Origin of the sequence: Saccharopolyspora sp. NPDC049426 (genome assembly GCF_040676935.1) — a bacterium.
GTDB lineage: Bacteria > Actinomycetota > Actinomycetes > Mycobacteriales > Pseudonocardiaceae > Saccharopolyspora.
The window spans coordinates 345,173-402,843 of sequence record NZ_JBFAPZ010000005.1; the positions used below are offsets into that span (position 1 = coordinate 345,173).

The 57,671-nt window shown below is 70.7% G+C and carries 52 protein-coding genes (2 of these 52 running past the window's edge); 36 read left to right on the forward strand and 16 right to left on the reverse strand.

Annotation, left to right across the window (positions count from 1 at the left end; genetic code table 11):
* Positions 1-70: the beginning of a carbon-nitrogen hydrolase family protein gene (locus AB0J78_RS13370; RefSeq protein WP_363789326.1), read on the reverse strand. The gene continues 722 nt to the left of window position 1, outside the view; the window shows 70 of its 792 coding nt (coding positions 1-70); the start codon lies at positions 68-70; its stop codon lies beyond the left edge, outside the window.
* Positions 71-323: 253 nt separating this feature from the next.
* Between AB0J78_RS13370 and AB0J78_RS13375 the strand changes: the two genes are divergently transcribed.
* The gene (locus tag AB0J78_RS13375) at positions 324-947 is read left to right on the forward strand and encodes a GntR family transcriptional regulator (protein ID WP_363789187.1); all 624 of its coding nucleotides are present in this window, start codon (positions 324-326) and stop codon (positions 945-947) included.
* On the opposite strand, the gene AB0J78_RS13380 is transcribed toward AB0J78_RS13375, so the two are convergent.
* A complete protein-coding gene (locus AB0J78_RS13380) occupies positions 913-2,214 on the reverse strand; it encodes an MFS transporter (RefSeq protein WP_363789188.1) in 1,302 nt (433 codons plus the stop codon). The two genes, AB0J78_RS13375 and AB0J78_RS13380, sit on opposite strands and share 35 nt — an antisense overlap.
* Before the next feature lie 79 nt (positions 2,215-2,293).
* Here AB0J78_RS13380 and AB0J78_RS13385 point away from each other — a divergent pair, with 79 nt between their 5' ends.
* The 7 genes from AB0J78_RS13385 (at position 2,294) to AB0J78_RS13415 (ending at position 8,401) form a co-directional block, all read left to right on the forward strand.
* A complete protein-coding gene (locus AB0J78_RS13385; protein ID WP_363789189.1) occupies positions 2,294-2,962 on the forward strand; it encodes a DUF2848 domain-containing protein in 669 nt (222 codons plus the stop codon).
* A gap of 253 nt (positions 2,963-3,215) precedes the next feature.
* Entirely contained in the window at positions 3,216-4,748 is a 1,533-nt protein-coding gene (locus AB0J78_RS13390; RefSeq protein WP_363789190.1) for an ABC transporter substrate-binding protein, read from the forward strand.
* A complete protein-coding gene (locus AB0J78_RS13395; protein WP_363789191.1) occupies positions 4,712-5,719 on the forward strand; it encodes an ABC transporter permease in 1,008 nt (335 codons plus the stop codon). The genes AB0J78_RS13390 and AB0J78_RS13395 overlap by 37 nt, the downstream gene beginning before the upstream one ends.
* Positions 5,712-6,578, forward strand: a complete 867-nt coding sequence (locus AB0J78_RS13400) for an ABC transporter permease (RefSeq protein ID WP_363789192.1) — start codon at positions 5,712-5,714, stop codon at positions 6,576-6,578. The genes AB0J78_RS13395 and AB0J78_RS13400 overlap by 8 nt, the downstream gene beginning before the upstream one ends.
* The gene (locus AB0J78_RS13405; RefSeq protein WP_363789193.1) at positions 6,575-7,540 is read left to right on the forward strand and encodes an ABC transporter ATP-binding protein; all 966 of its coding nucleotides are present in this window, start codon (positions 6,575-6,577) and stop codon (positions 7,538-7,540) included. The genes AB0J78_RS13400 and AB0J78_RS13405 overlap by 4 nt, the downstream gene beginning before the upstream one ends.
* A complete protein-coding gene (locus AB0J78_RS13410; protein ID WP_363789194.1) occupies positions 7,513-8,175 on the forward strand; it encodes an ATP-binding cassette domain-containing protein in 663 nt (220 codons plus the stop codon). The genes AB0J78_RS13405 and AB0J78_RS13410 overlap by 28 nt, the downstream gene beginning before the upstream one ends.
* Positions 8,176-8,242: 67 nt before the next feature.
* A complete protein-coding gene (locus tag AB0J78_RS13415; protein WP_165944629.1) occupies positions 8,243-8,401 on the forward strand; it encodes a hypothetical protein in 159 nt (52 codons plus the stop codon).
* A 255-nt stretch (positions 8,402-8,656) separates the two neighbouring features.
* Here the strand turns inward: AB0J78_RS13415 and AB0J78_RS13420 are convergent, their stop codons facing one another.
* Positions 8,657-9,331 carry a hypothetical protein gene (locus AB0J78_RS13420; RefSeq protein ID WP_363789195.1) on the reverse strand — a complete coding sequence of 225 codons (675 nt, stop codon included), beginning with the start codon at positions 9,329-9,331 and terminating at the stop codon, positions 8,657-8,659.
* 73 nt (positions 9,332-9,404) lie between these two features.
* Positions 9,405-10,670, reverse strand: coding sequence for a M14 family metallopeptidase (locus AB0J78_RS13425; protein WP_363789196.1), 1,266 nt, complete (start codon positions 10,668-10,670; stop codon positions 9,405-9,407).
* Between the two features lie 419 nt (positions 10,671-11,089).
* Between AB0J78_RS13425 and hisD the strand changes: the two genes are divergently transcribed.
* The 4 genes from hisD to AB0J78_RS13445 all read left to right on the forward strand — a co-directional run bounded on the left by hisD (position 11,090) and on the right by AB0J78_RS13445 (position 15,023).
* A complete protein-coding gene (gene hisD / locus AB0J78_RS13430) occupies positions 11,090-12,400 on the forward strand; it encodes a histidinol dehydrogenase (protein WP_363789197.1) in 1,311 nt (436 codons plus the stop codon).
* 93 nt (positions 12,401-12,493) lie between these two features.
* The gene (locus AB0J78_RS13435) at positions 12,494-13,612 is read left to right on the forward strand and encodes a histidinol-phosphate transaminase (protein ID WP_363789198.1); all 1,119 of its coding nucleotides are present in this window, start codon (positions 12,494-12,496) and stop codon (positions 13,610-13,612) included.
* Complete coding sequence (gene hisB / locus AB0J78_RS13440; protein ID WP_132686197.1) at positions 13,609-14,226, forward strand: imidazoleglycerol-phosphate dehydratase HisB; 618 nt, start codon at positions 13,609-13,611, stop codon at positions 14,224-14,226. Before AB0J78_RS13435 ends, hisB begins: the two co-directional genes overlap by 4 nt.
* 230 nt (positions 14,227-14,456) lie before the next feature.
* Entirely contained in the window at positions 14,457-15,023 is a 567-nt protein-coding gene (locus AB0J78_RS13445; protein ID WP_363789199.1) for a phospholipase domain-containing protein, read from the forward strand.
* Between the two features lie 59 nt (positions 15,024-15,082).
* On the opposite strand, the gene AB0J78_RS13450 is transcribed toward AB0J78_RS13445, so the two are convergent.
* Positions 15,083-16,432, reverse strand: coding sequence for a cation:dicarboxylase symporter family transporter (locus tag AB0J78_RS13450; protein ID WP_363789200.1), 1,350 nt, complete (start codon positions 16,430-16,432; stop codon positions 15,083-15,085).
* Positions 16,433-16,588: 156 nt separating this feature from the next.
* Here AB0J78_RS13450 and AB0J78_RS13455 point away from each other — a divergent pair, with 156 nt between their 5' ends.
* Together AB0J78_RS13455 and AB0J78_RS13460 are read left to right on the forward strand one after the other, a co-directional pair.
* Positions 16,589-18,166: a sensor histidine kinase gene (locus AB0J78_RS13455; RefSeq protein WP_363789201.1), complete on the forward strand. Its 1,578-nt coding sequence runs from the start codon at positions 16,589-16,591 to the stop codon at positions 18,164-18,166.
* Complete coding sequence (locus tag AB0J78_RS13460; RefSeq protein ID WP_363789202.1) at positions 18,163-18,843, forward strand: response regulator; 681 nt, start codon at positions 18,163-18,165, stop codon at positions 18,841-18,843. Before AB0J78_RS13455 ends, AB0J78_RS13460 begins: the two co-directional genes overlap by 4 nt.
* Positions 18,844-19,044: 201 nt before the next feature.
* On the opposite strand, the gene soxR is transcribed toward AB0J78_RS13460, so the two are convergent.
* Complete coding sequence (gene soxR, locus AB0J78_RS13465) at positions 19,045-19,506, reverse strand: redox-sensitive transcriptional activator SoxR (protein ID WP_363789203.1); 462 nt, start codon at positions 19,504-19,506, stop codon at positions 19,045-19,047.
* 87 nt (positions 19,507-19,593) lie between these two features.
* On the opposite strand from soxR, the gene AB0J78_RS13470 reads away from it, so the two are divergent.
* The 8 genes from AB0J78_RS13470 to hisI all read left to right on the forward strand — a co-directional run bounded on the left by AB0J78_RS13470 (position 19,594) and on the right by hisI (position 25,657).
* Positions 19,594-20,295 (forward strand): thiamine pyrophosphate-dependent enzyme, encoded by a 702-nt coding sequence (locus AB0J78_RS13470; RefSeq protein ID WP_363789204.1) that lies wholly within the window; start codon positions 19,594-19,596, stop codon positions 20,293-20,295.
* A complete protein-coding gene (locus AB0J78_RS13475) occupies positions 20,292-21,203 on the forward strand; it encodes a transketolase C-terminal domain-containing protein (protein ID WP_363789205.1) in 912 nt (303 codons plus the stop codon). The genes AB0J78_RS13470 and AB0J78_RS13475 overlap by 4 nt, the downstream gene beginning before the upstream one ends.
* 18 nt (positions 21,204-21,221) lie before the next feature.
* Positions 21,222-21,851: an imidazole glycerol phosphate synthase subunit HisH gene (gene hisH / locus AB0J78_RS13480; RefSeq protein ID WP_363789206.1), complete on the forward strand. Its 630-nt coding sequence runs from the start codon at positions 21,222-21,224 to the stop codon at positions 21,849-21,851.
* On the forward strand, positions 21,848-22,048 hold the full coding sequence (locus AB0J78_RS13485; RefSeq protein WP_207918954.1) for a hypothetical protein: 201 nt from the start codon (positions 21,848-21,850) through the stop codon (positions 22,046-22,048). The genes hisH and AB0J78_RS13485 overlap by 4 nt, the downstream gene beginning before the upstream one ends.
* A 159-nt stretch (positions 22,049-22,207) precedes the next feature.
* Positions 22,208-22,939 carry a bifunctional 1-(5-phosphoribosyl)-5-((5-phosphoribosylamino)methylideneamino)imidazole-4-carboxamide isomerase/phosphoribosylanthranilate isomerase PriA gene (priA, locus tag AB0J78_RS13490; RefSeq protein ID WP_363789207.1) on the forward strand — a complete coding sequence of 244 codons (732 nt, stop codon included), beginning with the start codon at positions 22,208-22,210 and terminating at the stop codon, positions 22,937-22,939.
* Between the two features lie 107 nt (positions 22,940-23,046).
* The gene (locus tag AB0J78_RS13495) at positions 23,047-24,492 is read left to right on the forward strand and encodes an alpha/beta fold hydrolase (protein ID WP_363789208.1); all 1,446 of its coding nucleotides are present in this window, start codon (positions 23,047-23,049) and stop codon (positions 24,490-24,492) included.
* 53 nt (positions 24,493-24,545) lie between these two features.
* Entirely contained in the window at positions 24,546-25,319 is a 774-nt protein-coding gene (gene hisF, locus AB0J78_RS13500) for an imidazole glycerol phosphate synthase subunit HisF (RefSeq protein ID WP_363789209.1), read from the forward strand.
* Positions 25,316-25,657: a phosphoribosyl-AMP cyclohydrolase gene (hisI, locus tag AB0J78_RS13505; protein ID WP_363789210.1), complete on the forward strand. Its 342-nt coding sequence runs from the start codon at positions 25,316-25,318 to the stop codon at positions 25,655-25,657. Before hisF ends, hisI begins: the two co-directional genes overlap by 4 nt.
* 22 nt (positions 25,658-25,679) lie before the next feature.
* Here the strand turns inward: hisI and AB0J78_RS13510 are convergent, their stop codons facing one another.
* On the reverse strand, positions 25,680-26,696 hold the full coding sequence (locus AB0J78_RS13510) for an Lrp/AsnC ligand binding domain-containing protein (RefSeq protein WP_363789211.1): 1,017 nt from the start codon (positions 26,694-26,696) through the stop codon (positions 25,680-25,682).
* A gap of 100 nt (positions 26,697-26,796) precedes the next feature.
* Between AB0J78_RS13510 and AB0J78_RS13515 the strand changes: the two genes are divergently transcribed.
* From AB0J78_RS13515 to AB0J78_RS13525, 3 genes are read left to right on the forward strand one after another with little or no spacing between them, the layout of a single operon-like run.
* On the forward strand, positions 26,797-28,005 hold the full coding sequence (locus tag AB0J78_RS13515) for an amidohydrolase (protein WP_363789212.1): 1,209 nt from the start codon (positions 26,797-26,799) through the stop codon (positions 28,003-28,005).
* The gene (locus tag AB0J78_RS13520; RefSeq protein ID WP_363789213.1) at positions 28,002-29,357 is read left to right on the forward strand and encodes an L-serine ammonia-lyase; all 1,356 of its coding nucleotides are present in this window, start codon (positions 28,002-28,004) and stop codon (positions 29,355-29,357) included. The genes AB0J78_RS13515 and AB0J78_RS13520 overlap by 4 nt, the downstream gene beginning before the upstream one ends.
* Before the next feature lie 37 nt (positions 29,358-29,394).
* Positions 29,395-30,705, forward strand: coding sequence for a DUF3100 domain-containing protein (locus AB0J78_RS13525; protein WP_363789214.1), 1,311 nt, complete (start codon positions 29,395-29,397; stop codon positions 30,703-30,705).
* Between the two features lie 195 nt (positions 30,706-30,900).
* Here AB0J78_RS13525 and AB0J78_RS13530 read toward each other — a convergent pair whose 3' ends face one another.
* Positions 30,901-31,512, reverse strand: a complete 612-nt coding sequence (locus AB0J78_RS13530) for a TetR family transcriptional regulator (protein ID WP_363789215.1) — start codon at positions 31,510-31,512, stop codon at positions 30,901-30,903.
* 86 nt (positions 31,513-31,598) lie between these two features.
* On the opposite strand from AB0J78_RS13530, the gene AB0J78_RS13535 reads away from it, so the two are divergent.
* The 6 genes from AB0J78_RS13535 to lgt all read left to right on the forward strand — a co-directional run bounded on the left by AB0J78_RS13535 (position 31,599) and on the right by lgt (position 38,283).
* The gene (locus AB0J78_RS13535) at positions 31,599-33,161 is read left to right on the forward strand and encodes an anthranilate synthase component I (protein WP_363789216.1); all 1,563 of its coding nucleotides are present in this window, start codon (positions 31,599-31,601) and stop codon (positions 33,159-33,161) included.
* The gene (locus AB0J78_RS13540) at positions 33,145-33,750 is read left to right on the forward strand and encodes a Trp biosynthesis-associated membrane protein (protein WP_363789217.1); all 606 of its coding nucleotides are present in this window, start codon (positions 33,145-33,147) and stop codon (positions 33,748-33,750) included. Before AB0J78_RS13535 ends, AB0J78_RS13540 begins: the two co-directional genes overlap by 17 nt.
* Positions 33,751-34,016: 266 nt before the next feature.
* Complete coding sequence (gene trpC / locus AB0J78_RS13545) at positions 34,017-34,829, forward strand: indole-3-glycerol phosphate synthase TrpC (RefSeq protein ID WP_132675042.1); 813 nt, start codon at positions 34,017-34,019, stop codon at positions 34,827-34,829.
* Between the two features lie 40 nt (positions 34,830-34,869).
* Complete coding sequence (trpB, locus tag AB0J78_RS13550) at positions 34,870-36,126, forward strand: tryptophan synthase subunit beta (RefSeq protein ID WP_363789218.1); 1,257 nt, start codon at positions 34,870-34,872, stop codon at positions 36,124-36,126.
* Positions 36,126-36,914, forward strand: a complete 789-nt coding sequence (trpA, locus tag AB0J78_RS13555) for a tryptophan synthase subunit alpha (protein WP_363789219.1) — start codon at positions 36,126-36,128, stop codon at positions 36,912-36,914. The genes trpB and trpA overlap by 1 nt, the downstream gene beginning before the upstream one ends.
* Positions 36,915-37,095: 181 nt before the next feature.
* Positions 37,096-38,283 (forward strand): prolipoprotein diacylglyceryl transferase, encoded by a 1,188-nt coding sequence (gene lgt / locus AB0J78_RS13560; RefSeq protein WP_363789220.1) that lies wholly within the window; start codon positions 37,096-37,098, stop codon positions 38,281-38,283.
* 136 nt (positions 38,284-38,419) lie between these two features.
* Here the strand turns inward: lgt and AB0J78_RS13565 are convergent, their stop codons facing one another.
* From AB0J78_RS13565 to AB0J78_RS13575, 3 genes are read right to left on the reverse strand one after another with little or no spacing between them, the layout of a single operon-like run.
* Positions 38,420-39,196 (reverse strand): ABC transporter ATP-binding protein, encoded by a 777-nt coding sequence (locus tag AB0J78_RS13565; RefSeq protein WP_363789221.1) that lies wholly within the window; start codon positions 39,194-39,196, stop codon positions 38,420-38,422.
* The gene (locus AB0J78_RS13570; RefSeq protein ID WP_363789222.1) at positions 39,193-40,161 is read right to left on the reverse strand and encodes an iron ABC transporter permease; all 969 of its coding nucleotides are present in this window, start codon (positions 40,159-40,161) and stop codon (positions 39,193-39,195) included. The genes AB0J78_RS13565 and AB0J78_RS13570 overlap by 4 nt, the downstream gene beginning before the upstream one ends.
* Positions 40,162-40,202: 41 nt before the next feature.
* A complete protein-coding gene (locus tag AB0J78_RS13575; RefSeq protein WP_363789223.1) occupies positions 40,203-41,144 on the reverse strand; it encodes an ABC transporter substrate-binding protein in 942 nt (313 codons plus the stop codon).
* A gap of 534 nt (positions 41,145-41,678) precedes the next feature.
* On the opposite strand from AB0J78_RS13575, the gene gltB reads away from it, so the two are divergent.
* Both gltB and AB0J78_RS13585 read left to right on the forward strand, forming a co-directional pair.
* Positions 41,679-46,229 carry a glutamate synthase large subunit gene (gene gltB, locus AB0J78_RS13580; protein WP_363789224.1) on the forward strand — a complete coding sequence of 1,517 codons (4,551 nt, stop codon included), beginning with the start codon at positions 41,679-41,681 and terminating at the stop codon, positions 46,227-46,229.
* On the forward strand, positions 46,222-47,724 hold the full coding sequence (locus AB0J78_RS13585; protein WP_363789225.1) for a glutamate synthase subunit beta: 1,503 nt from the start codon (positions 46,222-46,224) through the stop codon (positions 47,722-47,724). The genes gltB and AB0J78_RS13585 overlap by 8 nt, the downstream gene beginning before the upstream one ends.
* Before the next feature lie 203 nt (positions 47,725-47,927).
* Here AB0J78_RS13585 and AB0J78_RS13590 read toward each other — a convergent pair whose 3' ends face one another.
* Both AB0J78_RS13590 and AB0J78_RS13595 read right to left on the reverse strand, forming a co-directional pair.
* Positions 47,928-50,222, reverse strand: coding sequence for an ATP-binding domain-containing protein (locus AB0J78_RS13590; RefSeq protein ID WP_363789226.1), 2,295 nt, complete (start codon positions 50,220-50,222; stop codon positions 47,928-47,930).
* 303 nt (positions 50,223-50,525) lie between these two features.
* Positions 50,526-51,914, reverse strand: coding sequence for a gluconate:H+ symporter (locus AB0J78_RS13595; protein WP_363789227.1), 1,389 nt, complete (start codon positions 51,912-51,914; stop codon positions 50,526-50,528).
* Positions 51,915-52,083: 169 nt separating this feature from the next.
* Here AB0J78_RS13595 and AB0J78_RS13600 point away from each other — a divergent pair, with 169 nt between their 5' ends.
* Positions 52,084-52,776 (forward strand): FCD domain-containing protein, encoded by a 693-nt coding sequence (locus AB0J78_RS13600; RefSeq protein WP_363789228.1) that lies wholly within the window; start codon positions 52,084-52,086, stop codon positions 52,774-52,776.
* A gap of 94 nt (positions 52,777-52,870) precedes the next feature.
* Here AB0J78_RS13600 and AB0J78_RS13605 read toward each other — a convergent pair whose 3' ends face one another.
* Complete coding sequence (locus AB0J78_RS13605) at positions 52,871-53,707, reverse strand: transglycosylase SLT domain-containing protein (RefSeq protein WP_363789229.1); 837 nt, start codon at positions 53,705-53,707, stop codon at positions 52,871-52,873.
* A gap of 129 nt (positions 53,708-53,836) precedes the next feature.
* Positions 53,837-56,203, reverse strand: coding sequence for a LuxR C-terminal-related transcriptional regulator (locus tag AB0J78_RS13610; protein ID WP_363789230.1), 2,367 nt, complete (start codon positions 56,201-56,203; stop codon positions 53,837-53,839).
* Between the two features lie 212 nt (positions 56,204-56,415).
* Here AB0J78_RS13610 and AB0J78_RS13615 point away from each other — a divergent pair, with 212 nt between their 5' ends.
* Positions 56,416-57,081 (forward strand): DUF2461 domain-containing protein, encoded by a 666-nt coding sequence (locus AB0J78_RS13615; RefSeq protein ID WP_363789231.1) that lies wholly within the window; start codon positions 56,416-56,418, stop codon positions 57,079-57,081.
* A gap of 23 nt (positions 57,082-57,104) precedes the next feature.
* Here the strand turns inward: AB0J78_RS13615 and AB0J78_RS13620 are convergent, their stop codons facing one another.
* Positions 57,105-57,410: a VanZ family protein gene (locus AB0J78_RS13620; RefSeq protein WP_363789232.1), complete on the reverse strand. Its 306-nt coding sequence runs from the start codon at positions 57,408-57,410 to the stop codon at positions 57,105-57,107.
* 116 nt (positions 57,411-57,526) lie between these two features.
* On the opposite strand from AB0J78_RS13620, the gene pyk reads away from it, so the two are divergent.
* Positions 57,527-57,671, forward strand: partial view of a pyruvate kinase gene (pyk, locus tag AB0J78_RS13625; protein WP_363789233.1) — the 5' portion only. 1,277 nt of this gene lie beyond the right edge of the window; 145 of the gene's 1,422 nt are visible here — the first part of the coding sequence; it begins with the start codon at positions 57,527-57,529; its stop codon lies off the right edge, out of view.

Genomic DNA, 57,671 nt, shown 5'->3' on the forward strand with positions numbered 1-57,671 from the left:
CGTCGGCGACCAGTTCCAGGTTGGCCTTCGGGTCGGGACCCGACACGATCTGGCACAACGCGATTCGCATAGCCACAACCATCCTTCGACGAGTCTGCTTCGAAGTGGCGGAGCCACTTCCTCCTTCGGTGAGCGCTCTCGCGGCCGGTACTGCCGGGGTTCTGCGCGGCTTCGTGGCGAGTGCGCCGTGACGCCGCGTTCTCACGTGCTCGAGGTGCGGCGCACGCTCAGGTTCCCGGCCCGCACCGCGTTGCACAACGAGTGGTGCGGGCGTGAACCGATACGATGCTTGTATACCGATGATATGCAAGCAAGGGGTCAAAGTGCCGTCCGGACGTGAACTCGCTTACGCCCACCTCAAGGACACCGTCCTGAGCGACCCCAGCATGCAGGGGCAGTTCGTCAACGAACAGGCCCTGGCCGACGAGATCGGCGTGTCGCGCACGCCCATCCGCGAGGCCCTGCTGCTGCTCGCCGCCGAGGAACTGGTCCAGCTGGTGCCCAAGCGCGGCGCCTACATCGCCCCGATCGGCGGCCGGGAGATCGGGGAGCTGTTCGAGATCCGCACGATGATCGAGTGCTACGCCGCCCGCCGCGCCGTCGAGCTCGGCGCGGTGCCGCTGGACGAGATGCGCGAGCAGCTCGACCAGCAGCGCGAGCTCGGCGAGGACCAGGCCCGCGAGTTCATCGACCACGACCACCGGTTCCACTCCGCGCTGGTGGCCGCCGTCGGCAACGAGATGCTGTCCAAGACCTACGACGGTCTGCGCGCCCGGCAGATCCGCGCCGGTGTCGAGGCGCTGTTCCGGTCCGACGGGCGGCGCAAGTCCGTGCTGGCCGAGCACGAGGCGATCTGCTCGGCGCTCGCCGCGGGCGACCCGGAGGCCGCGACCGCGGCGATCACCGAACACCTCAGCGCGACCCGGCGGGTGTTGCAGTCCGGCTGAGCCACAGGCCGATCAGCGTCACCACGCAGGTCACCGCCAGGTAGCAGGCGGGGGCGACCCAGGTGTCGAAGTAGGCGTACAGCGAGGTGAACAGCAGCGGGGCCAGAGCTCCGCCGATGATCCCGGCGAGCGTGTAGGCCAGCGAGGCGCCGGTGGCGCGCAGCGCCGGGCTGAACTGCTCGGCGATGAACGCGGCCTGCGGCCCGTACATCAGGGCGTGCCAGATCAGCCCGACGATCACGCCGAAGATCAGCAGCCCCGCTGATCCGCCCCCGACCAGCGGGAAGAACACGAACGGCCACACCAGACCGCCGACGGCACCGACCGCGTAGACGCGGCGGCGGCCGAAGCGGTCGGACAGCGCCCCGGCCAGCGGCATCAGGAACAGCTGCAGCGAGGAGCCGAGCATGACGCCGGTGACCGCCCAGCTCTTGGGCATGTCCAGCTGCTGGGTGGCGTAGGTGAGCACGAAGACGGTGAACAGCGCGTAGAGCACGTCCGGGCCGACGCGGGAGAGGATTCCGGCGATCAGCGCGCGCGGTTCCCGGGTGAGGACCTCGCGCACCGGGGCGCCTGCCTGCTCGCCCTTCTGCTGGATCTCCTGGAAGACCGGGGTCTCCTCCAGCTTCACGCGGATCCACAGCCCGAAGATCACCAGCACGGCCGACAGCAGGAACGCGACCCGCCAGCCCCAGGACATGAACTGCTCGGAGGTCAGTCCGGCGGCCAGTCCCGCGAGGACGCCGTTGGCCAGCAGGTTTCCGGCCGGCGGTCCGATCTGGGCGGCGGAGGCCCAGAACCCGCGGTGCTTCTCGCTGCCGTACTCGCTGGACAGCAGGACCGCGCCGCCCCACTCGCCGCCGATGCCCACGCCCTGGGCGAATCGCAGCACCACCAGCAGCACCGCACCGAGCGCGCCGACCTGGTCGTGGGTGGGCAGCAGTCCGATGAAGACGGTGGAGATGCCGGTGATCAGCAGCGTGATCACCAGGACCTGCTTGCGGCCGAGCACGTCGCCGAGGCGGCCGAAGACGAATCCGCCCAGCGGGCGCGAGACGTAGCCGACGGCGTAGGTGGAGAACGCCAGCAGCGTTCCCGACAGCGGGTCGTGGCTGGGGAAGAACAGCTGGCCGAACACCAGCGCCGAGGCGACCGAGTAGGCGGCGAAGTCGTACCACTCCAGTGAGGTGCCGCTCAGGCTCGCCACGAATGCCTTGATCAGGTCCTTGCGCGCCGGTCTTGTGGCGGTCGCGGACGCGTTCGTCATGGGCTCCCTCGATTTCCAGGTGGGCCGGCAAAGTGTGATACGAACTGTATACAAGAAGTATGCCAAGCGGGAGGGTGTTGTGTTTCCACTTCATTTCGATGTCGGTGGCCGGACGGTCGAGGTCTCGGTGACCACGCTGCTCAACGCCGGATACGCCGGTCGCAGCCAAGAGGACGTCGCCGCCCACGTGGCGGAACTGGCCGAGCTCGGCGTCCCCGCTCCGACCCGCACGCCCTGCCTCTACCCCGTCGCGCCCTACCTGGCGATGCAGACCGACGTGGTCCCGGTGCAGCACGGCCGGACGTCCGGTGAGGCCGAGTGGGCGCTGGTGATCACCGAGGACGACGTGCTGCTCACCGCGGCCTGCGACCACACCGACCGCGAGCTGGAGGTCCACGGCGTGGCCTGGAGCAAGCAGGCCGGGCCCGACGTCCTCGGCCGCAAGGCGTGGCGGCTGGCCGAGGTCGAGGACCACCTCGACGAGATCACGCTCACGGCCTGGGCAGGCGGCGAGAAGATCCAGGACGGCACCCTCGCCGACCTGCTCACCCCGCACTACTGGCTCGAAGAGCTCCGCACCCGAGGTCTGGCCCGACCCGGCACGATCCTGATCTCGGGCACCATCCCCATGACCCCCGAGGTCGACCAGTTCGCCACCACCTGGCGCGTCGACCTCACCGATCCCCGCACCAACGACACGATCACCTGCACCTACGCGGTCGACGTCATGCCGGAACCCGTCGCCTGACGATCACCGGAACCGGTCACCTCCGTCGCCGGCTTCGGGGGACGGATTACTCCGGTATTCCGTCCCCCGATTACGGCAGTTTTCCGGGTTCCGAATACCGCCGTGTTCCGGGACCCCACCTGCGGTCGGGCGTGCAGGTGGAGGTGGCGAGGAAGATCTCAGGTTATTGAGAAGAAGTTGCAATAGCCCTTATGGTGCGTGAGTGCTGAAACGTCGGAGTGTGGTCGTTGGGTTATCGGTCGTGGTGGGGGTCGTGGCTGCCGGGTGCGCGGCGCCTTCGCAGCCCGGGGATTCCGGCGCGATGTTGCTCGCCGACGGGTACGAGCCGGAGAGCTTGAACCCGCTGCTCGGGTACGGAGCCGAGGGGGCGGCGAAGTTCTACGACGGGCTGCTGGCCTTCGACGGGCGCGAGCAGCTGCGGCCCGCGCTGGCGGTGGAGCAGCCGCAGGCCAACGCCGACGCCACCAGCTGGACCGTGAAGCTCCGCGACGGCGTGAAGTTCCACGACGGAACGCCGTTCGACGCCGAGGACGTCGCCGCCACCTACCGCGCGGCCATCGACCCCGCCTACGCCTCCACGGTCTCCTCCGACTACGACATGCTCGCCGGCGTCCAGGCCGTCGACCCGCACACGGTGCGCTTCGACCTGAAATTCCCCTACTCCGCCTGGCCTTCCAAGATGGTCCTCGGAATCGTCCCGAACGAGGCGCTGAAAACCCCCGCCTCGCAGGAGAACTCGCCGCTCAACACCCGGCCCGTCGGCACCGGCCCGTACCGGCTCGTCGAATGGCGCCAGGGCGACCAGATGACCTGGTCCGCCAACCCCGACTACTGGGGCGGCGCACCGGCCGTGCACGACATCACCGTCGTGTTCGCCAAGGACGACAACACCCGCGCGCAGCGGTTAGCCGCTGGCGAGTTCGACGGCACCGTGCTGCCCCCGGTGCTCGCCGAAGGAGCCGCGCACGACGGGTTCCGCGTCGTGCACCACGAGACCGCCGACTACCGCAGCATCGCGCTGCCCAACACCCACCCCGTCGCCGGTGATCGCGCCGTGCGCACCGCGCTGAACCTCGCCGTGGACCGCGAAGGCATGATCAAGGCGCTGCTCGGCGGGCGCGGAAAACCCGCCTACGCCCCGATCCCGCCGTCGATGGGCGCCCACCACGAGCCCGCGGCGACCTTCGCCCACGACCCGCGGCAGGCGGGTCGGATCCTCGACGACGCGGGCTGGCGCGTCGGTGCCGACGGCATCCGCGAGCGCAACGGGACCCGCGCCGAGTTCACCGTGATGTACTTCGCCGACGACAGCCTCCGCCGGGACCTGGCAACGGGTTTCGCCTCCGACGCGCGCAAGGTCGGCATCGAGGTCGAGCTCGCCGGGGTGGACCGCTCCGCGGTCGCCGGGAGGTTGGCCACCGACGGCATCGTGCTCGGCGGCGGCAACCCGATGGACCCCGACCCGCAGGTCTACTCCAGCCTGAGCTCCTCGGCGATCGGCACCGGCACCTACAACAACCCGGGCCAGTACCGCAACGCCGAGGTCGACGCCGCCCTCGACGCGGCGCGCCGCGAACTGGACCCGGTCAAGCGCGCCGAGCTCTACCGGCAGGCCCAGCGCGCCTACGTCGCCGACCCCGGCCTGGTCTACCTGGCGTTCATCGACCACAGCTACGTGCTGCGCGACGGCGGTTTCAGCGGCTACCAGCCGCCCGTCGAACCGCACACCCACGGCATCACCTGGGGCCCGTGGTGGAACGTCGAGACCTGGAAGCCCAGCGCGTGACGCGAGCGATCTCGCGCCTGGTGCTGCGGCGGCTGGCGTTCGCCGTCCCGGTGCTGGTGATCGTCGCGCTCGGCGTGTTCCTGCTGGCCTCGGCCTCGCCGTTCGACCCGATCGACCAGTACTTCGGGGTGCGGCTGTTCACCGCCTCGGCCGCCGACGTGGCCCGGGTGCGCGCCGAGCTCGGCCTCGACCGGCCCGTGCTGGAGCAGTTCTGGCAGTGGTTCAGCGGTGTGCTCACCGGTGACCTCGGGATCTCCCGATCGCTGCGCCAGCCCGTCGCGCAGGTCGTCGCCGAACGGCTGCCCTGGACCGCGCTGCTCGCGGCCACCGGACTCGCCCTGGCGGTGCTGTTCGCGCTGATCGGCGGAACGGTCGCCGCGTGGCGGCAGGGCGGCGCCGTGGACCGGCTGATCACAGCGGCCGGGCACGCGCTGGAGGGCGTCCCGCCGTTCGTGCTGGCGCTGCTGTCGATCGCGGTGTTCTCCCTCGGCCTGGGCTGGCTGCCCGTGGCGGGACTGACCGACGCCGGGCAGGACGTCTCCTTCGGGCAGGTCGCCGAACACCTCGCGCTGCCCGCGCTCGTGCTCGGCGTGTCCCAGACCCCGTGGCTGGTGCTGCACGTCCGGCAATCGATGCTGGGCTCGCTGGCCGAGGACCACGTCACCGGCGCCCGCGCGCGCGGCCTGGCCGAGCGGGTCGTGGTGCTGCGCCACGCCCTGCCCACCGCGCTGCTGCCGTTCGTGACGCTCATCGGTGCCCGCATCCCGGAGCTGGTCACCGGAACGGTGCTGGTCGAGGAGGTCTTCTCCTGGCCTGGGCTGGCGGGTGCGGTGGTCACGGCCGCGTCCGCAGTGGACTACCCGCTGCTGGCGATGGTGACCCTCGTGGCCACGGCGGCGGTGCTGCTGGGCTCGCTGCTGGCCGACGTCGCCGCGATCCTGCTCGACCCGAGGGTGGCCGCGGATGGCTGAGCTGACCTGGAAACCGGCCGGCCGCGCGGGGATTTCCCGCGCGCGCCCGCACACCCGCCTGCGCGCGTCCCTGGCGGTCCTGGTGCTGCTGGTCCTCGGCGCGGTGTTCGTGCCGGTGCTGCTGGGCGGTCAGGCCGTGAGCTACGACGAGATCCGCCTCGCACCCGGCCTCGCGCACCCCTTCGGCACCGACTCCAACGGCCGCGACCTGTTCGTGCAGTCGATGGCAGGACTGCGGGTGTCGTTGCTGGTCGCCGCGTTCAGCGCGCTGGTGTCCACAGTGCTCGGTTCGCTGGTGGGGGTGGTGGCCGGAGGGCTCGGCGGCTGGGCCGATCGGTTGCTGATGCGGCTGGTCGACACCGTCAACTCGGTGCCGCACCTGCTGCTCGGCGTGGTCATCGTCGCGCTGTACAGGGGAAGCCTCGTCGCGGTGATCTGCTCGATCGCGCTGACGCACTGGACGACGGTTGCGCGCGTCGTGCGCTCCGAGGTCCTGTCGCTGCGGCAGCGCCCCCACGTCGAGGCCGCCATCGCCGGTGGTTCGTCGCGGACGCGCGTGCTGCGCAGGCACCTGCTGCCGGCGATCGTGCCGCAGGCCGCGCTGTCGGCGGTGCTGCTGGTGCCGCACGCCGTGTGGCACGAGACCGCGCTGAGCTTCCTCGGGCTGGGGCTGCCGCCGCACCTGGCCAGCATCGGCAACATCCTCGGCGACGGCCGCGACGCCGTGCTGCTCGGCGCCTGGTGGATCGTGCTGTTCCCGTCGTGCCTGCTGGTGGCCACCACGCTGGCGGTGTCCGGGCTGGCCGCGACCTGGCGGGACCGGATCGTGCCTCGACGACGATCGGAGCTGTCGCTGTGACCGACATCAAGGCGCGAGAGGAGACCGATCTGCTGACGCTGCAACGCCTTTCGGTCCGCTTCCGGCTGCCGCGCGGAGTGCTGGTGCGCGCCGTCAGCGACGCCGCGCTGCGGCTGCGCCCCGGACGCCTGCTGGCGCTGGTCGGCGAATCCGGTTGCGGCAAGTCCGTTCTGGCCTCCGCGCTGCTGGGTCTGCTGCCCGGCAACGCCGAAACCCGCGGCCACGCGCTGCTCGACGACGGGACCGACCTGCTCTCGGCTCCGGAACCGGTGCTGGCAGGGCGGATTCGCGGCCGTCGCATCGGCCTCGTCCCGCAGTCGGCGAGCACCCACCTGACCCCGGTGCGCAGGGCCCGCGCGCAGCTCGTCGAGACCATCGACGCCCTGCGCGGCCCCAGCGGTGCCGACGAACTCGCTCGCCGCGTCGGGCTCGACCCGGCCGATCTCGACCGCTACCCGCACGAGCTGTCCGGTGGCATGGCGCAACGCGTCGCGCTCGCGCTGGCGCTGGCGGGGGACCCGCGGATCATCCTCGCCGACGAACCGACCACCGGCCTGGACCGGCCGCTGGTGCACCGCACCGTCGACCTGCTCGCCGAGGCCGCCACCGACGGTCGCGCGGTCCTGCTGATCACCCACGACCTCGCCGCCGCCCGCCGGGTGGCCACCGACGTGGCCGTGATGTACGCCAGCCGCATCGTCGAAGCCGGGCCCGCCGACGAGGTGCTCAACGATCCCTGGCACCCCTACACCGCCGGTTTGCTGGCCGCCCTGCCCGAGGGCGGGTTCGAACCGATCCCCGGCCACCCGCCGTCGCTGACCGAACTCGACCGCATCGAAGGGGAGTGGGGTTGCGCGTACTGCCAACGCCGTCCGGAACAGCCCGGTTTCGCGCCCTGCACGGGAGATCCGGAACTCCTCACCCGGGGCGAGCGGTGGATCGCCGCTCACGCGCCGTGCTGAGCGCCACCGACGTCGTCGTCGGCTACCGGCGCGGCGAACCGGTCCTCGACGGCGCGAGCATCGACGTCGCCGCAGGTGAAGTGCTCGGTCTCGCCGGTCCCAGCGGTTCGGGCAAGTCGACGCTGGGACGCGTTCTGGCGCTGCTGCACCGGCCTTGGTCCGGACGGGTGTCCCTCGATGGCGGCGACATCACCGGTTTTCGGCACCGCACACCCCCGGAAACGCGAAAGGCGATCGGAATCGTCTTCCAGCACCCGCGACCCGCCGTCGACCCGCGCTTCACGCTCCGCGACATCATCGCCGAACCCCTGCTCGCCCGCGGCGAAGCGGGCGACATCAGCGAACTGGCCGACGAAGTCGGGCTCACCGCCGAACTGCTCACCCGCCGGCCGCACGAGGTCAGCGACGGCCAGCTGCAACGCGCCTGCCTGGCACGCGCGCTCGCCCCGCAGCCCTGCTACCTGGTGTGCGACGAGATGACGGCCATGCTCGACGCCTCCACCACCGCCGCGCTCGTGCGCGTCGTCGACCGGCGAACCCGGGAGAACGACACCGGAGTCCTGGCCATCAGCCACGACGAGGCGCTGCTGGCCCGATGGGCGCACCGTGTGGTTCACGTATCCGAGTTGATATGACATTGTGGCGCAATGCGGTGCTCGGGGAGCCGCTTCGAAGACGTACGAACGACTCTCAGGAGCTGAAGTGAGCGAGCAAGAAGGCACCACGTTCGTCCAGTGGCGAGAGCGCGCGCAGAGCGAGGTCGCCGACGACCGCCCCCAGATGCGCATGCTGATGATCGTCGCAGCGGCCGTAGTCGTCGCGGGCATCGTCATCGGCTCGATCGTGCTGATGCTCTCCTGATCGATCGACATTTCAGCGATCTGCGTAGCGGTGCGGGTAGCGGAACCTGAGCGGCTCTCTGGCTCCGGGATCCGCGACTGATGTATGGCCAATACACGGCGCTGCGGCTGTCCTCACCAGAGAGCCGCTCAGAACCCGCGGCGGTGCCGGTTGATCGGGTGGGGTAGTGAGAAAGCACCTTCGGTGCTTGCCTGACGTCTGAGCGCGACCTTGCCTGACGTCTCCGCGTGTCCTGCCTGACGGTTGGCTGACTTCTCAGTCCACGCGGCGCCAGTACTGCTTGCGGTGGCCGTCTCTGAGGACGATTCCTCGTTGTGCCAGTTGGGTTCGCAGGAGCGCGGCCTCCTTGTGGTCGCGCCTGCGCAACGCTCGGTCGCGCTCGGTCATCAGCGCGTTGACCCGCAGCGAGAGCTCGCCGGTGTCCTCGGTCCAGAGAACGTACCGGCCCGCGTAGGGATCGGAATCGCGCCAGGCGTAGCCGTGCTCGCGGAACGCGTCGCGCAGCGCCAAGCGGTCCAGCCCCGACTTGCGGCGGGCCAGCTCGGCGCCGGTGGCGTCCAGCAGCACCAGGTGCCCGCGCTCGGTGAACACCGCGTCCACCTCGTCACCGGCGATCTCGTGCGCGTTGCGGCCGGTTGCCAGCACCACCTGCTCAGGCCCGACCGTCACCGTCAGCCGCTCCTGCGCGAACAACCCCGCGAACCCCAGGCCGATGATCAGGCCCAGCGCGATCGCCACCAGCATCCCCCACGGATCCGCCCCGGACGCGGCCAGCTCGAACACGCCCTGGAACGGGGCCCACTGCAGGCCCGCCACCCACGCGGCGACGATCCGCAGCAGGAACCCCGCCACCGCACCGAGCAGCGGGCAGTAGATCCACGAACCCCGGCGCACCAGCGCGGGCGGATGAATCGTCGTCGCGGTGCTCATGGCCTCATTATCGCGAGAGGAAGGGCCCGGGGTGCGCACACCCCGGGCCCTTCCGATCCCCCTCCTGGACTGGTCAGGCACCCGCCTCGCGCAGCAGGATGTCCACCGCCGCGTCGTTGCGGGCCGTCTCCCGCTCGATCACGTCGCCCGGCGGGTAGAAGCCGTCGAGACCACCGCTGCTCGACGGGTACATCTCGAAGGTGAACGCCAGGATCTTGTGCTGGCCCCACATCCAGTCGAGGCTGTCGCCGTCGGTGACGTACAGGTCGCTGGACTGCTGCGGCGTGTAGCCGTTGGTCTGCGCCATCTCGGTGCCGACCTTCGCGAACCGGTCGTGCTCCTGCTGGGTCATGCCCTCGGTCACGTCGTCCGGGGTATGACCGAACGGCCACAGGACCAGCTCGGAATAGGTGTGGAAGTCCACCGCCGCCTTGATCTGCTGGGTGCCGCCCACCACGCGCGAGTCGATGAAGTCGCGCATCGCCGCCGCCTCCGGCGAGGACCACGCGGCGGTGCCCCGATAGGTCTCGTCGGCCGGGTCATCGCTGGAACCACCGCAGCAGCCCCACTTGTGGCCCCAGTTGCGGTTGGTGTCGGTGCCCTGGTCCTGGCGGTTCTTGCGCCAGCCCTGGTACTCGCCCGACTCCACGTCGAAGGACGAACCGTCCGGGTTGACCGACGGGATGATCCAGATCTCGCGGTTGTCGACCGAGTCCTTCACGGCCGGGTCCGCGTAGTTGTCGGTGAACCGCTGGGCGACGTGCAGGCACATCTCCGTGGTCAGGTGCTCACGGGCGTGCTGGTTGCAGTCGAACAGGACCTCCGGCTCGTCCTCGTCGGTCGCCACGTTGTCGCTGACCTTGAGCACGGGGATGTCGCGGCCCTCGAACGACTTGCCCGCGCTGACCTTCGCCGCGATGTCCGGGTGGTCGGCGACGGTCTTGTCGAGCTCGGCGACCATCTCGTCGTAGTTGTGGTACGCCTCGTCGCCGGGCGGGAAGTCGCCCGGAGCCTTCGGCTGCGCGCCGTTGCGGCGCTGCAGCGCGTCGGCGGTCTTCGTCTGCTCGGTGAGCTGGAAGCCGCGAGCGCGCAGCTGCTCGGCCTCCGCTGGCGTCGCCTCCACGCTGGCGACCCGGTCCTTGGTGACGCCGAGGACCTCCGCGCCGCTGCGGTTGATCTCCGTGCGGGATGCGCTGTCGGTGTTGGGGACCGTGTAGATCGCACTGCCCTGCGCGGACGCACCGGTCGGTTCTGCGGCCAGGCCCGCCTGAACCGGTGCCAGCAGGACCAGACCGGCGGCCGCGGCCACCAGTGCTGCCTTGCGCCGTGAACTGAACATCGGATCTCCGATCGATCACTGGAGGTGACTTTCGAAGAGTCCAAGAGGTGTCTGATGTTGGCAACTCTCTGGCGAACTATGGCCGCGGTTGAACGTTTTCCCGTTTTGCTTCAAATGCTCAGTGGTCTTTTTGCTCGGCGGTGCGGGTCGCGGAACCTGAGCGGCTCTCTGGCTCCGGGATCCGAGACTGATGTATGCCAATACACGGCGCTTCGGCTGTCCTCCCCAGAGAGCCGCTCAGAACCCGCGGCGGTGCCAGTTGATCAGGTGGGGTAGTGAGAAAGCACCTTCGGTGCTTGCCTGACGTGCCTCGCCTGGTCTTGGTCGTTGTTCTGTGACCCTGGGCTGGGTTCTCGGACGGGTGGGGTGGGCTGCGATTACCCTGGTGGGTGTAGCCCCGAGGTGTTGGAAGGATGCTCATGCTCACCCGTACCGACCTGCGCGGTCGTGTTCCGTCCACCGCTACGCTGCGCGCCACGCTGCCGCGCGCCGAGATGGACGTCGAGCACGTGCTGCATCGGGTCCGTCCGGTGATCGAGGACATCCGCGACCGCGGTGTCGACGCCGTGCTCGACTACACCGACAAGTTCGACGGAGTTCGCCCTGAACGGGTGAGGGTGCCCGCCGCGGAGCTCAGCCGCGCGCTCGACGAGCTCGACCCGGCCGTGCGCTCCGCGCTGGAGGAGTCCATCGCCCGAGCTCGCCGCGTCCACGCCGACCAGCAGCGCACCGACAGCACCACCCAGGTCGTGCCCGGCGGAACCGTCACCGAGCGCTGGGTGCCGGTCGAGCGCGTCGGCCTCTACGCGCCGGGCGGTCTCGCCGTCTACCCGTCGAGCGTGGTCATGAACGTCGTCCCGGCCCAGACCGCCGGTGTCGAATCGCTGGTGGTGTGCAGCCCGCCGCAGGCCGAGTTCGGTGGCCTGCCGCACCCGACGATCCTGGCCGCCGCGCAGTTGCTGGGCGTCGAGGAGGTGTGGGCGGTCGGCGGTGCGCAGGCCGTCGCGCTGCTGGCCTACGGCGGTCGCGACACCGACGACGGCGAGCTGCTGCCCGCCGACATGGTCACCGGCCCCGGCAACGTCTACGTCACCGCCGCCAAGCGCCACCTACGCAGCCTCATCGGCATCGACTCGGAGGCCGGGCCGACCGAGATCGCGGTGCTGGCCGACGGCACCGCCGACGCGGTCCACGTCGCCGCCGACCTGATCAGCCAGGCCGAGCACGACACGCTGGCCGCCAGCGTGCTGGTCACGACCTCGCCCGAGCTGGCCGACGCCGTCGACGCGGAGTTGGAGCGCCAGGTCGGCCGGACCAAGCACGTCGAGCGCATCCGCACGGCCCTGACCGGGCAGCAGTCCGGCTGCATCCTGGTCTCGGACATCGACGACGGCGTGCGGGTGGTCAACGCCTACGCCGCCGAGCACCTGGAGATCCAGACCGCCGACGCCGACGCGGTCGCCGCGCGGGTGCGCAACGCGGGTGCGATCTTCGTCGGCCCGTACGCGCCGGTCTCGCTCGGCGACTACTGCGCCGGTTCGAACCACGTGCTGCCCACCGGTGGCTGCGCCCGGCACTCCTCGGGCCTGAGCGTGCAGAGCTTCCTGCGCGGCATCCACGTCATCTCCTACAGCGAGCAGGCGCTCCGCGACGTCGCGGACCAGGTAGTCGCCCTCGCCGACGCCGAGGACCTGCCCGCCCACGGCCAAGCCGTGACCGCCCGCTTCTAGAGACGATGCAGACCTCGGCCGCCGCGACGACGCAGGTAGGAACCTCCGGCCGTGCCGGTCGCCGAGGTGGCGACAAGACGATGAAGGACACCCATGAGTGACGTGCTCGGCGCCGACACGACGCTGGCCGACCTGCCGCTGCGGGACGACCTGCGCGGCCGCAGCCCCTACGGGGCGCCGCAGCTGGACGTCTCGGTCCGGCTGAACACCAACGAGAACCCCTACCCGCCGCCGCCGGAACTGGTCGCCGACGTGACCGCAGCGGTCCAGGAAGCGGCGGCTGACCTGCACCGGTACCCGGACCGCGACGCCAGGGAGCTGCGCGGCGACCTCGCCGCCTACCTGACCACCGCGACCGGTGTCGGGCTCGTGACGGACAACGTGTGGGCCGCCAACGGCTCGAACGAGGTCCTCCAGCAGATCCTGCAGGCGTTCGGCGGCCCCGGACGCAGCGCGCTGGGCTTCGAGCCCTCGTACTCGATGCACCCGATCCTGTCCGCCGGCACCCGCACCGACTGGCTGCCCGCGCCGCGTCGCCCGGACTTCAGCCTCGACGGTGCCGAAGCGGCCCGCCTGGTCGCCGAGAAGCAGCCCGACGTGGTGTTCGTGACCAGCCCGAACAACCCCACCGGCGCGTCCATCTCGCCGGACGACCTGCTGGCCGTCCTCGACGCCGCGCCCGGCGTGGTCGTGGTCGACGAGGCCTACGCCGAGTTCTCCGCGCAGCCCAGCGCGGTCGAGCTGATCGAGCGCTACCCGGCGAAGGTCATCGTCAGCCGCACCATGAGCAAGGCCTTCGCCTTCGCGGGCGGGCGGCTGGGCTACCTGGCAGCGGCCCCCGCGATGATCGAGGCATTGCTGCTGGTCAGGCTGCCGTACCACCTCTCGGCGGTCACCCAGGCCGCCGCTCGCGCGGCGCTGCGGCACGCCGACGCCACGCTGGGGTCGGTGCGCGCGCTGATCGACGAGCGCGAGCGGGTCGTGGCCGCGCTGCGCGAGCTCGGGTTCACCCCGGCGCCCAGCGACGCCAACTTCGTGCTGTTCGGGCGCTTCACCGACGCGCACCGCGCGTGGGAGCGCTACCTGGACTCCGACGTGCTGATCCGCGACGTCGGCATCCCCGGCCACCTGCGGGTCACCATCGGCACGCCCGCCGAGAACGACGCGTTCCTGGCGGCGAGCAAGGCAGTCATTGAGGAGATCGAACGGTGAGTTTTCAGCCAGGCACGCGGGTCGGTCGCGTCGAGCGCACCACCAAGGAGTCGTCGGTGCTGGTCGAGCTCGACCTCGACGGCACCGGGCAGGTCGACATCGACACCACGGTCCCGTTCTACGACCACATGCTCACCGCGCTGGGCACGCACGCGGCCTTCGACCTGAAGGTCAAGTCCACCGGCGACATCCACATCGACGCCCACCACACCGTCGAGGACACCGCGATCGTGCTCGGCCAGGCGCTGCGCCAGGCGCTGGGCGACAAGAAGGGCATCCGCCGCTTCGGCGACGCGTGGATCCCGATGGACGAGACCCTCGCGCACGCCGCCGTGGACGTCTCGGGCCGCTCCTACTGCGTGATGACCGGGGAGCCGGAGGAGTACAACTCCTTCACCATCGGCGGGAACTACCCGTTCGTGCTCAACCGGCACGTGTTCGAGTCGCTGGCCTTCCACTCGCAGATCAACCTGCACACCCGGGTGATCCACGGTCGCGACCCGCACCACATCGCCGAGGCCGAGTACAAGGCCATCGCCCGAGCCCTGCGCGCGGCCGTGGAACCCGATCCCCGCTTCGCCGGAGTGGTCCCCTCCACCAAGGGCGCCCTGTAACGACCACCCAGCACGAGCGTCACCCGGGCGGGGCTCTCTTCCAATTTCGCGCGAAATTCGAGTCGGAACTTCGGGCTTCGAATTTCGCGCGAAATTGGAATCCCCCAGGGCAACACCGCAGGTAGTCGGGTTACGGCGGAGGGTCATGTCGCTTCGCGGCGAGGTCTTGTTCACCTCGTGGACATCGGGAGTCCGCCTTCCGGTGCCTTGACGGGGTGACGATCGGGCGTGTGCGCGCTTCCTCCCGTTCCGAAACCCCGGTGACGGAGCGGCTCGGCGTGGCCGCGACGTCCCAGCCTCAGGTCGGCGGAGTCGTGGACGGGGAAGCCGTCTCGCTGCGCTTGGGCTACGTCGGCCCAGACTTCGCGCGCTTCGCGATCCGCAACCGCCACGGCGAGCCGGTCGAGCCGAGCCACGTGGACGTCCTCGGCGAGAAGTTCGTGGCCGTTCCGGTCACCGCGCACTACCAGTTCACGATCGAAGGCCCCGGTGACATCCGGATGGAGCTCAGCGGCTCGCTGCGCGGCCACGCCGCCGCGGTCGACGTCCAGGCCCGCCACACCGAGCGCGGCCTCACGCTCGAACTCCGCAACAACGGCCCGCACGAGGTCGTGCTCGACCTGCGCGCCCTCGCCCACGCCGAGCACGAGAAGCGCATCCGGGTCGCGGCGGGCGGAGCCGTGCCGCTCATCTGGCCCGCCCCGCACGGCCACTACGGCCTGGAGGTCACCGCTGCCGAGGACGAGACCTTCCACCGCAGGATCGTCGGCGAAGCCGAGCCGCGCGTCGCCGAGTAGTCCTCGGGAAACGCGAAACCGCCCCTCGCGCAAGGCGAAGGGCGGTTTCGCGTCGAGGATCAGACCTTCTCGGGGGTCTGGGTCTTCTCCTCGGTGACACCTCCGTCGTCGACGAAGGTCTGCTCGTTGAACGGCGAGCTGCCGGTGAAGACCTGCTGCATCTGGGTCCGGTCGAGCTCCTTGGTCCACGATCCGATGAGGACGGTGGCCACTGCGTTGCCCGCGAAGTTGGTCAGCGCGCGGGCCTCCGACATGAACCGGTCGATGCCCACGATCAGGCCGACGCCGTCGAGCAGCTCCGGGCGGTGCGACTGCAGACCGCCGGCCAGGGTGGCCAGGCCGGCGCCGCTGACGCCCGCCGCGCCCTTCGACGCGACCATCATGAACAGCAGCAGGCCGACCTGCTCGCCGATCGACAGCGGGTCGCCCAGGGCGCTCGCGATGAACAGCGACGACATCGTCAGGTAGATCATCGTGCCGTCGAGGTTGAACGAGTAGCCGGTGGGAACGGTGATGCCCACGACCGGCTTGCTCACGCCCAGGTGCTCCATCTTCGCGATCAGCCGCGGCAGCGCCGCCTCCGACGAGGACGTCGACAGGATCAGCAGGAACTCGCGGCCCAGGTAGCGCAGCAGCGAGAAGATGTTCACCCGCGCGAACAGCCACAGCACCGCGCCCAGCACGACGAAGATGAACACCGCGCAGGTCGTGTAGAAGCCGAGCATGATCACCGCGAGGCCCTTGAGGGCGTCCACGCCGGTGGCGCCGACCACGGCCGCGATCGCGCCGAACGCGCCGATCGGGGCGACCCACATGACCATCGCCAGGATCTTGAACACCAGGCGCTGGACGTGCTCGATGCCGCGCAGGATGGGCTGGCCCTTCTCGCCCATGCCCTGCAGCGCGAAACCGGCGAGCAGCGCCACCAGGAGCGTCTGCAGCACTTCGCCCTCGGTCAACGCCGAGATCAGCGTCGTCGGGATGATCCCGATCAGGAATTCGGTGGTGCTCTGCGCTTCTTCACCGGCCTGCTCGGCGCCCGAGCCGCGCAGCTCCTCGGTGATCTGCAATCCCTCGCCGGGGTGCAGCACGTTGCCGACCATCAGTCCGATGACCAGCGCGACCACCGACATGATCATGAAGTAGCCGAGCGCCAGACCGCCGACTCGGCCCACCTTGGCGGCCTTGCGGACGCTGCCGACGCCGAGCACGATCGTGCAGAAGATGATGGGCGAGATCATCATCTTGATCAGGTTCACGAAGCCGGTGCCCAGCGGTTTGAGCGCCTTGCCGACGTCGGGGGCCACGAATCCGACGGCGATGCCCGCCACCACGGCGACGATCACCGCGATGTAGAGGTAATGCGTTCTGTCCCGACGTTTCGTCGGCGCAGCATCATTGCTAGCCACAGTTGAGCTCCTTGCGGGGCCGGTTTCTCCGGGTCACATACGATTCACCGTGCGTGTCCCAGGTCACGGGAAGATCTGGACGGAGACTATGCGAGCTTTGCGCCGACTCCGTCTCGCTTTCGTTCATTGTGTTCACGTCGTCGACATGAGTAAGTGATGTCCAGGTACCGAAACCAGCTCCGCCCGCGTTGGAGCCTCGCGCGACAGCTGTTCGTGCTGCAGGTCATCGTCGTGGCCGTCGTCGTGCTCGCCGGAGCCGCGCTGGCCTGGTACGACGCCGACCGCCGGACCGAGGAGGCCGCGCGCGACCAGGTCGTGGCGGTGGCCCGGACCCTGGCCGCCCAGCCGGGCGTGGCCGACGCCATGGCTTCGCCGGATCCCACCGCGACGCTGCAGCCGCTGGCCGAGCGGGTCAGGGCCGACACCGGGGTCGACTTCATCACGATCATGTCGCCGCAGGGCATCCGCTACACCCACCCCGACCCGTCACGCATCGGCAAGCCCTTCCGCGGCAACATCGACCCCACGCGGACGCTCGTCGAGACCTACACCGGGACGCTGGGGCCGTCGGTGCGGGCGGTCGTCCCGGTGCACCGCGGTTCCCAGATGGTGGGACTCGTGGCCGACGGCATCGCCGTGCGCGTGCTCACCGACGAGATCCGCAGGCAGGTGTTCGTGCTGGTGCTGGTCGCGGGAGGCGCGCTGCTGCTCGGCGGGGTGCTGACGTACCTGGTGAACGCGCGGATCCGGCGGCACACCCACGGGATGCGACCGGCGGAGCTGTCCCGGATGTACGAGTACCACGACGCGATCCTGCACGCGGTGCGCGAAGGCCTGCTGCTGGTGGCGCCGGACGGGCGCGTGACCTTGTGCAACGATGGTGCCGCTGTGCTGCTTTCGCTGGAGTCCGCCGAGGTCGAAGGTGAGCAGGTGTCCGAGCTGGACCTGCCGCCGTCCCTTGTGGACGCCCTCGGCCGCCGCGCGGTCCGCGACGAGGTGCACCTCACCGACGACCGGGTGCTGCTGGTCAACGTCTCCGCGGTGCGCAGCGGCGGCCGCGACCTGGGCAGCGTCGTCACGCTGCGGGACCACACCGAGCTGCAGGCGCTCAGCGGTGAGCTCGACTCGATGCGCGGCTTCGCCGAATCGCTGCGCTCCCAGGCCCACGAGTCCGCGAACCGGCTGCACACCGTCGTCTCGCTGATCGAACTCGGCCGCACCGAGGAGGCCGTCGGGTTCGCCACCTCCGAGCTGGACCTCGCGCAGCGGCTCACCGACCAGGTCGTCGGCGCCGTGAGCGAACCGGTGCTGGCCGCGCTGCTGCTGGGCAAGAGCGCGGAGGCCGGGGAGCGGGGCGTCGAGGTCGTGCTCAGCGAGGACACCGAGGTCGACGACGCCGCGCTGGAGCACCTCGACACCCGAGACCTGGTGACCATCCTCGGGAACCTGATCGACAACGCCGTGGAAGCCGTGGCCGACCGGCCGCGCCCCCGCGTCGAGGTGACCATTCAGTCCACAGCGGACGGACTGCTGATCCGGGTCGCCGACAACGGGCCCGGCGTCCCCGCCGACACCTCCGAGCTGTTCCGGCGCGGCTGGTCGACGAAGTCCGACGACCGCGGCCTCGGGCTGGCGCTGGTCGGGCAGAGCGTGCGGCGGCACGGCGGCACCGTCGACGTCGGCGGCGACGAGGGTGCGGTGTTCACCGTCCGGCTCCCGGGGGCGTCGCGGTGATCTCGGTTCTGGTGGTCGAGGACGACCCCGTGGCCGGCGAGGCGCACGAGGCCTACGTCAACCGCGTCGAGGGCTTCGCCGTGGCCGGGCGCGTCCGCACCGGTCAGGCCGCGCTGCGGTTCGTCGAGCACACCTCGGTGGACCTCGTGCTGCTGGACCTGCGGCTGCCGGACATGGACGGACTCCAGGTGGCCCGCGCGCTGCGCACCGCCGGACTGCCCATCGACGTCATCGCGGTGACCTCGGCGCGGGATCTGAAGGTGGTGCGCGCGGCGGTGTCCAGCGGCGTCGTGCAGTACCTGCTCAAGCCGTTCACCTTCGCCGCCATGCGCGAGAAGTTGGAGCACTACGCCCGCTTCCGCGCCACCCTCGGCCAGGACCGCGAGGTCCAGGGCCAGGCCGAGATCGACCGCGCCTTCTCCACGCTGCGAGGAGTGGATCGAGCGGCCCTGCCCAAGGGCATGGGCGAGGAAACCCTCGCCGCGGTCGTCACCGCCCTCCGAGCCATGCCCTCCGGCGGCTCGGCGGGCGCCGTGGGCGAGGCGGCCGGCGTCTCCCGCGTCACCGCCCGCCGCTACCTCGAATACCTCTCCGGCACAGGCATGGTCGAACGCCTCCCCACCTACGGCGCGGTCGGCCGCCCAGAGATGACCTACACCTGGACAGGCGAATCCTGACCGATCCCAGGTGTTCCGACCCCACCCGCTCCCCTCCCGACACCGGGTTTCAGTGGAAGTCCGGTACGGGGTTTCAGCGGAAGTCCGATAACGGGTTTCAGTGGAAGTCGGAATCCCGATTTCCACTGAAATCCTGGTGATCGACCGGTGGGGGCGTCGTTGGTGATCCGCTGGTGGGGTGTTGTTCGGTCGGGGACGGGGTCATCCCGAGTGGTCGGTCTTGGGGCGGAGGAGGGGAGCTCCTGGGCCGTTCTCGGCTTGGCGGTCGTCGGGGTTGTTGAGGATGCAGGTGCGCAGCGACAGGCAGCCGCAGCCGATGCAGCCGGTGAGGTTGTCGCGGAGTCGCTGCAGGCCGTCGATGCGGGCGTCGAGCTCGTCGCGCCAACGGCGGGAGAGCCGGGACCAGTCGGTCTTGGTGGGCGCGTGGTCGTCGGGGAGCGTGGCGAGGGCCTCGGAGATCTGCTCCAGGCTGAGTCCGACCCGTTGCGCGGCGCGGATGAACGCCAGCCGGCGCAGCACGGCCCGCTGGTAGCGGCGCTGGTTCCCGGTGGTGCGGGTGGAGCTGATCAGGCCGCGTTCCTCGTAGAAGCGCAGCGCCGTCTGGGCGACTCCGCTGCGGTGCGCGACCTCCCCGATGGTCAGCAGGGCGGGTAGTTTCGTCACGCTGGCCAGATTAGCCGAAAACCTCCAGCTAGGTGGAGCTATTCCGCCCTTGACTTCGACTTTACTCGAAGTCCCATCCTGGTCCGCATGGCGATCAAGACGGACTACCAGTACGCGGACCTGCGTCCGCTGATGACCAGGATGACCGGCGACGAGAAGCACGACTCCGCCGCCACCTCCACCCTCGACGTGCTGTGGGTGCTCTACGACCAGGTCCTCTCGGTCGGCCCGGACCGCGTCGACGACCCGCAGCGAGACCGGTTCCTGCTGTCCAAGGGGCACGGTCCGACGGCCTACTACGCGGTCCTGGCCGCCAAGGGCTTCCTGGACCCGGCAGAGCTCGACCGCTTCGGCGAGTTCGACTCGCGGCTGGGCTTCCACCCCGATCGTGTGCTGGTGCCCGGCGTGGAGATCGGCAGCGGCTCGCTCGGCCACGGCCTCCCACTCGCCCTCGGCATGACGCTGGGGCTGCGCGCGCGGGGGCTCGACCGGTCGCGCGTGGTCGTGCTCGTCGGAGACGCCGAACTGGACGAGGGCAGCAACCACGAGGCCATCCAGGTCGCCGGGCGCTGGGGGCTGGGGCGGCTGACCACCGTGGTGATCGACAACCGCTCGTCCAGCACCGGCTGGCCCGGCGGCATAGCCGACCGCTTCGTGCGCGAGGGCTGGGCGACCCGCGTGGTCGACGGCCGCGACCAAACCGCGCTCCACCAGGCGCTGAGCGCCACCTTCACCGACCGCCCGCTCGCGGTGGTCGCCGAGGTCGAACCCCGAGGAGGGAACCGATGAGCATGCGCGAGCAGTTCGTGCGCACCACCACCGAAGCCATGGACGCCGACCCGAGGGTCGCGCTGGTGCTGGCGGAGATCTCCGCCGACCGCTTCACCGACGCCCTCGACCGGCACAGCGACCGGGTGTTCAACGTCGGCATCCGGGAGCAGGCCATGGTCGGCGTCGCCGGGGGACTTGCCCTGGCGGGGATGCGGCCGGTGCTGCACTCGATCACGCCGTTCGTCGTGGAACGGCCCTTCGAGCAGCTCAAGCTCGACCTCGGCCACCAGGGCGTCGGGGCGATCGCCGTCAGCACCGGAGCCTCCTACGACTACCCGACGGCCGGGCGCACCCACATGGCCCCCGGTGACGTCGCGCTGATCGACACGCTGCCCGGCTGGACCGTGCACGTGCCCGGCCACCCCGACGAGGTCGACGCCCTGCTGAGCCGCGAGTTCGGCCACGACGGCCCCGCCTACCTGCGACTTTCCGATCGCGCCAACGCCGAACCGCTGGTGAACGGGCCCGGCTGGCACCCGGTGCGGCACGGTCGCGACGGCGTGGTGCTGGCCGTGGGCCCGATGCTCACGCCGGTGCTGGCGGCCACCGCCGCGATGGACGTCACCGTCCTCTACACCGCCACCATCCGGCCCTTCGACGCCGACGGCCTGCGTGCAGCCGTCCGCGCCGCGAGCCCGGACGTCGTGCTCGTCGAGCCCTACCTGCGGGGCACCTCCACCCACGAGGTCGCCGAGGCGCTCGCCGACACCCCGCACCGGGTGCTGTCGCTGGGCGTGCGCCGGGACCGGGAGCTGCGCGCCTACGGCACCGCGGACGAGCACGAGGCCGCCCACGGGCTCGGCCCGACCGGCATCGCGGGCGAGGTGGCGCACTTCCTGCACGGGGTCGGGAAGCGGGTCGCGTGAGGCCGGTAGCCTGAACCCGTGGCACGAGTCGTCATCTTGGACTACGGATCAGGCAACCTCCGCTCCGCCGAACGCGCTCTCCAGCGCGCGGGCGCCGACGTCGAGGTGACCGCCGACCATCGTGCCGCCGTCGAGGCGGAGGGCCTGGTGGTCCCGGGCGTCGGCGCGTTCGCGGCCTGCATGGAAGGGCTGCTGGAGGTCGGCGGCGACAAGATCATCGACCAGCGGCTCTCCGGTGGTCGACCGGTGCTGGGCATCTGCGTGGGCATGCAGGTGCTGTTCGGGCAGGGCGTGGAGCACGGCGTTCAGGCCGACGGCTGCGGCCAGTGGCCCGGCACCGTGGAGCGGCTGCACGCCGACGTGCTGCCCCACATGGGCTGGAACACCGTCCAGGCGCCCAGCGACAGCGTGCTGTTCGCCGGCCTGGACGCCGACACCCGCTTCTACTTCGTGCACTCCTTCGCGGTCCGCAAGTGGGAGCTGGAGAGCTCCGACACGATCGCCACCCCCAGGGTGACCTGGGCCGAGCACGGCGAGCCGTTCGTGGCCGCCGTGGAGAACGGAGCCTTGATGGCGACCCAGTTCCACCCGGAGAAGTCCGGCGACGCCGGTGCCCGGCTGCTGCGCAACTGGCTGGAAGCCCTGTGACCCGCCGGCACGGGCTGATGGGCCCGAACACGGTTCGCGTGGTGGCGCTGGTGCTCGCGGTCGGCATGGCCTCGACCGTCGGCGGCCCGTACCTGGTCCAGGCCGGGGTGCCGCTGCTCGTGGTGATCGCGCTGAGCGTCCTGGTGCTCGCGGTCCCGCTGCTGGCCATCGTCCGCAGCGAGCGTTCCCGCCGCTGACCTGCGGAAACGTCGCGTAATTCGAATTTCGCGCGAAATTCGACTCCGAACTTCGGGAGTCGAACTTCGCGCGAAATTCGAAATCCCTCGTCCGTTCGGGGGAGGCGGAGGTGGTGGCCGGGTGCTCGGGCTCGGTGCGGCGTCATTAGGGTTGTGGGCGTGAGCTTCACTCTTCTTCCCGCTGTTGACGTTGCCGATGGGCAGGCCGTCCGCCTCGTGCAGGGCGCCGCCGGTACCGAAACCTCCTACGGTGATCCGCTGGAGGCCGCGCTGACCTGGCAGCGCGCGGGTGCGGAGTGGGTCCACCTGGTCGACCTCGACGCCGCGTTCGGCCGCGGCAGCAACCGCGAGCTGCTGGCCGAGGTCACCGGGAAGCTGGACGTGCAGGTCGAGCTCTCCGGCGGCATCCGCGACGACGCCTCCCTGGAGGCCGCGCTGGCCACCGGGTGCGCGCGGGTCAACCTCGGCACCGCGGCGCTGGAGAACCCGGAGTGGGCCGACCGCGTCGTGGCCGAGTACGGCGACCGCGTGGCCGTCGGGCTGGACGTGCGCATCACCGAGCAGGGCCACCGCCTGGCCGCGCGCGGCTGGACCAAGGACGGCGGCGACCTGTGGGAGGTGCTGGCCCGCCTGGACGCCGCCGGCTGCCGCCGCTACGTCGTCACCGACGTCAGCAAGGACGGCACCCTGCAGGGCCCGAACACCGAGCTGCTGCGCGAGGTCTGCTCCCGCACCGACGCCCCGGTGATCGCCTCCGGCGGTGTCTCCAGCGTCGACGACCTCGTCGCGCTGTCCGAGCTGGCCTCGGTCGGCCTGGAGGGCTCGATCGTCGGCAAGGCCCTCTACGCCCAGAACTTCACCCTCGAAGAGGCGCTGGCGGCCGTTCGCTGAAACCCCGGATCTTCTCCGGGAACCCCCTGATCGACTTCCTCGCGTGAGATCACCACGGTGGTGGTCGTGATCCGAAACGCGGATCCGACCATCACTGGAGGAACTCGATGCGACGAATGCTGGGGGCGTTGCTGGCGGTCGGGGTGATCGCGGGCGTGGCCGCACCGGCCCACGCCGAACCCGCCCTCGACTGGCAGCCCTGCGCGGAGAACGCCGAGGTCGAGTGCTCGACCGTGCGCGCCCCGCTGGACTGGGCGAACCCGCGGGGCGAGCAGATCGACATCGCGGTGGCCCGGCGTCCGGCGACGGATCCGGCCCGCCGCATCGGCACGCTGGTCCACATGCCGGGCGGCCCGGGCGGCACCGGCGTGAGCTCGCTGGTCGCGGGCAACCCCTTCGCCGCCGACCTCGCCGCCCGCTTCGACGTGGTCAGCTACGACCCGCGCGGCTTCGGCGGCAGCCACCAGCTGCGGTGCGATCCGGCGCTGATCGCGGAACGTCCGGACGTCCGCCCGGACGGGCCCGAGCACTTCCAGCGGCTGCTCGACCACAACCGCCGCGCCTCCGGCGACTGCCGGGCGCGCAGCGGCGCGATCGTCGACCACATGGACACCGCGAGCGTCGCCCGCGACATCGACGCGTTCCGCGCGGCACTCGGCGAGCAGCAGCTGAGCCTCTACGGCATCTCGTACGGAACGCTGACCGGCCAGATGTACGCCGAGCAGTTCCCCGAGCGCGTCCGGTCGCTGGTGCTGGACAGCGTCTTCGACCACAGCCAGGACACCGCCGGGTTCCTGGTCACCCAGGCCGAGGCGGCGGAGGACTCGTTCGGCGAGTTCGCGAAGTGGTGCGAGCGGGACGCGGCGTGCGCGCTGCACGGTGAGGACGTCGGCGCGGTCTTCGACGAGCTCTACGCGCGGGCGGACGCCGGGGAGCTGCCGCAACCGGGCGGTTCGGAGCCGATGACGCCGCAGGACCTCACCCGCAGCACGATCAGCGCCTTCTACGGGCCGGACTGGCACGCGCTGGCCGCCGAGCTCGACGCGCTGCGCAACAGCGAGCCGATCGCCACGGCGCGGCAGCAGGAACCGATCCCGAACCCCGCGGCGGCCTTCTGCGGCGACCACCGCATCGAGGCCCGATCCGCCGAGGACTACGCCCGGCTGTGGAAGCGGCAGGAGCAGGCCGCTCCGCACCTGCGCGGCGGCGTGGGCGGCGCGCTGGCCCCGCACTGCCTCGACTGGCGGGCACCGGTGCAGAACCCGCAGCACGTTCCGGAAATCCGCACCGCCGCACCGATCCTCATCCTCAACGCGCTGCACGACCCGGCGACCGGCTACAACTGGGCGACCACTGTGGACTCCCACGTCGAGCGGGCCACCTTGCTCACCTACGACGGTTGGGGCCACGGCGTCTACGACCGCAACGAGTGCACGCTCGACGCCGCGCACGCCTACCTGATCGACGGCGTGATGCCGCCCGAGGGCGCTCACTGCCCAGCGGTCCAGCCCGAACCGGTGCAGACCGCTGTGCGACCCGTCGCACCTTGGTGACCGGCGTCCCCACCCCGGCCTCGTCCGGGGTGGGGACGTCTACCCTGGTGCGCATGGGCGTAGCTGTGCGTGTGATCCCGTGCCTGGACGTTGACCAGGGACGGGTCGTCAAGGGAGTCAACTTCACCGATCTCCGCGATGCCGGTGACCCGGTCGAGCTGGCGAACGCCTACGACGCCGAGCACGCCGACGAGCTGACCTTCCTCGACGTCACCGCGTCCTCCTCGGACCGCGAGACGACCTTCGACATGGTCCGGCGCACAGCCGAGCAGGTGTTCATCCCGCTGACCGTCGGTGGCGGCGTGCGCAGCACCGAGGACATCAACCGGCTGCTGCGCGCCGGGGCCGACAAGGTCAGCCTGAACACCGCGGCGATCGCGCGGCCCGAGCTGCTCAACGAGTCCTCGAAGCGGTTCGGCGCGCAGTGCGTCGTGCTGTCGGTCGACGCCCGCCGGGTTCCCGAGGGCGGGCAGCCCACGCCGTCGGGCTTCGAGGTCACCACGCACGGCGGACGCCGCGGCACCGGCATCTGCGCCGTCGAGTGGGCCGCGAAGGGCGAGCAGCTGGGCGTCGGCGAGATCCTGCTGAACTCGATGGACGCCGACGGCACCAAGGCCGGTTTCGACCTGGAGATGATCCGCGCGGTGCGCGAGGTCGTCGACGTGCCGCTGATCGCCAGCGGCGGTGCCGGCGCGGTCGAGCACTTCGCTCCCGCCGTGCACGCCGGGGCGGACGCGGTGCTGGCAGCCAGCGTCTTCCACTTCGGACAACTGCGCATCGGCGAGGTCAAGGACGCGATGCGGGCGGAAGGGATCACGGTCCGATGAGCGAGCTCGACCCGAAGATCGCCGACCGGCTCAAGCGCAACGCCGACGGGCTCGTCGCCGCCATCGCGCAGCAGCGCGGCACCGGCGAGGTGCTGATGATGGCGTGGATGGACGACGAGGCCCTGCACCGCACCCTCACCACACGCCGCGCCACCTACTTCTCCCGCAGCCGCGGCACCTACTGGGTCAAGGGCGAGACGTCCGGGCACACCCAGCGCGTCCACGAGGTCCGCCTCGACTGCGACGGCGACACCCTGCTGCTGGTCGTCGAGCAGCAGGGCGCGGCCTGTCACACCGGCGACCACACCTGCTTCGACGCCGACGTCCTGCTCTCCTAGTGGCTGCGGTCACTGCGCCGGTTCACGGGCAGTGGCGCGTGTCCAGGGAAACTGAGCCCGTGGCGCAGCCGCGTTCGTCCAGGAGGCGGCCCACCAGCTTGACCGGGCGCACGGCGATGCTGCGGTCGATGACGTCGAGGTGGGGGAGGCCTCGGGTCATCTGGGTCTCGAGCTCCTGCACGTCGACCAGGGAGCGCAGCCAGACGGAGATGATGAGGTTGTAGGGCCCGGCCGTGGACGTCACGGAGCGTACCTCGGGGATCCGGGCCAGGGCGCGCCCCGTTTCGTCGAGGTGTGCGGTGGCGACCTTCGCGAAGAACCAGGCGTAGACCGGCCACCCGGTCAACGTGCGGGCGAGCTCGCAACGCAAGCGGAGCTGCTGGCTCGCGATCAGCCGCGCGAGTCGTCGGCGGACCGTGCTGGCGCTGGTCGAAGCGGCTTCGGCCAGCTCGCTGATCGCCGCCCGCCCGTTGGCGGCGAGGGTGACGGCGATGGCCCAGTCCTCCTCGCTGGGCCGACCGGCCGGCTGTTCCCCGGAGTCATCGGCTTCGCGCGCCATCGTCGCCAGCTGCTCCTGGTCGAGGGCGCGCAGCCGCCAGCGGCTGCCCTCGGTGTAGGTCTTGATGACCAGGTGGCTGCGCACGTGCCGCAGGTGCCGCACCCGGCTCATGCGTTCGAGCAGGTAGCTCGACAGCACCTGCGGGTTCGGCGCGCACACCGTGACCAGCACGTCCCGTCCGCCCGCGGTGACGTCCACCGTCATGGCCTGGGGATCCTCGGCGAGCTCCTCGGCCACCGGCACGCCGCGTCCCGGTTCGCACTCGATCTCGACGAAGGCGTTCGCCTGGTTGGGCGTGATCGGCGGGTACGCCGAGATCCACGCCTGCCCGTTGCGCTCCAAGCGCTCCCACCTGCGCGCGGCCGTGACGGGATCGATCCCCACCACTCGGCCGACCAAGGACCACGAGGCGCGCGGCCGGATCTGCAAGGCGTTGACCAGAGCGAGGTCGACTTCGTCAACGGTGGCTGAATCCTGCATCTGATCTCGAATTCCGGTGTGTTCCTGCACTTGTCGGGGGAGAAGGGTCTCATCGCTGACCCTGCGTGTCCAGGTTGGAAAGTGGACCGGAGGAGCGGTAGTGACTGATCAGGGCCGAGGGTGCGCGCAGCGGGTGCGCGCCGAGCAGCAGGCGTGGCGGGACCGCCTCATCGAGCTCAGCCACAGCTTGCACGACGAGCCCGAGCTGGCCTTCGCCGAACACCGCTCGGTGGAGAAGATCACCGCGGTTCTCCGCGAGGCGGGCTTCGACCTGGAACCCGGACCGGCCGACGTGCCGACGGCGTTCTCGGCGGTGCGCGGATCCGGGGAGCTGGCGGTGGGCATCTGCGCCGAGTACGACGCGCTGCCCGACATCGGGCACGCGTGCGGCCACAACGTGATCGCCGCCGCGGCGGTGGGTGCCGCGATCGGGCTGGCGGCGGTCGCCGACGAGCTCGGCATCCGCGTCAAGCTGATCGGCACGCCCGCCGAGGAGCACGGCGGCGGCAAGGTGCTGCTGCTCGAACGGGGCGTGTTCGACAACGTCGCGGTGGCGATGATGGTGCACCCCTCGCAGCAGGACCTCCACCCGGCGGAGTTCTCCAGCCAGGCGGTGAGCAGGTTCGCCGTGACCTACACCGGACGCGCCTCGCACGCCGCCGCGGCCCCGCACCTCGGCGTCAACGCCGGCGACGCCGCCGTGGTGGCCCAGGTCGCGATCGGCCTGCTGCGCCAGCAGGTTCCGGACGAGTGCCGGATCGGGCTGTTCGTGCGCGAAGGCGGCACCGCCACCAACATCATCCCCGAGACCTCCGTGGTGGACTGCGAAGTGCGCTCCACCGACATCGAATCGCTGTCGGGGCTCAAGGAACGCGTGCTGTCGTGCTTCCGGGCCGGTGCCGAGGCGACCGGCGCGTCGATGGAGGCGGCGCCGACCGAACCGGACTACGCCGAGCTGTGGCAGGAACCGGCGATGTCGGACCTCTTCGCGGGCCACATCAAGTCCCTCGGCAGGGAACTGCAGGTCAACCGCACGATGCGCGGTGGATCGACCGACATGGGCAACGTGTCCCAGGTCGTTCCCAGCATCCACCCGTGCATCGCGATCGTCGGGTCGCAGAACCCGCCGCACACCCGGGGTTTCGCCGAGGACGCCGGCACACCGGCCGCGGACGACGCCGTCGTGGACGGGGCCGCCGCGATGGCGCTCACCGCCGTGGACGTGGCCTCGGACGCCGTGCTGCGGGAGAAGTTCCTCGGCGAGCTCGCCGCCCGCACCGGCTCGGCAGCGGAGGGCGGCAGGCCGTGAGCATCAGCGCGTTCGACCTGTTCAGCGTCGGGATCGGCCCATCGAGCTCGCACACCAACGGCCCGATGATCGCGGCCCGCCGATTCGTCGTCGAGCTCGACGAGACCGGTCTGCTGGCCGGTGTCCGGTCGGTGCGGGTGGAGCTGTTCGGCTCGCTCGGCGCGACCGGACGCGGCCACGGTTCGGACAAGGCGGTCCTGCTGGGGTTGCTCGGCGAGCAACCCGGCTCGGTCGACCCCGACGTCGTGGACGGGCAGGTCCGGCGCATCCACGACAGCGGGCGGATCGAGCTGCTCGGTGCCCGCGGGATCGACTTCGACCCCGGCAGCGACCTGGTCCTGCACCGGGACCGGAGCCTGCCCGGGCACCCCAACGGGCTGGTCTTCACCGCCTGGACCGAGGACGGCGTCACCGAGCGGACCTTCTACTCGATCGGCGGCGGGTTCGTGGTGGCCGACGGCGAATCACCCGCCCAGGACGCAGAAGTCCTGCCGCACCCGTTCGCCACCGCCGACGAGCTCATCGGGTGGTGCCACCGGACGGGGTCCTCGATCAGCGACGTGGTGCTGGCCAACGAGACCGCGCGCCGCCCGGAATCCGAGGTGCGGCAAGGGCTCCTGGAGATCTGGGCGGCGATGCGCGACTGCGTGCGGCGCGGTTGCGAGCGCGACGGCGAGCTTCCGGGCGCGCTGCGGGTGCCGCGCCGGGCGGCCCGCTTGCGGACCCGGCTCGACCAGGGCGACGGCTCCGCCGACCCGCTGGGCGTGCAGGACTGGGTGAGCTTGTACGCGCTGGCGGTCAACGAGGAGAACGCCGCAGGCGGTCGCGTCGTGACCGCGCCCACCAACGGTGCCGCCGGCATCATCCCGGCCGTCCTGCGCTACTACGCGCGGTTCGTGCCCGGCGCCGACGAGGACGGCGTGATCCGGTTCCTGCTGACCGCCGCGGCGGTCGGCTCGCTGTGCAAGCAGGCGGCCTCGATCTCCGGTGCCGAGGTCGGTTGCCAGGGCGAGGTCGGCTCCGCCTGCTCGATGGCGGCGGCGGGACTGGCCGAGGTGCTGGGCGGAACGCCCGAGCAGGTCGAGAACGCCGCCGAGATCGGCATGGAGCACCACCTCGGCCTCACCTGCGACCCGGTCGGCGGCCTCGTGCAGATCCCGTGCATCGAGCGCAACGCCGTGGCCGCCAACACCGCGATCACGGCCGCGCGCATCGCGCTCAACGGCGAGGGCACGCACGTCGTGTCGCTGGACACCGTGCTGAAGACGATGCGCGAGACCGGCGCCGACATGAGCCACCGCTACAAGGAGACGGCGCTGGGCGGACTCGCCCTCAACGTCGTCGCCTGCTGAACCCAACCCCCTTCCAGAACGTCCAGGGAGGACAAAGATGTCCGACAACACCAGCGCGGTGCGCGAGCGGCCCGTCCGCGCCCGCGGAATCAGACCGGGTCTGCTCGTGCTGACCCTGCTCGCGCTCGTGCTGACCGCCGCCGCCGAGCTGATCGGCAGCCACAAGGTCAAGATCGGCCCGGGCGCGATCACCTTGTTCCCCATCATCTGGGGTCTGCTGCTCGGCGCGGCGGTGAGCATCCAGCGGATCCGGCCGGTCCCGGTCCGGCTGCAGCGCGCCGCCACGCACATCGTCGAGGTGGGCGTGCTGCTGCTGGGCGTGCGGTTGTGCTTCGTGGTGGGCCACGAGCTGCCGGTGCTCAAGGAGGCGAGCGCCGCGCTGCTGTTCCAGGAGATCGGCCACCTCTTCGGCACGATCGCCCTGTCGCTGCCGCTGGCGGTGATGCTCAAGATGGGTCGTTCGGCGGTCGGGGCGTGCTTCTCCATCGACCGCGAGGCGTCCTTCGCGATGGTCTCGGAGCGGTTCGGTCCGGATTCCGAGGAGTACCGCGGCGTTCTCGGCATGTACATCTTCGGCAGCGTCGTCGGCGCGCTCTACGTCACCCTGCTGGCCAGCGTGCTGGCGGGAACCGGCTGGCTCAGCCCGCTGGCACTGGCGATGGGCACCGGTGTGGGCTCGGGTTCGGTCATGGCGGCCTCGTCGGCCGCGATCGCCGCGCAGTTCCCCGAGATGGCCGACCAGATCGTCGCCCTGGCGGCGGTGAGCAACCTGGTGACCACGCTCCTCGGCGTCTACGTCGGGATGTTCGTGGCGCTGCCGCTGGCCGACCGCTTCTACCGGCTGCTGACCAGGAGGACGGGCCCGGTCCCGGCCGCCGAGGCGCCGGACCTGCAGGCGGCGCCCGAACCGGAGGACGCGGAGACCTCCCGGGTGCGCCCGTTCGCCGCCATCGGCATCGCGCTGGCGGGGATGCTCGTGGCCAACGTGGTCTACTCGGGCGGGTTCGACCCGCGCGCGCTGCTCGGCTTCGCGCTCGTCAGCGCCGTGGTGCTGCTCGGGCTGGCGATCAAGCGGGTCATCAAGATCCCCGCGGTGGTGGGCAGTTCCGTGCTGGCGATCCTGGCCACCTCGCCGATCTCGCCGGTCGCCGACGTGGTGCTGTCCCTGGTGGACCCGGTGGAGTTCCTGGCCATGACCACGCCGATCCTGGTCTTCGCCGGGCTCAGCATCGGCAAGGACCTGCCCGCGCTCAAGAGGATGGGCTGGAAGATCGTGCCCGTCGGGATGGTGTCCTTCGCCGCGAGCTTCCTGGTCTCCGCGCTCATCGCCCAGGTCTTCCTGGGCTGAGGCCTGCCGGCAACGCACACCTCCGGCGAGCCCGCCCGCGATGGTCGGGCTCGCCGGGCGGTGGTGCACGATCTCGAGCGCCTGCTCGGGCGCGCTCGACGTCTTCCGGGACCTCCTGGTAGTGGATCCACTTCAGCCCGTGACAGGCGATCTCGTGGTCCCGCTTGCGGGTGGACCGGGACACCACCTGCGGCTTCAGGTGGTGGTCGTTTCCAGGTCTCCGGTGAGGTAGCGCTGGAGGTTGGGGCCGATGGTGGCCGCGACGGTGTCGGCGTCGGCCGAGGCCAGGGGCTCGATGCGGACCACGTAGCGGACCATCCCCAGGCCGACGAGCTGGGAGCCGCACAGCGCCACCCGCAGCTCCGGGTTGTCGACGTCCAGCACCTTGACCAGGCGGTTGAACAGCACGTTCTGCACGAACTCGCGGAGCATGGTGACGGCCTGCTCGTTGCCCGCGACGCTGCGGATCAGGGCCGCGAACTGCCCGCCGCCGACGCTGTCCCACACGGTGACGAAACGGTGGATGATGCGCTCGCCGATCTGCTCGCGGGGTCCGTCGAGCACCTGCCGGGCGATCTCGGCTGGGTTGACCGGGATCTGCACCGCAGCGGTGAACAACCCCTCCTTGCCGCCGAACCAGTGCTTGACCATGGCCGGGTCGACGCCGGCGTTGCCGGCGATGGTGCGCACGGTGGCCGCGTCGTAACCCTGCTCGGCGAACACCTCGCGCGCGGCGGTCAGCAGCGCCGCCTTCGTGTCGGCGCCGTTGGGCCTGCGTCCTCGCCGCTTCGGTTCGGTCGTGCTCACCCACCCATCCTGGCGGCACCGGCACCGGCGAGGCAAAAGCAGAGGTCCCGCACCGGGCCCGACGGGTGCGCGGCACAATGACACCCATGGTCGGCGATGGTGAGATCGGCAGTATCAGCCCAGGACGCGAGGAGTTCCGAACCCTGGCGGCGGAACGCAGGGTGATTCCGGTGGTGCGGCGGTTGCTCGCGGACGACGAGACCCCGCTCGGGGTCTACCGCAAGCTCGCCGGGAACCGCCCCGGCACTTTCCTGTTCGAGTCCGCCGAGAACGGTCGATCCTGGTCGCGATGGTCGTTCATCGGAGCCAGCAGCGCCGCCGCCCTGACCGTCCGCGACGGTGAGGCGCACTGGACCGGCACCCCGCCGGTCGGCCTGCCCGGCAGCGGTGACCCGCTGCGGGCGCTGCGCGAGACCGTCCGCCTGCTGCACACCGATCCGCTTCCCGGCCTGCCGCCGCTGACCGGCGGCATGGTCGGCTACATGGGCTACGACGCCGTGCGCAGGCTGGAGCGGTTGCCCGAGCTGACCGAGGACGACCTGCAGATCCCCGAGATGGTGATGCTGCTGGCCACCGACCTGGCGGCGCTGGACCACCACGAGGGCACGATCACGCTGATCGCCAACGCGGTGAACTGGGACGACACCCCGGAGCGGGTGGACGCCGCCTACGACGACGCGGTCCGCAGGCTCGACGAGATGACCGAGCGGCTGCAGACCCCGGCGGCTCCCACGGTCGCGACGTTCTCCCGCCCCAAGCCGGACTTCCAGCGCAAGCGCCGGCCCGAGGAGCACCACGCGGCGGTGGAGAAGGCCAAGGAGGCCATCCGCGCGGGCGAGGCGTTCCAGGTGGTGGTCTCGCAGCGCTTCGAGATGGACACCCAGGCCGACGCGCTGGACATCTACCGGGTGCTGCGCACCACCAACCCGAGCCCGTACATGTACCTGCTGCGGCTGGACGACCCGAACGGCGGCACGCCCTTCGACATCGTCGGATCCAGCCCGGAATCCCTGGTCACCGTGCACGACGGGCAGGCCACCACGCACCCGATCGCCGGTACCCGCTGGCGCGGCGCCGACGAGGACGAGGACGCGCTGCTGGAGAAGGACCTGCTCAGCGACGAGAAGGAGCGCGCCGAGCACCTGATGCTGGTCGACTTGGGCCGCAACGACCTGGGACGGGTCTGCAAGCCGGGTTCGGTGCGGGTGGTCGACTTCTTCCGCATCGAGCGCTACAGCCACGTCATGCACATCGTCTCCACGGTCACCGGTCAGCTGGCCGACGACAAGACGGCGTTCGACGCGATCACCGCCTGCTTCCCGGCCGGGACGCTGTCGGGAGCGCCGAAGCCGCGCGCGCTGGAGCTGATCGAGGAGTTGGAGCCGACCCGGCGCGCCCAGTACGGCGGTGTGGTCGGCTACCTGGACTTCGCCGGGGACGCCGACACCGCGATCGCGATCCGCACCGCCCTGGTCCGCGACGGCCGCGCCTACGTGCAGGCCGGTGGCGGCATCGTCGCCGACTCGGACCCGGTCGCCGAGGACCAGGAGTGCCTGAACAAGGCCCGCGCAGTGCTCAACGCGGTGGCCACGGCCGAGACGCTGTCGGCGCCGAGCGACCGGGAGGCGGCCGTTGACCAGCGCGTCTGAGCCCCGGCCGCCCTCGAAGGGGCTGCTGTGGTCGGTGTTGCTGCTGGTGCTCGCGGGTGCCGGTGCGCTGTGGGGAGCCTCGGGCCTGACTTGGCTGAGCCAGCGCTTCCGCACGCCGATGGGCACCGAGACGACCAGCGGCATGTCCGGCGCGGTGCTCCGCCCGGAACTGGGCCCGATGGCGTTGGCGGCGCTGGCCGCCGTCGCCGCGGTGCTGGCCACCGGCGGGCTGCTGCGCCGCCTGGTCGGCGTGCTGATCGCGCTGGCCGGTGCGCTGCTGGCCTGGCGGGCCTTCGGGCACTTCAGCGCCGGCTGGTTCACCTACGCCAACGGCGATGTCCCGCCGGGCAGCACGCCGATCGGTGAGCTCTCCAGCTCGCCGATCGGGCCGCTGCTCATGGCACTGGGTGCGTTGCTGCTGGTGATCGCGGGTGTGCTGGTGATCGTGCGCGCGGGCCGGATGCCGGCGATGGGCGCGCGCTACTCGGCGCCGGGAGCCGCCAAGGAGCAGAAATCCCAGGATCCGGACAGGCGGCTGTGGAACGAACTGGACGCCGGTCGCGATCCCACGGACGAAGACGATCGCTGAAAGATCTCCAGGGTTGCCAAAACTGCTGTTCGACGTCGTCCGGAGCCGCTGCGCGCTCCTCGCGACAGGGCCAAAGGTCCTTGTTGCGCTGGGACTCCCTGCCCACCCCTTGGTAAGTGGGCGGGTCGGTGAGGTTTAGCATCGGCCATGCGACGGCACGGCGGGAAGGGGAGTGTCGTGATCGAGCGCAATGAGTTCAACCGCGCATTCAGCAGGGTCTGGGCATTGCGGGTGAGTGTTCGGGGCACAGCCGGCGAGGTGTTCGCGTGACCGTTCTGGAAGACATCATCGAAGGCGTCCGCGAGGATCTCGCGGTGCGCGAATCGGCGATTCCGTTCGACGAGATCAAGCAGCTGTCCGCAGCGGCGACGCCGCCGCACGACGTGCTGGCCGCGCTCAAATCGCAGGGCGTGGGCGTCATCGCGGAGGTCAAGCGGCGCAGCCCGTCCAAGGGCGAGCTGGCCGAGATCGCCGAACCGGCCGATCTCGCCGCCGACTACGCCGATGCGGGTGCCCGCGTGATCAGCGTGCTCACCGAGCAGCGCCGCTTCGGCGGTTCGCTGGCCGACCTGGACGCGGTGCGCAAGCGGGTCCCGGCCACGCCGGTCCTGCGCAAGGACTTCGTGGTCAGCCCGTACCAGGTGCACGAGGCCCGCGCGCACGGAGCGGACATGGTGCTGCTCATCGTGGCCGCCCTGGAGCAGAACGTGCTGGAGGCGCTGCTCGACCGGGTGGAGTCGCTGGGCATGGCCGCGCTGGTGGAGGTGCACACCGCCGAGGAGTCCGACCGCGCGTTGGAGGCCGGGGCGAAAATCATTGGCATCAACGCGCGCAACCTGCATACCCTCGAAGTCGACCGCGACGTGTTCGGCCGGATCGCTCCGGGACTGCCGCAGGACATCCTCAAGGTCGCCGAGTCCGGTGTTCGCGGCCCCAGCGACCTGATGGCCTACGCGGGGTCGGGCGCCGACGCCGTTCTGGTCGGCGAGGGCCTGGTGACCAGCGACAACCCGAAATCGGCGGTCAACCAGCTGGTGACGGCCGGGTCGCACCCGGCATGCCCGCGTCCGAGCCGCTGAGGCTCGACGGCGCGGCGTGCGAAGCACAGGAGGTAAGGCAATGACCGTCGGGGCTGACGCCGCGCGCGCCCACCGCCAGGGCACACCCGTGCCCGAGGGGCACGATCCGGACGGGCGCGGGCACTTCGGCGAGTACGGCGGCCGGTTCATGCCGGAGGCGCTGATCGCGGCTCAGGACGAGCTCGCCGCCGAGTACGCCAAGGCCCAGCAGGACCCGGAGTTCCTCGCCGAGCTCGACGACCTGCTGCGCAACTACGCCGGTCGCCCCTCGCTGCTGACCGAGGCCAAGCGCTTCTCCGAGCACGCGGGCGGCGCCCGCGTCCTGCTCAAGCGCGAGGACCTCAACCACACCGGCTCGCACAAGATCAACAACGTGCTGGGGCAGGCGCTGCTGGTCAAGCGGATGGGCAAGCGCCGCGTCATCGCCGAGACCGGTGCCGGTCAGCACGGCGTGGCCACCGCGACCGCCTGCGCGCTGCTGGGCCTGGAGTGCGTGGTCTACATGGGCAAGGTCGACACCGAGCGCCAGGCCCTCAACGTGGCCCGGATGCGGCTGCTGGGCGCCGAGGTCATCCCGGTGGCCAACGGCTCGGCGACGCTCAAGGACGCCATCAACGAGGCGCTGCGCGACTGGGTCGCCAACGTCGACCACACCCACTACTTGCTGGGCACCGCCGCCGGGGCGCACCCGTTCCCGATGATGGTGCGCAACTTCCACCGCGTCATCGGTGACGAGGCCCGCGAGCAGACGCTGCAGATGGCCGGCCGGCTGCCCGACGCGGTCGTGGCCTGCGTCGGCGGTGGATCGAACGCGATCGGCATCTTCCACGGCTTCATCGACGACGCCGACGTGCGGCTGATCGGCTACGAGCCCGCCGGTCACGGCATCGAGTCCGGCGAGCACGGCGTGACCCTCGGCGAGGGCACCCCGGGCACACTGCACGGCGCCCGCTCCTACCTGCTGCAGGACGAGGACGGGCAGGTCATCGAGGCCTACTCGATCTCCGCCGGGCTGGACTACCCGGGCGTCGGGCCGGAGCACTCCTACCTCAAGGACACCGGTCGGGCGGAGTACCGCTCGGTGACCGACGACGAGGCGATGCAGGCGTTCCAGCTGCTGTCGCGCACCGAGGGCATCATCCCGGCGATCGAGTCCGCGCACGCCCTGGCCGGGGCGATCAAGCTCGGCCAGGAGCTGGGGCCGGACGGCCTGATCGTGGTCAGCCTCTCGGGCCGGGGTGACAAGGACATGGACACTGCGGCGAAGTACTTCGGGCTCGTCGACGAGGAGGCGTGATGAGCCTGCGTGAGGTTTTCCAGGGATGCCGCAACGAGTCCCGGGCGGCCTTGATCGGGTACCTGCCCGCCGGTTACCCGACCGTCGAGGACAGCGAGGAGCTGTTCAAGGCGATGCTGCCCGGGGACGGTCCCGGGTGCGACATCGTCGAGGTCGGGTTGCCGTTCTCCGACCCGGTGATGGACGGGCCGACCATCCAGGCCGCCAGCGAGACCTCGCTGCGCGCCGGTTTCCGGGTCCGGCAGGTGTTCGACATCGTCTCCACCATCGCCGAGGCCGGTGGCAACGCGGTGGTGATGACCTACTGGAACCCCGTGCACCACTACGGCGTGGACGCCTTCGCCCGCGACCTCAAGGCGGCGGGCGGGCTCGGCGTGATCACCCCTGACCTCATCCCCGACGAGGGAGAGGACTGGATCGCCGCCACCGACGAGCACGGGCTGGACCGGATCTTCCTGGTCGCGCCGTCCTCCACCGAGGAGCGGCTCGCGCTGACCGCCAAGGCCAGCAGCGGCTTCGTCTACGCCACGTCCGTGATGGGCGTGACCGGTGCCCGCGACTCCGTCGGCTCGGCCGCGTCCGGCCTGGTGGAGCGCACCCGCGCGCACACCGACCTGCCGATCGGCGTCGGTCTGGGCGTTCGCTCCCGCGAGCAGGCGGCCGAGGTGGCGCGCTTCGCCGACGGCGTGATCGTCGGCTCGGCGTTCGTGACCAGCGCGGAGAAGGACGGCGTCGAAGGCGTCCGCGCCTTGACCGCGGACCTCGCCGCGGGCGTGCGCGGAGCCTGAGCGGTCGTTCCGGCGGCGGTGGGGCTCAGCTCGCGCCGCCGCCGCCCGCACCGACGGGCGACGTGATCCACGGGAGCAGTCCCGAAACGTTCTTCGCCAACGGGTCACGGGTTCGTTGTCCTGCCGTGATGCTGCACGGGGGGTGCTCACCTGTGGTGGGGCGCCCGATACCGTAAGCGTCGTGAATGCCACGGTTGCCGCTTCGGCTAGTCCGCTCCTGGCCAACATTCCGAGCCCTCCGCAGGGGGTTTGGTACATCGGACCGATCCCGCTGCGCGCGTACGCGCTGTGCATCATCGCCGGCATCGTGCTCGCGGTGTGGATCAGCAGCCGTCGCTGGATCGCGCGCGGCGGTCGCGAGGGCACGGTCGTCGACGTCGCCGTGTGGGCGGTGCCGTTCGGCCTCATCGGCGGGCGGCTCTACCACGTGGCCACCGACTGGTACAAGTACTTCGGCCCGGACCGGAACCCCCTGGACGCGTTGAAGGTCTGGGAGGGCGGTCTCGGCATCTGGGGCGCGGTCGCGCTCGGTGCCGTGGGTGCCTGGATCGGCTGCCGCCAGCGAGGTGTGCCGCTGCCCGCCTTCGCCGACACCGTCGCGCCCGGTCTGGTGCTCGCGCAGGCCGTCGGCCGGCTGGGCAACTGGTTCAACCAGGAGCTCTACGGCGGTCCGACGAATGTGCCGTGGGGCCTGGAGATCTACCGGCGCATCGACCCGGACACCGGGCTCGCCGACCCGATCGCGGGCGTGGCGGTCGACCCGACGCCGATCACCGTGGTGCACCCGACGTTCCTGTACGAGCTGCTGTGGAACGTCGGCGTCTTCCTGCTGGTGCTGTGGGCTGATCGCAAGTTCCGGATGGGCCACGGCCGCGTGTTCGCGCTCTACGTCGCCGGTTACACGGCGGGTCGCGTGTGGATCGAGATGATGCGCAGCGACGAGGCCACCCACATCCTGGGCATCCGCATCAACGTCTTCACCTCGCTGGTGGTCTTCCTCGGCGCGGTCATCTACCTCCTCGTCGTCCGGGGCAAGCGCGAAGACCCCGCTCTGCTGGCCGGCAAGCCCTACCCGGATGACATCCCGTCCACCACGGCACCCGGCAAGTCGAGCGGAACCCCCGAAGGCTCCGACACCGACGAGCCCGAGGACAGGACCGAGGACCCCGACGCGGAATCCCCGGACCACGACGATCCCAAGCCGAAGCGCTCCAACGACGACGAGGACAAGTCCGAGAACTCCGACGTCGAGGTCGAGTCGAAGGGCTCCGACGAGGAGTCCGCGGAACCGGACAACGCCTCGGAGCAGGACGACGACAAGGCCACGAAGTCCGAGGTGGACGCCAAGGACGCCAAGACCCAGTCCTGACGCCCCGCGCAGAACGACCGAGCCGAGGCCGCGACTCCCGAGTGGAGCTCGCGGCCTCGGCTTCTCCACACCCAGACCGGGTTTCAGTGGAAGTCCGGTTCCGGGTGGTGGGTGTCGGGTTTCCACTGAAATCCCGTCAATCGAGGCGGGTGGGGGTGATGACCGGGGTGCCGTTGGGGGTGTGGAGGAGGGTGGTTCTGGCCGCGTAGTGGGGGTTGAGGGTTTCGGGGGTGAGGACTTCGGCCGGGGTGCCGTGGGCCGCGGGGGTGCCGTTGGACAGCAGCAGGAGGTCGTCGGCGTACTGGGCGGCGAGGGTGAGGTCGTGGAGCGTGGTGATGACCGTGGTCCCCAGCTCGGTGCGGAGTTCGTCGACCAGGTCCAGGAGGGATTGGGCGTGGCCGATGTCGAGTCCCGTGGTCGGTTCGTCGAGCAGCAGGACTCCGGCTCGTTGAGCCAGGGCGCGGGCGAGGACCGTGCGCTGCCGCTCGCCGCCGGAGAGGGTGTGCAGCGAACGTCCGGCGAGGCTGCTCAGGCCCAGGCGGGTGAGGAGTTCGTCGACGACTCCGAGGTCGCTGCGGCTTTCGCGCCCGAGCGGGCCGAGGTGGGGCGTGCGTCCGAGCAGGACGTAGTCGGTGACCGTGAGTCCCAGCGGCAGCTGCGGGATCTGCGGCGCGTAGGCGAGGGTGCGGGCTCGCTCGCGGCGGCGCAGCGACGCCGTTCGCCGACCGTCGACCAGCACGTCCCCGGTGTGACCGAGCAACCCGGCGACGGCCTTGAGCAGCGTGGACTTGCCCGCGCCGTTGGGTCCGATGATGCCCAGCCAGCCGCCGGTGTCCACTGTGGTCGACACTCCGGAAACGACCGGGCGGCGGCGGTATCCGGCCGCGAGGTCGTGGATCTCCAGCCGGCTCACGCCCGCCTCCGGTGCAGCAGCACGGCGAAGAACGGGGCGCCGGTGAACGCGGTGATCACGCCGATCGGGATCTCCGCGGGCGCCAGCAACGTCCGGGCGAGCACGTCGGCGAGCACCAGGAACACCCCGCCGAACAGCAGCGACATCGGCACGATGATCCGGAACCCGCCGCCGATGGCCAGCCGCACCAGGTGCGGCACCGCCAGCCCGACGAACCCGATGAGCCCAGCCACCGACACCGCGGCGGCGGTGGCCAGCGACGCCGCGATCAGCACCAGGATCCGCACCCGGCTCGGGTGCACGCCCAGCGACGTGGCCTCCTCGTCACCGGTGCCCAGCACGTCCAGCAGCCGCGCGCACAGGCACAGCACGACCGCCGAGACCACCAGGTGCGGCAGCACGATCAGCACCTCGCGCCACCCGGTGGTGCTCAACCGCCCGAGGATCCACAGGTAGACCTGCTGCAAGGACTCCACCCGCAGCTGCTGCAGGAACGTCTGACCGGCCGTGAGGAAGGCACCCACCGCCACTCCGGCCAGCACCAGCGTCGCCGTGTCGGGGCCGGCCGAGCGCCCGACCAGCCAGGTCAGCCCGACACCTCCCAGCGCTCCGGCGAAGGCCGCCGCCTGCACCGGGATCGACAGCCCGGACTGCGGCGCGGTGGTGATCACCAGGGTGACTGCCAAGCCCGCCCCTGCGGCCGATCCCAGCAGGTAGGGGTCGGCCAGGGGGTTGCGGAACACGCCCTGGAACGCGGCGCCGGACACCGCGAGCGCGGCGCCGACGAGCACGCCGAGCACGGTGCGGGGCACCCGCAGGTCCCACAGGATCGCCGCCTCGCGCTCGGACAGCGGTGAGACCCCGCCGGTCAGCTGGGCGACGATCTCGGCCAGCACCCGGTCCCGTCCGAGTTCCGCGGCACCCACCAGCACCGACAGCAACACGCTTCCCACCAGCACCAACACGCCGACGACGAGATGCCACGGGCGGAGTCGGGTCGGCGAGATCAACCCTGCTGTGCCTTGCCCACCGCTTGGCTGATGGAGCGCACCAACTCCACCACGCGCGGTCCCCAGCGGCCTGCCAGGTCGTCGTCGAGCTCCACGACCTGATTGCGGCGGACGGCGTCGATGGTGTGCCAGCCGGGCCGCGCGGCGATCGCGGCGGCGTTGACCCCGCAGCACTTGGTGTCGGCGGCGAAGATCAGGTTCGGGTTGGCCTGCACCACGTGCTCCTGCGACAGCTGCGGGAACGGTCCACCGGCAGGGTCGGCGATGTTGACCATCCCGAACAGCGAGTACACGTTGCCCACGAAGCTCTGCGAGGTCGCCGTGTAGAGGTCGGGGCTGACCTCGTGGAAGTAGCTCATCGGCTGCGGGGGCTTGGGCGTGGAGGCCACGATGCCGGCGATGTCTGTGCGCATCTTCTGCACCATCGCGTTCGCCTGGTTGCCGTGCCCGGTGGCGCGGCCGATCGCCTGCATCTGCTGGTAGGCGTCGTCGAGGCTGGCGGCCGCGGGCGTCAGCAGCACCGGCACGTCGACCACCTTCAGGCCCTCTGCGAGCTGGGTGGCGTTGTCCGGGGCGATGACCAGGTCCGGGTTCTTGCTCGCCACGGCTGCGGCGTCGGCGGTGAAGCCGGACAGCTCGGTGCGCGGCGCGTTCTGCGGGAACGTGGAGTGCTGGTCGACGGCGATGACCTGGTCCCCCGCGCCGAGCGCGAAGAGGGTCTCGGTCGCCGACGGCGACAGCGAGACGATCCGCTTGGGCTGCTGGAGCAGGGTCACCGACTGGCCGCCGGGAAGCGAGACCTTCGCGGGGAAGGACGACGCGGGATCGTCGGGCACCACCGGCACCGGGGAGTGCTGGCGGGTCGCGCACGCCGTGACCATGGTGAGCAGGGCGAATGCGGCCATCATCAGGGCGGCGAGACGGCGGAACCCGGTCATGTCTTCCCTCGGGTCGGAGCTGGCGAAACGAACACCCACCGCGGTGGGTGCCCTGAGCAGGAAAGATATCAGCAAAGATCGCCCTGGGGACCTGCCGGAGGGCGAGCCGCTACACAGGTGGCGGCGCTGCGGGTAAATTCGATGACGGACGGTGTCCGCCGACGTGCGGTTCGCCTGGGCGAGCTGCCGACGGGCTGTGTGATGTGGTTCAGGCCGCGTTCCGGTCGCGACGCGACCGCGGGGTCCTGAGCAGCCGAGTCCTTGGCGTATAGCCAGCGACGGGCGTTACAACAAGATGTTCAGCATCACTTTCAAGTTGCTGCTTCCGGGTATCCTGGCTGTTAAAGTCTGCTAAACGCTCCGGTCACAGCGAGCGGGCGAACGTGCCCGAAATCTCGCTCCCGAAATCTTCTACGGCAGAACCGGAACTTTCCAGCTGCGGGCCAGTGCCGTCCCGTGCCCAGAAGTCGAAGAAGTCAGGTCATGGCCGACCGCCGACTTTCAAGCACGAGCATGACGAGGGAGGTCTGCGCAGTGGTCTTCTCTGCGATCCCAGCGGCCCAGGGCCTGTACGACCCGGCTGCGGAGCAGGATTCCTGCGGTGTGGCCATGGTCGCCGACATTCGAGGTCGGCGTTCGCATGGAATCGTCGCGGACGCCCTGACCGCTCTGGCGAACCTGGAGCACCGCGGTGCCGCGGGCGCCGAGCCCACCAGCGGTGACGGCGCGGGCATCCTGCTCCAGCTGCCTGACGAGCTCCTGCGGGCCACGGCGGGCGTGCTCCTGCCCGAGCCCGCCGAGAACGGCGAGAGCCGCTACGCCGCCGGAATGGGCTTCCTGCCCGCCGACGCCGAGCAGCGCGAGCGCGTCGTGGCGCTGGTGGAGGAGATCGCGGCCGAGGAGAACATGACGGTCCTGGGCTGGCGGGAGGTGCCCACCGCGCCGGACGGCGCGGACGTGGGCACCACGGCCCGCGACTGCATGCCGCACTTCGCGACCCTGATGGTCGCCGGCAACGACGGCGAGTCCGGCCTGCAGCTGGACCGGCTGGCGTTCTGCCTGCGCAAGCGCGCCGAGCGCGAGGCGGCGCGGCAGGGCATGGAGCTGTACTTCCCGTCGCTGTCCGCTCGCACGTTCGTCTACAAGGGCATGCTGACCACCCAGCAGCTGCCCGGGTTCTTCCCGGACCTGACCGACGAGCGGCTGGCCAGCGCCATCGCGCTGGTGCACAGCCGGTTCTCCACGAACACGTTCCCGTCGTGGCCGCTGGCGCACCCGTTCCGCTACGTGGCGCACAACGGCGAGATCAACACCATCCGCGGCAACCGCAACCGGATGCGGGCTCGCGAGGCGCTGCTGTCCTCCGACCTGATCCCGGGCGAGCTGTCCCGGCTGTACCCGATCTGCGCCGACGACGCCTCCGACTCGGCGTCCTTCGACGAGGTCCTGGAGCTGCTGCACCTGGGCGGTCGGTCGCTGCCGCACGCGGTGCTGATGATGATCCCGGAGGCGTGGGAGAACCACGCCGAGATGGACCCCAAGCGCAAGGCGTTCTACCAGTTCCACGCGAGTCTGATGGAGCCGTGGGACGGCCCGGCCTGCGTCACCTTCACCGACGGTTCGCTGGTCGGCGCGGTGCTCGACCGCAACGGCCTGCGTCCGGCGCGCTGGTGGCAGACCGCCGACGGCCGCGTGGTGCTGGCCAGCGAGGCCGGTGTCCTGGGCGTCGACCCGTCCGAGGTGGTCGCCAAGGGCCGCCTGCAGCCGGGGCGGATGTTCCTGATCGACACCGAGCAGGGCCGCATCGTCGACGACGAGGAGTTCAAGACCGAGCTGGCCTCCGAGCACGCCTACGACGAGTGGCTGCACGCCGGTCTGCTCAACCTCGACGAGCTCGCCGACCGCGAGCACGTGGTCAGCACCCACGAGTCGGTGGTGCGCCGCCAGCTGTCCTTCGGCTACACCGAGGAGGAGCTGAGCCTGCTGCTGGCTCCGATGGCCACCGCAGGCGCCGAGCCGCTGGGTTCGATGGGTGCCGACACCCCGACCGCTCCGCTGTCGCAGCGCTCGCGGATGCTCTACGAGTACTTCGTGCAGCAGTTCGCGCAGGTCACGAACCCGCCGCTGGACGCGATCCGCGAGGAGATCGTGACCTCGGTGTCGCGGATCATGGGCCCGGAGCAGAGCCTGCTGAACCCGTCGTCGGCGTCCTGCAGGCACATCGTGCTGCCCAACCCGGTCATCGACAACGACGAGCTGGCCAAGCTCATCCACATCAACGACGACGGCGACCTGCCGGGGTTCTCCTCGGCGGTGCTCTCCGGTCTGTACGAAGTGGACGGTGGCGGTCAGGCGCTGGCGGAGGCCATCGAGCGGGTCCGCGCCGAGGCGTCCGAGGCGATCGCCGCCGGGGCGCGCGTGCTGGTGCTCTCCGATCGGGACTCCGACCACAAGTGGGCGCCGATCCCGTCGCTGCTGCTGGTGTCGGCGGTGCACCAGTACCTGATCCAGACCAAGGAGCGGCTGCGCGTCGCGCTGGTCGTGGAGTCCGGTGACGCCCGCGAGGTGCACCACGTGGCCGCCCTGCTGGGCTACGGCGCGGCGGCGGTCAACCCGTACCTGGCTTTCGAAGCCATCGAGGACATGATCTCGACCGGCGAGATCTCCGGGGTGCGTCCCAAGGTCGCCATCCGCAACTACGTGCAGGCGCTGGTCAAGGGCGTGCTGAAGGTGATGTCCAAGATGGGCATCTCGACCGTCGGCGCGTACACGGCCGCGCAGGTCTTCGAGGCCGTCGGACTGTCGCAGGAGGTCGTGGAGTCCTACTTCCTGGGCACCACCTCCAAGCTCGGGGGCGTCGGACTCGACGAGCTGGCCGAGGAGGTCGCGCAGCGGCACCGCCGCGCCTACCCGGACAACCCGACCGAGCGCGTGCACCGCAAGCTGGAGATCGGCGGCGACTACTCCTACCGCCGCGAGGGCGAACTGCACCTGTTCACGCCGGAAACGGTGTTCCTGCTGCAGCATTCGACCAAGACCGGCAGGTACGACAAGTTCCGCGAGTACACCGCGGAGTGCGACCGGTTGGCGGCCGAGGGCGGAACCCTGCGCGGGCTCTTCGAGTTCGACAGCGGGCGCGATCCGATCGACATCGACGAGGTCGAGCCCGCGTCGTCGATCATGAAGCGGTTCTCCACCGGTGCGATGAGCTACGGCGCGATCTCCGCCGAGGCCCACGAGGTGCTGGCGATCGCGATGAACCAGATCGGCGGCAAGTCCAACTCCGGTGAGGGCGGCGAGGACGTCGACCGGCTCTACGACCCCGAGCGGCGCTCGGCGGTCAAGCAGGTCGCCTCCGGCCGCTTCGGCGTGACCAGCGAGTACCTGGTCAACGCCAGCGACATCCAGATCAAGATGGCCCAGGGCGCCAAGCCCGGCGAGGGCGGTCAGCTGCCCGCGCACAAGGTGTACCCGTGGATCGCCACGACACGGCACTCCACGCCGGGCGTCGGGCTGATCTCGCCGCCGCCGCACCACGACATCTACTCGATCGAGGACCTGGCGCAGCTGATCCACGACCTCAAGAACGCCAACGAGCAGGCCCGCGTGCACGTCAAGCTGGTCAGCGAGGTCGGCGTCGGCACAGTCGCGGCGGGCGTGTCGAAGGCGCACGCCGACGTGGTGCTGATCTCCGGTCACGACGGAGGCACCGGTGCCGCGCCGCTGACCTCGCTCAAGCACGCGGGTACGCCGTGGGAGGTCGGGCTGGCCGAGACGCAGCAGACGCTGCTGCTCAACGGCCTGCGCGACCGGATCACGGTGCAGTGCGACGGCGGTTTCAAGACCGGCCGCGACGTCGTGGTGGCCGCCCTGCTGGGCGCCGAGGAGTACGGCTTCGCCACCGCACCGCTGGTGGTCGAGGGCTGCATCATGATGCGCGTCTGCCACCTCGACACCTGCCCGGTCGGCGTCGCGACCCAGAACCCGGACCTGCGCAAGAGGTTCACCGGCCAGGTCGAGCACGTGGTGAACTTCTTCGAGTTCATCGCCCAGGAAGTGCGGGAGCACCTGGCGCAGCTGGGGTTCCGGACGCTGGACGAGGCCATCGGCCAGGTCTCGGCGCTGCGGCGCGACAACGCCGTGCAGCACTGGAAGTCCCGGGGCCTGGACCTGGAGCCGGTGTTCGCCGAGCCGAAGACCCCGTACTCGCCGGTGCGCCGGAAGGTGCGCGAGCAGGACCACGCCCTCGACCAGGCGCTGGACCGCACGCTGATCCAGCTCGCCGAGGCCGCGTTGGAGGACGCCCGCCCGGTCCGGTTGCAGCTGCCGGTGCGCAACGTCAACCGCACCGTCGGGACCCTGCTGGGCGCGGAGGTGTCCCGCCGCTTCGGCGGCGACGGCCTGCCGGAGGACACCATCCACGTCGAGCTGGAGGGTTCGGCCGGCCAGTCGCTGGGCGCGTTCCTGCCCTCCGGCATCACGCTGGACATGGTCGGAGACGCCAACGACTACGTCGGCAAGGGCCTCTCCGGTGGCCGGATCGTGGTCCGCCCCGATCCGAAGTCGGCGTTCCGCGCCGAGGACCAGGTCATCGCGGGCAACGTGATCGGCTACGGCGCGACCAGCGGTGAGATCTTCCTGCGCGGCCAGGTCGGCGAGCGCTTCGGCGTCCGCAACTCCGGTGCGCAGCTGGTCTGCGAAGGCGTCGGTGACCACGCCTTCGAGTACATGACCGGCGGCCGGGCGATCGTGCTCGGTGGCACCGGCCGCAACGTCGGTGCCGGCATGTCCGGCGGCATCGCCTACGTGCTGGACCTGGACCCCGTGCGGGTGAACACCGCGATGGTCGACCTCAAGCCGTTGAGCGCCAAGGAGCTCAAGTGGCTGCACGAGGTCGTGCGGCAGCACCACGAGCTGACCGGTTCGGCTGTGGCCGCGTCGCTGCTGGGCGACTGGCCGCGGCGTTCGGCGGCGTTCACCAAGGTGATGCCGCGCGATTTCCAGCGGGTCCTGGACGCCATGCGGATGGCCAAGATCGAGGGCCGGGACGTCAACGAGGTGATCATGGAGGCTTCCCGTGGCTGACCCCAAGGGTTTTCTGAAGCACTCGCGGGCCGACGCGCCGAAGCGTCCCACCGATGAGCGGCTGGGCGACTGGCACGAGGTCTACGCCGCGCTGTCCACCGAGGACCGCAACGCGCAGGTCGCCACGCAGGCCGCCCGCTGCATGGACTGCGGCATCCCGTTCTGCCACTCGGGTTCGGCGGGTTGCCCGCTGGGCAACCTGATCCCGGAGTGGAACAACATGGTCCGCCGCGGCCAGTGGGAGATGGCCAGCGACCGGCTGCACGCGACCAACAACTTCCCCGAGTTCACCGGCAAGTTGTGCCCGGCGCCGTGCGAAGCCGGCTGCGTGCTGGCGATTTCTCCCGATGCCGGGGGAGCGGTGGCGATCAAGCGGGTCGAGGAGACCATCGCCGAGGTCGCCTGGGAGAACTCCTACGTCTCCCCGCGCTTCAGCGAGGAGCACACCGGGAAGCGGGTCGCCGTGGTCGGTTCCGGCCCCGCGGGTTTGGCCGCCGGGCAGCAGCTGACCCGCGCGGGCCACGAGGTGACCGTCTACGAGCGCGACGACCGCATCGGCGGGCTGATGCGCTACGGGATTCCCGAGTTCAAGATGGAGAAGTCCGCCCTCGACCGGCGTCTGGCGCAGATGCGCGAGGAGGGCACGAAGTTCGTCACCGGCTGCGAGGTCGGCGTGGACCTGACCGTGTCGGACCTGCGCGCCGGTCACGACGCCGTGGTGCTCGCGGTGGGCGCGCTGCGCGGCCGCGACGACACGACCATCCCGGGCCGCGAGCTGGACGGCGTGCACCTGGCGATGGAGCACCTGGTCCCGGCCAACAAGGAGGTCGAAGGTGACGGCCCCACGCCGATCTCGGCCGAGGGCAAGCACGTCATCATCCTCGGCGGCGGCGACACCGGCGCCGACTGCTACGGCACCGCGACCCGCCAGGGCGCGTTGTCGGTGACGCAGCTGGACAACTACCCGCAGCCGCCCACCGAGCGCGATGACGAGCTCTCGCCGTGGCCGGTCTGGCCGTACGTGCTGCGCACCTACCCGGCGCACGAGGAGGCCGGTGAGCGGAAGTTCGCGGTCGCCATCGAGTCCTTCGCAGGCGATGCCGAGGGCCGGGTCCGCGCGGTGCGGTTGCGGCACGTCGAGGTCAGCCGCGACGAGAACGGGCGCCGCCAGGTGGTTCCGGTCTCCGACGAGGTCGAGGAGTTGCCCTGCGACCTGGCCCTGTTGGCGATCGGTTTCGAGGGCGTCGAGCGCATGCCGCTGCTCGACGGGCTGGGAATCGAGCTCACCAAGCGCGGCACGATCGGCTCCGGGTCGAACTGGGAGACCACCGCTCCGGACGTGTTCGTCTGCGGTGACGCCCATCGCGGTGCGTCGCTGGTCGTCTGGGCCATCGCGGAGGGCCGCTCGGTCGCGCACGCGGTGGACAGCCAGCTGATGGGAACCTCCGAGCTCCCGTCCCCGGTTCACCCCACGGCCCTGCCGCTGGCGGTGTGAGGCCCGGTTCCGCGTGGAACTGCCGTCCTACCAGGGGCAGGCGATTCCTCGCGGGACCCCACACCCCGGCCTCGATGCGTCGCCGCTCGGCGCGCGGATTCGAATTTCGCGCGAAATTTGAAGGCTGAGCCTGGCCCTCGAATTTCGCGCGAAATTCGAATCGAGTCACGCGGCCGGGCCGCGCACCCAAGCCTCGCGGCGGTTCACGCGAAGGAACGCGCCAGGGTGGGCGGCAGGTCGTCGGAGTGGACGATGCCGAGGCGCTGCGTGGCCCGGGTCAGGGCGACGTAGAGGTCGTTGATGCCGCGGTCGGACGCCTCGACGACGGCCTCCGGTTCCACCAGCAGCACCGCGTCGAACTCCAGCCCCTTGGCCTCGTCGACGGTCAGCAGCACCGCCGGGGATTCGAGGTCGTCGGGGCGGGTGCCGATGACCGCCTCGGGCAGCGATTCGGCCAGCTCCGGCCCGATCTCGGCGAGCAGGTCCGGCGGCATCAGCACCGCCAGCCGCCCGTCGGTCACCTCGGCCAGCTCGGCCGAAACCACCTGGGGCAGCTCGGCGAGCAGGTCCTCGCGCCGGATGTGCTGCGCCCACGGCAGGTTCCCGGTGGTGCGGACCGAGTGAGGTGGCTCCAGGTCCGTGTCCAGTTCGGAGAGGACTTCGGCGGCGACGTCCATGATCTCCGCCGGGGTCCGGTAGTTCACCGTCAGCTCCGCCAGCTTCCACCGGTCCTGCACGTACGGCGAGAGCACCTCGTCCCAGGACTGGGCCCCGCCCAGCGCCCCGGTCTGCGCGACGTCACCGACCAGCGTCATCGACCGGCTCGGGCAGCGGCGCATCAGCACCCGCCAGGCCATCTCCGAGAGCTCTTGCGCCTCGTCGACGATGACGTGCCCGAAGGTCCAGGTGCGGTCCTCGGCGGCCCGCTCGGCGGCGGTCAGGTCGCTGCGGGTGCGGAACCGCTCGGCCAGCAGCTCCGCGTCGAGCACGTCGGAGACCCGCAGCCGCTCCTCGTCGGCGATCTCCTCGTCCTGCTCCATGATGTGCAGAACGCCTTGCGCGTAGGCGAGTTCCTCGCGCTCCGCGCGTTCGCGGTCGGCGCGCTCCTGCGCGTCGTCCTCGCCGAGCAGTTCGGCGATCTCGTCGAGCAGCGGGACGTCGGCCGGGGTCCACGGCGTGCCCGCCGGGCGCGACAGGGCGTCGCGCTCCTCGTCGTCGAGCACCTTCGCGGTGGCGGTGGCCAGGCGTTCGGGTGAGCTCAGCAGCTCGTCGAGCAGCAGCTGCGGGGTCAGCTCCGGCCACAGCTCGTCGAGCGCGCGGGCCACCTCGGGATCTGCGCGCAGCTCCACGTTGATCTCGTCGAGGTCGCGCCGGTCCAGCAGCTCCCGGCCGAGCCGATCGGCGACCTGCATCGTCAGCGCGCGGAACATCTCGTCGCGGAACACCCTGCGCGCCAGGTTGTGCGGACGGCGGGTGCGCCGGGCGCGGGTGCGCGCGGCGGTGGCGTCCTTGCGAAGGAGGTGGAGCGGTTCGCGGTCGAAGGTGACCTCGACGTGGTCGCGCGGCACCTGCTGCCGGTCGCGGACCGCCGCGTTGAGCACGTCGGTCATGCTCAGTCGGCCCTTGATCTCGGCGACCTGCGCGGATTCGGTTCCGGTGGCCGTGGTCCCGGGGTACAGACCGCCCACAGTGGACAGAAGCACGCCGGTCTCACCCAGCGACGGAAGCACCTGGCCGATGTAGCGCAGGAACGTCGGGTTCGGCCCGACGACCAGCACGCCGCGCTTGGACAGCTGCTCGCGGAACGTGTACAGCAGGTAGGCCGCGCGGTGCAGCGCGACGGCGGTCTTGCCGGTGCCGGGCCCGCCCTGCACGACCAGGACGCCGTTCATGCCCGCGCGGATGACGCGGTCCTGCTCGGCCTGGATCGTGGAGACGATGTCCTGCATCTGGCCGGTGCGCCGGGCGTCCAGCCGCGCCAGCAGCGTCGCCTCGCCGGCCAGGCCCAGATCGCTGCCCTGCTCGGCGGCGTCGAGGTCGAGGATCTCGTCCTCGTAGTCGAGCACCTTGCGCCAGCTCGTCTTGAGGTGCCGTCGGCGCCGCACGCCGTCCCGCGCCGCTGCAGTGGCCAGGTAGAACGGGCGGGCGGCCGGTGCGCGCCAGTCCAGCAGCAGCGGCTCGTACTCGTTGTCCTCGTCGAACAGGCCGATCCTGCCGACGTGGAAGGTCTCGCCGTCGTCGAGATCCAGGCGCCCGAAGCACATCCCGTGCTCCACCGCGCTGAGCTGGGTGAGCTTGTCGGTGTACATCCGGGTGGAGATGTCGCGCTCCGTGCGGGCCTGCGGCGGACCGCCGCTGTCGCGCAGCGTGTCCTTGAGCCGCTGGGTCGTCTCCGCTCTGAGGTCGTCGAGCTTGCCGTACAGCACGTTCAGGTAGCGCTGTTCGGCCGCGATCTCCTCGCTGCGGACGGTTTCCCGATCAACTCGGGCGTCGGACAATTCGCCACCTCATGCCAGGCGCGGACAAGACAACCGGACCGCAAGGCCCGACCAGCCAATATACCGCGTCTCCGAACCCAGGGTGCCAAGTCGCGCCCCGACCCCGCGGTGCCGGTCCCGTGCGGGATTTCAGTGGAAATCAGGAACCGGAGTTCCACTGAAATCGGGTTCCCGATTTCCACTGAAATCCGGTCACCCAGGCCGGGGAGGACGCGGGTGACCGGTTGATGGGGGTGGGGACGGAAAGAACCCCTGGAGTCCCGGTGGGGATTCCAGGGGTTCTTCGCGGGGTTTCGGGTGTCCCTAGACGACGGCGGAGATGCCGAGGATGACGACGAAGGAGACGACCGACAGGAGGGTTTCCATGGCCGACCACGTCTTGAGGGTCTGACCGACGGTCATGCCGAAGTACTCCTTCACCAGCCAGAACCCGGCGTCGTTGACGTGCGAGAGGAACAGCGAGCCGGAGCCGATGGCCAGCGCGACCAGCGCGCCCTGCGCGGGCGGCAGTCCGATGACCAGCGGTGCGACCATGCCCGCGGCCGAGATCGTGGCGACCGTCGCCGAACCCGTCGCGACGCGGATGCCGACGGCGATCAGCCAGCCCAGCACCAGCGGCGACAGGTTCGCCCCGGCGGCCAGGTCGGTGATGGTGTTGTTCACGCCGGAGTCGACCAGCGTCTGCTTGAAACCACCACCGGCACCGACGATCAGGATGATCCCGGCGATGGCGGGCAGCGAACCGCCGACCACGTCGGCCAGCTGGGAGCGGGAGAACCGGGCGCCGCGGCCCAGCACCACGATGGCGATCAGGACGGTCAGCATCATCGCCACGACCGGCGTGCCGATGGTGTCCAGGATCGTGTAGCCGAGCGTGTCCTCGGCCAGCGCCAGGTCGGCGACCGACTTGCACAGCATCAGCACGACCGGCAGCAGCAGCATCGCCACGGCGGCGAAGAAGCTCGGCCGGTGCGGGTGCTCCTCCTGCTCGGGGGCCTTGCCCAGCAGCTGGGTGGCCGGAGGCAGGTCGACGCGCTTGGCGATGTAGGAGCCGAACAGCGGGCCGGCGACGATCGCGGTCGGGATGGCGACGACGATGCCCAGCGCCAGCGTCAGACCGAGGTCGACGTGCAGCGCGTCGACGGCGGCGAGCGGACCGGGGTGCGGCGGGACGAGACCGTGCAGGATCGACAGACCGGCAAGCGCCGGGATGCCGATCCGCAGCATCGGCTGCTCGGTCCGGGCGGCGACCATGACCACGACCGGGACCAGCAGCACGACGCCGACCTCGAAGAACATCGGCAGGCCGAGCAGCGCGGCGATGAACACCATCGCCCACGGCAGCGTCTTGCTGGTGGTGCGGCGCATGACCGTCTCGACGACCTGATCGGCGCCACCGCTGTCGGTGAGAAGCTTGCCGAGCATGGCGCCGAGCGCGACGAGCAGGCCGACGTCGCCGACGGTCTTGCCGAGGCCCTCGGTGAAGGTGTCGACGAGGTCCTCGAAGGGCATCCCGGCCACCACGCCGAGCGTGGTCGCGCCGAGCGCCAGGGAGAGGAAGGGGTGGAGCTTCGCCCAGCTGATCAGCAGCACGATCACCGCGATGCCGGCGACCGCGGCGCTCAGCAGACGGGTGTCGTGCGCCGTCCAGGACGCTGCCTGGGCGAGCGGGGCGGAAAGGCTGGAGAACATGGAGGGGCTCCTCGTTGAGCAGCTGGTGCGCGCCACAGCCTAAGCAATAAGTATGACTTTTGGCCCTTCATGACCGATTAAGTATTACTGTTATGCCCGTCACCCGGAGTTGCCGCCTACTCTCGGGCACTGGTCGAACGCGTTTTTCACCGGCGAAGGGGCGTGGCGGATGAGCGGCGGGCTGCACGGCAAGGTGCTGGAAGTGCTCGGCGGGGAGATCGCCGCGGGCGTCCACGCTCCCGGCAGCGTCTTGCGCATCGAGCAGCTGGAGGAGCGCTTCGGCATCTCCCGCAGCGTCGCCCGCGAGGTCGTGCGCACCCTCGCCTCCATCCGGCTGGTCCTGGGCCGCAAGCGGGTCGGCATCGTGGTGCGACCGCGCGAGGAGTGGAACAGCTTCGACCCGATGCTCATCCGCTGGCGGCTGGCCGCCGACCGCTCGGCGGAGCTCAAGACCCTCGCCGAGCTGCGCACCGCCGTCGAACCCGTCGCCGCCGCGGCGGCCGCCGACCGCGCGAAGGACGACCACGCGGCCCGGCTGGTCGCGCTCGCCGAGCGGATGGTGGCCACCTCGCGCGCCGGTGACCTGGCGGCGTTCATGGACGCCGACGTCGAGTTCCACCGGCTGATCCTCACCGCCTCCGGCAACGAGATGTTCGCCCAGCTCCACGAAGTCGTCGAGGAGCTGCTGCGGTGGCGCGCGGGCCACGGCCTGATGCCGGTGCACCCGCGCCCGGTCGCGGTCCGGCTGCACTGCGAGATCGCCGAGTGCATCCGGGCGGGCGACCGGGTCCGCGCCGAGTGGGCCATGCGCGAGCTGGTGGCCGAAGCCCTCGAAGGAACCCTCGAAGGCCTGGAGTCCTGAGCGCGGCGACCGTCGGTCTTGGTCCGGAACCGCCCCCGGACGCACGAATCCCTCGCGACCTCGGGGGAGTGGTCGCGAGGGATTCGGCCCGGGATCAGTAACCCTGGTAGCTGCCGCCGGAACGCAGGCCCGACACGCCGGGAACGTCGGCGACGGAACCGTAGCGGTCGATCGAGTAGCGGGTGGCGGCGATGATGTTGTCGACGGGGTCGTAGATGTTCTGGTGGCCGGGCAGCGCGAACGACTCGAAGGTCGGCGCGATGGTCTGCATCAGACCGATCGACGGGGTGCCGGCCGCGGCGTTGGAGTCCCAGTTGTTCGTGGCGCTCGGGTTGCCGTTGGACTCGTGCATGATGATCGTCCGGATGGCCTCGGCATCGATCTGGTCGCGCGGGATGCCGCTCTTCTCCATGACCTGGACGGCCTCCTGGATCCAGGCGTCGATCTGGTCCTTGGGCTTCGGGGCTTCCTTGGGAGCCGGTGCCGCCTCGGGAGCCGGTGCCGCCTCGGGAGCCGGTGCCGCCTCGGGTGCGGGCTGGGCGGCCGGAGCGTGCTGCGCGACGGGGGCGGGCGCGGCCTGGGGCTGGACAACCGGAGCCGGGGCGGGCAGCTGCGGCGCGGGGGCGGCCAGCGGGGCGACCTCGGCCGCCTGGTGCACCGGAGCGGACTCGGTGCGGGTCTCGGCGTTGTCGCCGCCCGCGGCGGCGGTGAACACGCCGAGCACGCCGAAGGCCGCGACTGCGGCTCCGACCTGCAGCGACCGCATCTTGGGGGCGACGCGGTGGGCGCGGTCGGCGGGTTCGCCGAGGAATGCCGCGCGCAGTCGGCTGCCGAAGGGCGCCGTCCTCTCCCAACGGTGCCGGCCGGTCGTGCGATCCTGCGGGGTGTCGGGGGTGATCTGGTCGGGGTTCTTCGTCTCGTCGGGGGTCACGAGGAACCAGACTCCGGAACGGAGAGTCACCCTGCATGGTGGTTTCTACGGGGTCGACTACCTAGATTGAGCCATTCGGGCCATTTGGTGAACGTTTTTGACTACCCGTTGTGATAGTGCGCAAAAACGTTACCGGGCTTCGGTGTCGGCTGCGTCACCCGTTCGCTGTCCCGCGACCCATCCCGCGATCTGCGCGCGGGAGGTGAAGTCGAGCTTGGTCAGGATGTTCTGCACGTGTCCTTCGACCGTGCGCTGGGCGATCACCAGGTTCTCCGCGATGTCCTTGTTCGTGCGCCCCTGCGCGACCAGGTCGGCGATCTGCCGCTCGCGGCGGGTCAGCGGCATCGGGTGCACGTTGTCCTCGGCCTCCGAGCTCGACGACGCCCGCCTGGCGGTGCGCTTGAGCTCCAGCGCGTAGTCCACGGCGTGCGTCAGCGACATCTCCCGGCCGCGCTCGTACTGCTCGTCGAACGCTTCCGGTCCCAGCGCCGTCCGGATCTGCATCAGGTGCTGGTCGTGGTCGCCCGCGAACCGCGCCCAGAACCCCGGCGCCGCGCGCACCGCGTCCCACAGCGCGGAGGAGGTGCCCAGCAGCCGGGCCGCGCGTTCGAAGCGCTGCTGCCGGTGCGCGATCCAGGCGAGCGTGTCCATGCTGAAGGCGATGCCCAGCCGGTTGTCGAGCTTGCGCTGCAACCGCAGCGCCTCCTTCACCGAGTTCTCCGCCCGGTCGGCGCGGTCCCGGCGCATCTGCACCTGGGCGGTCGCCCACTGCGCGTATGAGCGCCAGTACAGCTCGCTGTGCTCGGTGGACAGCTGGATGCACTCGGCGAGCATCCGCAGCCCGGCGTCGGGGTCGTCGCCCATGCCCTTGATCAGGCCCAGCGCGTGCAGCGACCACAGCTCACCGGCCAGCTCCCGGTGCTTGCGGAACTGCTGCAGCGCCCCCTCGGCCAGCTCGGTGCCGCGCTGCTGGTCGTTCTTGAAGAACGCGACCAGTCCGTGCAGCAGCGCCAGGTAGGCGCGCTCGATCTCGTCGCCGCGCTGGGTGGCCAGCACGGTGGCGCGTTCGAGGGTCGGCTGCACCCGGTCGAGATCGCCCTGCAGCAGCGCGAACCAGGCGCTGACCCGCAGCGCCTTGGCGCGTTCGGGCAGGTCGCGCGGGGTGTTGTCGAGGACCTCGTCCAGCCAGTGGCGCGCTTCGGCGTTCAGGCCGCGGATCCCCCAGTAGGGCCACAGGTCGGTGACCAGCCGCAGCGCGGTCCCGCCGGTCTCGGAGCCCTCGGCGGCGTGCCGCAGCGCCATGCGCAGGTTGTCCTGCTCGTTCCGGAGGCGCTGCACCCACGCGGCCTGGTCGGGGCCGATCCACTCGGCGGCGAACCGCGCGCTGAGCTCGGCGAAGAAGGTGCAGTGCCGGTCGCGCACGAGGTTCGTCTCGCCGTACTCGCCGAGCTTGTCCAGGCCGTACTCGCGCAGCGTGTGCGGCAGCCGGTAGCGGACCTCGCCGCCGTCCTCCTCGCGCATCAGCACGGACTTGTCGACCAGCGAGTGCACCGCGGTGAGGATGTCGACGCCCTTGCCGTCGCCGGCGACGTGCTCGGCGGCGGAGAGGTCGAAGCTGCCGGAGAACGCCGACATCCGCGCCCACGCCCGCCGGTCGCGCTCGTCGAGGAGTTCGTAGCTCCAGTCGATCAGCGCGCGCAGCGTCTGCTGGCGCGGAGGCGCGCCGCGGCGGCCCTCGGTGAGCAGGTCGTAGCGGTCGGCGAGGCGCTCTTCGAGCTGTTGCAGCGACAGCGACCGGAGCCGGACCGCCGCCAGCTCTATGGCCAGCGGGTTTCCGTCGAGGTGGTGGCACAGGCGCATCAGCGCCTCGGCGTTGTCGGCGGTGACCTCGAACTCCGGGACCGCGGCCTTGGCGCGGTCGACGAACAGCCGGACCGAGGAGAACTGCTCGTAGGCCTCGGCCGGCGGCAGGTGGCCGGGATCGGGCACCTGCATCGGCGGCACTACGACGGTGGACTCACCGGCCACGCCGAGCGACTGCCTGCTGGTGGCCAGCACGCGCACACCCGGGCACCAGCGCATGATCGCGTCGACGAGCATGGCGACGTCTTCGATCACGTGCTCGCAGTTGTCCAGGACCAGCAGCATCTCGCGGTTCTTGAGCTGGTCGACGATGGTCTCCAGGCCCGCGGCCGAGGACGGTCCGCCGAGGCCGAGCTGCTCGATGACGGCGTCGAGCACCAGCGCGCCGTCGTCGAGGTTCTCCAGCTCGACGAACCACGCCTTGTCGCGGAAGGAGCGGCGCATGTTGGAGGCCACGCGCACGGCCAGCCGCGTCTTGCCGACGCCGCCCGGGCCGGTGAGGGTGACCACGCGGGCCTCGGAGAAGAGACGTTTGGTCAGGGTGATCTCACGACGACGGCCGACGAAGCTCGTCACGTCGGCCGGGAGGTTGCCCGCTGATTCGCGCATGCGGGCGTTGGCAGTGGAGACCACCATTCGAGCTTAGCTCGCGAATCGGCCGCTGACCTGGGATCTTGATCCGCCCGGCCGCTGTAATCCCTTCGAGGGGACTTCGGAGATCAGCCGACCTTCAGTAGACGTGGAATCCACCCGGCCGGGGGTTTCGCGGCTCTCTCCGCCACCTCTTCCGCCGGGACATCAGCCACCGGATCGGCCCCACCTGATCTCCCCTCTAGGGTCGAGGCGTGAGGTTCGAGGGTTTCGGTGACGGTGTGGTGGAGTTCTACGAAGGGCTCCTGGCGGACAACTCGAAGGCCTACTGGGCGGACAACCAGCGGCTCTACTCCGAGCACGTGCGGGCGCCGATGGAGGCGCTGCTGGCCGAGCTGGAACCCGAGTTCGCTCCCGGGTTCGGCAAGGGCAAGGTGTTCCGGGCCTTCCGCGACGTGCGGTTCAGCCGCGACAAGTCGCCGTACAAGACCCACTGCGGAGCCGTCATCGAGCAGGGGCGTGGTGGCGGCGCCTACTACGTCGAGGTCGGCCCGGAGGGGATGGTGGTGGCGGGCGGCTGCTACCACACCGAATCCGATCAGCTGGCCCGATTCCGGGCGGCCGTGGACACCGAGATCCACGGCGAGGAGCTGCGGCGGCTGCTCGCCGCGCTCGCCGAGCAGGGCTGGGAGATCGCCGGGACCACGCTGCAGACGCGCCCGCGCGGTTTCGCCCCCGACCACCCGAGGCTGGACCTGCTGCGGCACAAGACGCTCTACGCGGCGCGCACCTGGGAGCCCGACGACGTGCTGCACGAGCGCGATTGCCTCCAGCGCGTGCGCGAGTCGTGGGAGGCGGTGCGCGAGCTCAACCAGTGGTGCGCCGACCACATCGGCGTCACCGAGAAGAAGCGGCGCTAGGAGATGGTGCTCCGCCGCATGCTTCAACGGGCCTTGGACCGCAGGGCGAACACCGCCCAGCCGATCAGCGCGCCCGCGACGTCCACGACGCCGTCGACGAGGTCGCAGCTGCGCCCCAGCGGCAGCGCGCCCTGCAGCAGCTCGGAGAGCGCGGCGTAGGCGACGAGCGTCGGCAGCAGCGACGGGGTGCGCCATCCGGCGATGCGACCGGTGATCGCCAGCGCGGCGAAAAGGGTGAAATGCACCACTTTGTCGGTCCCGGGCGGGGCCGTGGGCACGCCCGATTCCGGGGTGAACAGCACGATCACGCTGACCAGGAGCGCGATCAAGAGCGGAAGCCGCCTGAGCTGGTTTCTGTAATGATCCAGCAACGAAATCACCGATCAGCTTCTTGGGGCGTGGCTGAGTGCTGCACCCGGGCGGCGAGAGACTACGCTGACGTGATGTGAGTCGACGAGCCAAGATCGTTTGTACCATGGGCCCCGCCACCGCCAATCCGGAGAAGGTGGCCGAGCTCGTCAGCAGCGGAATGGACGTCGCCCGGCTGAACTTCAGCCACGGCAGCCACGCCGACCACCAGCAGGTCTACG

Coding starts and splice junctions, on each gene's coding strand:
- AB0J78_RS13455 (WP_363789201.1), top strand. CDS start 16,589: ATGTCCAGGTACCGAAACCAGCTCCGCCCGCGTTGGAGCCTCGCGCGA.
- AB0J78_RS13380 (WP_363789188.1), bottom strand. CDS start 2,214: ATGACGAACGCGTCCGCGACCGCCACAAGACCGGCGCGCAAGGACCTG.
- hisI (WP_363789210.1), top strand. CDS start 25,316: ATGAGCGAGCTCGACCCGAAGATCGCCGACCGGCTCAAGCGCAACGCC.
- AB0J78_RS13425 (WP_363789196.1), bottom strand. CDS start 10,670: ATGTTCAGTTCACGGCGCAAGGCAGCACTGGTGGCCGCGGCCGCCGGT.
- AB0J78_RS13435 (WP_363789198.1), top strand. CDS start 12,494: ATGAGTGACGTGCTCGGCGCCGACACGACGCTGGCCGACCTGCCGCTG.
- AB0J78_RS13475 (WP_363789205.1), top strand. CDS start 20,292: ATGAGCATGCGCGAGCAGTTCGTGCGCACCACCACCGAAGCCATGGAC.
- AB0J78_RS13510 (WP_363789211.1), bottom strand. CDS start 26,696: ATGCAGGATTCAGCCACCGTTGACGAAGTCGACCTCGCTCTGGTCAAC.
- trpA (WP_363789219.1), top strand. CDS start 36,126: ATGAGCCTGCGTGAGGTTTTCCAGGGATGCCGCAACGAGTCCCGGGCG.
- hisF (WP_363789209.1), top strand. CDS start 24,546: ATGGGCGTAGCTGTGCGTGTGATCCCGTGCCTGGACGTTGACCAGGGA.
- AB0J78_RS13535 (WP_363789216.1), top strand. CDS start 31,599: ATGGTCGGCGATGGTGAGATCGGCAGTATCAGCCCAGGACGCGAGGAG.
- AB0J78_RS13600 (WP_363789228.1), top strand. CDS start 52,084: ATGAGCGGCGGGCTGCACGGCAAGGTGCTGGAAGTGCTCGGCGGGGAG.
- AB0J78_RS13575 (WP_363789223.1), bottom strand. CDS start 41,144: ATGACCGGGTTCCGCCGTCTCGCCGCCCTGATGATGGCCGCATTCGCC.
- hisD (WP_363789197.1), top strand. CDS start 11,090: ATGCTCACCCGTACCGACCTGCGCGGTCGTGTTCCGTCCACCGCTACG.
- AB0J78_RS13595 (WP_363789227.1), bottom strand. CDS start 51,914: ATGTTCTCCAGCCTTTCCGCCCCGCTCGCCCAGGCAGCGTCCTGGACG.
- AB0J78_RS13495 (WP_363789208.1), top strand. CDS start 23,047: ATGCGACGAATGCTGGGGGCGTTGCTGGCGGTCGGGGTGATCGCGGGC.
- AB0J78_RS13420 (WP_363789195.1), bottom strand. CDS start 9,331: ATGAGCACCGCGACGACGATTCATCCGCCCGCGCTGGTGCGCCGGGGT.
- AB0J78_RS13525 (WP_363789214.1), top strand. CDS start 29,395: ATGTCCGACAACACCAGCGCGGTGCGCGAGCGGCCCGTCCGCGCCCGC.
- AB0J78_RS13400 (WP_363789192.1), top strand. CDS start 5,712: ATGGCTGAGCTGACCTGGAAACCGGCCGGCCGCGCGGGGATTTCCCGC.
- AB0J78_RS13470 (WP_363789204.1), top strand. CDS start 19,594: ATGGCGATCAAGACGGACTACCAGTACGCGGACCTGCGTCCGCTGATG.
- trpB (WP_363789218.1), top strand. CDS start 34,870: ATGACCGTCGGGGCTGACGCCGCGCGCGCCCACCGCCAGGGCACACCC.